The following is a 57671-nucleotide window of genomic DNA, read 5'->3' as shown; positions in this document are numbered from 1 at the left end:
ATCAGAAGAACATCGTAAGGAAGATGGCACACTGGAGCTAGAAGATGGAACAGTAAACAAGGTCGATGAAATGCCGTCCGTGAAAGTTATTATTACAGCTGACGAGAATGGGGATAAAAAAGTAAACTGGCAAGATGGAGCGATTGCTTATAGAAAAATTATGAATGAACCTCTAGGGACAGAAAAGGTTCCTGATTTAGTTGGTTACCGCATTAGCATGAACTTTGGCGGTCAAGCGCAAAATCCTTTCTTAATGGCATTAGACGGAGTGAAGAAGTTTTACCTAAGTACCGATGGATTGGGACAATCGATCCTGCTGAAAGGGTATGGGAGTGAAGGGCATGATTCTGGCCATTTAAACTATGCAGATATTGGCACGCGCATTGGTGGCGCAAAGGATATGAAAACATTGCTAGCGAAGGGGAAAGAATATGGCGCAACCTTTGGCGTACATGTAAATGCAAGTGAAACATATCCAGAATCAAAGTATTTTCAAGAAGATCGTTTATTAAAAAATCCAGATGGAACGTATAAATATGGCTGGAACTGGATTGATCAAGGAATAAACATTAATGCGGATTATGATTTAAGAAATGGCAGAGCACAGCGATTCAAGGATTTTTATGATGTTCTTGGCGGCAAAAAGAATGATTTAGATTTTATTTATGTAGACGTTTGGGGCAATGGACAGTCAGGTGATAATAGTACATGGCCAAGCCGCCAGCTAAGTAAGGAAATTAATAGTTTAGGCTGGCGCTTAGGCAGTGAGTGGGGATATGCCAACGAATATGATTCAACATTTCAACACTGGGCTGCTGATTTAACTTATGGTGGCTATACTCTAAAAGGCATTAATAGTACCATCACTCGTTTCATTAAAAACCATCAAAAAGATGCATGGATTGGCAACTATCCTAAGTATGGCGGTGATGCAGATGCGCCATTATTATTCGGCTATAGCATGAAAGACTTTGAAGGATGGCAAGGCAGAAGTGATTACAAAGCCTATTTGGATAACTTATTTGCCGTAAACGTTCCAACAAAATTTATTCAGCATTACCAAGTAACACAGTGGGAAGATGGAAAAGCAGTTGAAATGATCGATGATAAACATCAAGCTTATAACTGGGTACCAGGAATGAAGGCAGTATTAAAGGATGATACTGGTGAAAATACACTTACCATTGAAAGAAAGTCTAATGATTTTGCCAATGATAAAGATGGATATCGAACAAGAATCATGTCATTTAATGGCAATCGGATATTTGAAGGTAAACCTGGTGATGAAAAATACTTAATTCCATGGTTGTGGGATCAAAGTGGTAAAAAGTTATCAACAGCAGACGAGAAATTATATCACTGGAACACAAACGGGGGAGAAACAACCTGGACAGTTCCAGCTGGCTGGCAAGGGACGGTTAAAGTTTATGAGTTAACTGAGTTAGGAAAGGACAATGGACAAAATGTTAAGATTAAAAATGGCAAAATCACATTAGATGCAAAAAAATCCACTGCCTATGTCATTTATAAAGAAAGAAAAGCTAACAAAGATGTTAAATGGAGCGAAGGCATGCATCTTGTGGATACTGGTTTTAACAGCAATTCCTTAAAGGATTGGAAAGTTAAGGGGGATTCTAAAGCAGTAACAATTACGAAGAGTGAAGGCAATAATAACATGCTAACAATCTCTAATAATAAAAAGAAAGTAGATGTTACTCAAAAAGTAACGGGATTAAAACCAAATACGAAATATGCTGCTTATGTTGGTATAGACAACCGAAGTGAAGCGCAAGCAAGTATGACCATTACTTCTAATGGTAAAAAGTATACGAATAGTACGGGTAAATCTATCGCCAAAAACTATGTTAGAGCTTATGCACATAATACGCTAGGCACGGAGCAGGCAAAAGCAGATGGTCAAATGACCTCAACGGTAGATGGCACAAGTTATTTTCAAAATTTATATGTATTCTTTGAAACGGGTAAGAATCCATCTGATGTAACCATTGATTTATCTAGAGATGCTGGAGATGGTGCAAGTTACTTTGATGATATCCGCATCATAGAAAATAATGCCAAAAATCAAGAAAGCAGCAATAAATTCGTACAAGATTTTGAAAATGTAGCACAAGGGATCTACCCGTTTGTCATTGGAAATATTGAAGGGGTGGAAGATAATAGAACGCACCTTGCAGAATTTCATGCACCATATACACAAAGAGGCTGGAACCAAAAAGTGGTAAATGATGTTATTGCCGGTAAATGGTCACTTAAAACGAATGGTTTAACAGAACGTGAGGCACTTGTATACCAAACGATCCCTCAAAACTTCAAATTTAAACCAGGAGTAACATATAGAATCACTTTTGATTATGAAGCAGGCAGTGATGGAACTTACGCAGTAGTAACAGGGAATGCACCATTTGAAGAAAAAGGTGTATTAACAAAGAATGAACTAAAATCAACTGCAAGCAGTGATAAGAATGTAAAAGCGGGCACATATTCTTTTATTTTAACAGGAGATGAATCAGGTCAAAGCTGGTTTGGTATTTATTCTACTAACAAAGCTGCTGATACTCAGGGGGTGAAAGACTCACAAGCTAACTTTAATGGCTATAAAGATTTCATGCTTGATAATCTGGTTATTGATGTAGTATCAAACGAATAGAAACAGTTGTTATAAAAGAAAAGTGTCGAGAAAGAATTCTAAATTTAATTGAAATGAGCATCGAATGGAATCTGTTTTAACAATAAAGTTGAATTTTAATTACGAACAGATTTTGATATTAAATCCGGAAGAGTAAGGATAACAGGTTGATGAGTTGATACATTTTATTATAACTTTTGGGGTCAGTTTCCATCGCTTAAAAGTGATGAAGACTGACCTTTTTTAGTGAACAAGTTTACTATTCTGAATCTATTAAAATGCCTAATTTTTGATGGAAGATATAGGTTTTATCATGTTGTCGAAAAGAAGGGATAAACTGCAGTATTTTCACCTATTTATAAGAAATCTATAGTTAATTTAATAACCTCCAAATTACCTGTAGTAGTATTAAATTATTTATTTAATTGACACATGGAGAACTAATAATATAATCTTCTACTAAGTTGATTTTTACTAAAATTTTAAAATAGTCTGAGTAGTATTGCCGAAGCGGAAATTTAAAATACGAATATTAAGTTTGAAACATTAAAACTAGAAATGTACAAGCCTATTACTGTTGCACTGGAAACCATTGAACATGTAGAAAACTTGCTTGTCCAAAATGAAACAAATGAAGGTAATGCTGCCTGCCTAAAGAAATAGAAAAGATTTGTCCTTATTAATCGGACCATGGGAAAGTAGTGTTTATTAATGATGGTGAAGAACGATCTGCTGAATTGAAAATATATAGTGATTATGATGAATTTGTATATGTTCCTAATCACGCAACCCTTTATCTCATGTTATTTCTGAAAATGAAATGGGTGTTCCTGCTGAGGACCATGAGATGGAGAAACAGGATGATGTACGTGTGGATAAGTTCAATCCACTTGATGAACCGATCTGTTAAAATGATGGGTGGTGATTTTCACCATCACTTCTAGTACGAATCAATTTATTTTTCTGGATCATAATACAGGTCTTGACCTGTCAGACACGGAGACAAGAAGTGTCATTCAAAGAGTATACCAAACTCAATCTTACCCAGCTCATATTAAATTGCCTGTTATGGCGAAATAAAAATCCTCTTGAATTGTAACAAAGTCCTCTCCTTTTAAAAGTGGCAAATCTTTTAAGTAAGTTTTTTGTCAATATTTCAGGTCCTGTACTAAATGTATGAAACTTCATTCATGTTTTTATGTTTTTAAAAAAATGGTATATGGGTAGGGGTACATATGAAATTTACCAATATTCTTAGTACACAGAAGAAACTTTTCTTTATGTTTTTAATTGTGGCGTTGCTCCCATTATTAACCTTAGGCGTAATTTCTTATATGCAGTCAACAAAAGTGGTGAATGGAAAGATATCAAATTACAACCAGTTTTCTGGTGAAAAAATTAAAACAGAGCTTAATCAAATTTTAGTAGATATGTATTATGGAACTGCTGCAATCCAACAGTATTTAGCTGATAATACATCGATTAATCTAAAGCATCAGAAACCTGAAACGTATTGGGATTTCAAAGTCGCAAATAATTTGGAGAGACTTTTACAAGCACATGAAAAATCAAATATACGAGGGATATATGTTATCACATCGTCTGGCTATTACTATGGGAACTATAGTTTTAAAGTAGATCAATTTAAAAAGCTTGAACTGTGGAAGCGTGGCTTTCGGAGTGGAAATACAGAAATAGGAATTTATAAACCAAATCATTATCGATACAATGATCTACAATATGCCCTTGGGCTGCTTGTTCCGTTAAAGTTTTCATATGGTGTGTTAAACGATAGTTTTCTTTTTATTGAAACCGATTTAGATAGTTTATTTGATTCAATGAATTTATTAGAGGAAGATTTACATTCAAGAATATCAATACGGGATGAAACGGGGAAACTTTTATACCAAACGAAAAGTGATGAACAAGATTTAAAGGATGACGTGGTCTGGAAAGAATATACTCACATTAATAATTGGGAATTGGAAATTCGTGTACCTAGAGATGCTTTTTATCAATCTTCTAATGTAATATTTAAGATCGTTTTGATAGGAATTCTAGTTGCATTTTTTTTAGCACTTATTCTTTCGTATATTTTTTCAAATCAATTTACAAAAAGAATATTAAATCTAAAATTTGCAATGGAAGAAGTGAGTAAAGGGGTTTTTGAAAAGAAGGTTTCGTTTCATACAAAGGATGAGATTGGTAAGCTTGGGCTTCATTTTAATCGGATGGTTGATAGAATCAAACAATTAATGGAAGAAGTCAGACAGAAAGAATTAATGAAACGGGAAGCGGAAATGAAAGCAATTCATTATCAAATTAATCCTCATCTTCTATTTAATACGTTAAACACTATTCAGTGGAAAGCACGGTTAGATGGGAATGAGGAGATTGGGAAAATGCTGCTGCATTTAACAAAAGTACTTGAAGGAAATTTAGATTTTACGATTGAATTAATTCCTCTAAAAAAGGAAATAGAGGCAATTAAACATTTCCTCATTATTCAAGAACTTCGATTTGGATCGCATTTTACCTTTTCTTTGAAGATGGACGATAGGATTGAACAAGGGTTAATCCCAAGGATGACTATACAACCGATGCTCGAAAATATTTTTTTCCATGCTTTTGAGGATGGGAAAGGAAATATCGAACTGGAAATAACAAGGACAAAGGGATATTTTCAGCTGGCCTTAAAGGATAATGGAAAAGGGATGTCCCAGGACAAGCTGAACACATTATTCCTGAAGCCAAATGAAAAGGTACGTGGCGGAATCGGCTTATCGAATGTGAAGCAAAAGTTTTATATTCATTATGGGAACGACTATTTGATTAGCGTGAATTCAGTTGTTAATCAAGGAACAGTTATTTCAATTTCTTGGCCAATTAGATGGGGAGGTCATTATGATGAGTAAGGCATGTATAAAAGTTTTGTTAGTCGATGACGAGCCGATTGTTCGCAGAGGGTTACGTGCTACTGTTAATTGGGAAAAGTATGGAATGACTGTAGTCGCAGAGGCTTCGAATGGAAAACGGGGCTGGGAGGAATTTTTGGCTCACCGACCTGATGTTGTCATAACTGATATTGTTATGCCTGAAGAAAGCGGACTAGAACTTTCACGGAAAATTAAAGCGCAAGCACCAAAAACGAAAATTCTTTTATTAAGCTGTCATAAAGATTTTGAATTTGCACAGGAAGGGATAAACCTAGGTGCATCAGGTTATTTATTAAAGACAGTTTTTGATGATAAAGAGTTAGAGTATTTTCTAAGTTCCTTTCAAAAAGAAATAGCAGGCACGTCAAAAAATTTCCTAACCGATGGCTTAAATGAAAGCTTCTTACTGTGGTTAAGTGGATATAATAATAATTTTGAACAGAAATTGGATGAACTTTTTAATGGTGAATGGGGTTGGATGAATCATAAGTTTTATGCGTTTTTCATTCAAAATATGCCTTCAATGGCTCAGGAGATTGACTTACAATCCTTTAATTTTATTACAATATCATTTGGCAAAAATCTAACCTTTCTCTTTGTGGATGAATCATGCCACCCAACATTATTAGCTAATTTAACTGAAGAGAGGGTTGCTCTGCAAGATATAAATTGGATTCATGCAGGGCCGCTCATAGGAAAGCAAGATTGGATAAAGTCTGTTATGGCATTTCATCATGCCCAGCAGCAGGATGGAATGCTGCATCAATATCCATCCGTACTTTTGCAAGCGGTGGAGCACATTATGAGAAATTTATCAAAGCCTATGACTGTTTCGGATATTGCTGAGGCTGTGGGGATGAGCAGGAGTCATTTAAGTACATTGTTTAAGAAAAAGATTGGCGACAGTATTCATTCATTTATTGAGAAAAAACAACTCCATCTTGCCAAACAGCTTTTAAAAGGAACGAAGCTAACCATTCAAGAAATTGGAGAACAGATTGGCATCCAAGATGCAAAATACTTTAGTAAATGGTTTAAACGCTGTACAGGTTTGCCGCCATCAAATTATCGAATCCAACAAAAAGGCGATGAAAGGCTAACAATATAACGAGGATAATTATAAATAACTAAAAATTGCGACAAATATAAAACAAATAAAAGTGTTTAACCGCTTTCAGAAAATATAAAATGAAAGCGGTTATATTTTTAATATTCAAAAAATGAAAAGAGGGGTCCTATGAGAAAAAAGAAAATCTGGTTTTCGTTGCTTGTATCAATCGCCGTTCTTATCATGTTTGCTTGTAGCTCAAATGGTACTTCAGGGACTGAGACAAAGGATGGGAAAACAGTCTTGCGCTTCGCGACTTGGGATACGGGAGAATCATTAAAAATTCAACAAGATATTGCAAAGGAATTTGAAAAGGAAAATAAAGATGTAAAAGTTCAGGTAGAAGCCTATGCAGATGGATTTGATCAAAAGATTGCTGCTTCATTTGGAGCAAAGAACCCGCCTGATGTTATGTATATGTGGGATTTCACCACCTATAGCCAATCACTTGAACCGTTGGACTCCTATATAGAGAAAGATACGGATATCAATATGGATGATTTTTATGAGGGGCTCTTTAACTATTCGAAAGTAGATGATAAGTTATACGGCATGCCCGCAGGCTTTTCAACAATGGTTGTGTACTACAATAAAAAGCTCTTTGATCAATACAAAATTCCTTATCCACAAGCTGGATGGACATGGGATGAGTTTAAGGAAATTGCCAAAAATCTAACTGATAAAAGTAAAAAGCAATATGGGTTTTCTGTCACATCGGAGCCTGATACGTACGATTTGCAAGGTTTAGTTTGGAGTAATGGCGGAAGCTTCATCAGTGATGATGGAAAAGAAATTAAAGGATTTATAAATAGTACTGAAACGGTTGAATCCATTCAACTTTATGGAGATATGGTGAAAGAAGGTTCAGCTATTCTAACTGGAGGCAAAAATCAGCAAAGTGCAAGTGATATTTTCAAGTCTGGCAAACTCGGTATGCTTGTTAGCGGAGTATGGCCAATTCAGGGCTTTAAAGATGCTAAAGTAGACTTTGGAACAGTAATGATGCCTGCATTCGGTTCTAAGCCTGTAAAAGGATTAATTTCTTCATCTTCCATTTCAATTGCAAAGGATTCGAAGCAAAAAGAGTTAGCATGGAAATTCGTAAAATACTTCTCTTCAGAGAAGGCAATCAATATGAGAACAGCGGATTTACCAGTACGTAAAAGTGTCGTAGAAAAAAATAAAGTGATGGAGAATCCTTTATATGAGCCGTTCTATACAATGTTGGAAAATGCCACAAATTCCCCTGCATTTTTGCTAAATAAAAATTGGAATGAAATAAACCGTAACCTATCTGCTGCGATCAATGCTGTTATGGTAGGACAAGATGGGAAACCATTATTCGACAAGGTTGTAAATGAATCTGAGAAATATTTAACAAAGGATTAATGTGTTTGGTGGAAAAAATAAAAAAGTGAATAAAATCATATAGTTCGAGGGTATGTATTGTCACTGCCATTCTAGATAATTGGGTGTGTAGGAACCTCAATGATCATTAGAATTCGGAGTGGCAATTTTTTTGGTTGTGACAAGATGAAATAGGGGAAGAGGAGGTTTTTATGAAAACAGATGTAGGTGTCAATGCGGAATATAACCCGGTTTACCAAAAAAAGAAAAAATGGAATAAAATAGTCCCATATTTATTCATCTCCCCATGGATTATTGGTTTTATCGTATTCACGTTAGGACCATTGCTATTTTCATTTATCATTAGTTTCTTTGATTGGCCGATTGTTGGTGAAAAGAAATTTATCGGGTTAACTAACTATATTACTATGTTTACGGATGATCCGTTATTCTGGTCTTCCTTATGGATTACCTTGAAGTTTGCGCTTTTCTTTGTCCCTTTAAACATTATTCTAGCATTATTGCTTGCAATGCTATTAAACCAAAAGGTAAAGGGAAGTTCATGGTTTCGAACATTCTTCTATGTACCTTCTGTCATATCTGGTGTTGCGCTTGCGATGATTTGGGGAACCGTTTACGACGGAGAGTATGGAATCTTAAACTATTTACTTTCCTTAATTGGAATTGAAGGGCCAAATTGGCTGAATGATACTAGCTGGGCGTTAGTCGCGATGGTCATCGCAAGTTTGTGGGGTCAAGGGACGATGATGCTTATCTTTTTATCAGGACTGAAGAATATTCCACAAGATTTATATGAGGCTGCAGAAATAGATGGAGCTGGGAAAATATATAAATTCTTTAAAATTACAGTGCCACTGCTTACCCCAACCATTCTGTTTAACTTGATTATGACTATTATCGGTGCATTTCAAACGCTGACATTAGCACTTGTATTAACGGGTGGTGGGCCCCTTCAGTCGACATATTTCTATGCAATGTATGTCTACGAAAATGCATTTAAATATTTTAAAATGGGGTATTCTTCTGCAAATGCGTGGGTCATGTTCATTATTATATTGTCCTTAACCATGCTTGTATTTAAATCTTCTAGTGTATGGGTGTATTACGAGAATGAAGTGAAGAATGATAAATAGAATAGAAATGGTGGTGACTCGGAGTGAAAATGCAAAAAGGATTACATAAATTCTTTGTGTATACCTTATTAATTTTATTATCAATGTTATTTCTGGCCCCATTTATTTGGATGGTTACAACGGCACTTAAGGCTCCGGATGAGCTTTACCAATATCCACCGAAGCTATTGCCATCTACTTGGCACTTTGAAAACTTTTTAAATGCGTGGAATAGTCAGCCCTTCAATCTATATTTAGTCAATAGTTTGATTGTGACAGTACTTACGACAATCGGACAAATTATTTCCTCAACCCTTGTTGCTTATGGATTTGCCCGTTTTAAATTTAAAGGACGAGATTTTCTCTTTATTATCCTTTTGGCAACGATGATGATTCCATGGGATGTAACCATGATTCCACAATATATGGCATTCAATATGTTTGGATGGATTAATTCGCTGAAGGCGTTAATCATTCCATCGTGGTTCGGTTCAGCCTTTTATATCTTCTTGTTACGTCAATTTATTATGTCAATTCCGAAAGAATTAGATGAAGCTGCGAGAATGGATGGGGCGAATGTGTTCCAAATCTATTACAAAATCTATCTGCCTTTAGTATGGCCAGTCATTGTTTTAATTGCAGTATTTAATATATTAGGAACCTGGAATGATTACTTAGGTCCATTAATTTTCTTGAATGACCAAAGTAAATATACGTTAACACTTGGATTAGCGCAATTTAAAGGGGTTCATGATGTAGATACGAATGGGATTATGGCTGTAACGTTCTTGATTAGTATCGTGCCGCTCATTCTATTCTTCCTAGCACAAAAGAAAATTGTCGAAGGAGTACAGTCAACTAGTTTGAAATAAACATGGATGAATGGAGGTTCATCCATTTTGTATCCAGGGAGGTAGAAATAGATGAAAGTAGAACATATGACAATACCGTTTAGCCGATTTGGCTCCTTTTTGGTCATTTCCCCTGTATTTAGACGGGACAGTGATCAGAAATCATTATACATTCGCCATATTCGAGGTGGAGATGAGAAAAATGGTGCCATTTTTAAAATAGATGTTGTTCGCGGTAACGAAGTGATTGATTATGAAGCAGAAATGGAGCCGCATGTATTAAAGCTGATTGCAATGGATGGCAGCGGTGATATTGTAGAATGCTGCTTTAGCTCAGATTCATCCATTCGTATAAGAGGACATCGGATAGGTTTAAAACTTACAGCCCTTACAGGTGCCTATGATTATGCATTACCTTTTCCTGATCAGACTTGGGAGATTAATAGCTTTGTTCAAGAACGCCGCTTTCGAATTATTCCGTTAGAAGGTTCTGTACAAGTTGATGCTCCTTTTAAAGTAGATAAAAGCAAGCATATTATTGTACGTTGTCATCCAGATTCCACTAGTCAAATATTTGACTTTGCTATTTCTGAATATCAGCTTGTTTTTGAACAAGAGAAAAGTCTCGAAATGAGCTTTTCGGAAAATGCCTTACGGGTAGCTAACGAATATAAACAATGGCAGGAGAATTCATTGAACGTGCCTGCCATTTTTCAAAAGGGACATGACATGGCATCATACATAACATGGTCAAGCGTTGTGAAGCCAGATGGATTATTAACTAGACCAGCTATGTACATGTCGAAAAATTGGATGACCAATATTTGGAGCTGGGACCACTGTTTTAATGCAATGGCATTAATCGAAAAACAACCAGTGCTTGCATGGGATCAATTTTGTATTTTCTTTGATCAGCAAGATGAGTCTGGGGCATTACCGGATTTTTTAAATAATCAATGGGCATTATGGAATTGCTGTAAACCACCTATCCATGGCTGGACCTTGAAATGGATGATGGACCGTTCTGATTTCATTGATGATAAAAAATTAAAAGAGGTTTATACCCCACTTGCTCGATGGACGAATTGGTGGTTTTTTCATCGGGATGATGATTTGGATGGAATTGCTCAATATAATCATGGGAATGATAGCGGCTGGGACAATAGCACGGTTTTTTCAAAAGGTATTCCAGTAGAAACACCTGATTTATCAGCATTCTTAATTATACAAATGGACGTCCTAGCGATGATAGCAGAGCGTCTCGAAAAAATGGAGGAAGCCCTTGAGTGGAAGCTCCGTGCTGATAAAACGTTCATGAAAATGATGGACCATTTCTGGACGGGAGAAGGATTCCGGGCATGTATATCCCACTCTCATGAACCGATTGAAACAGAGAGTCTTTTACTGTATATTCCTCTTATTTTAGGTGAGCGGCTGACAAATGAACAGAAGGAAATCTTAATAGATGGATTGGTAGATAGACATCATTTTTGTACGGAATATGGTTTTGCAACGGAGAGTGTTAAGAGTCCTTTTTATCGTGAAGATGGCTATTGGCGAGGGCCGATTTGGGCTCCGTCCACTATGCTGCTGATCGATGGGCTGCAGGCGTGTGGGAAAGAAGAATTAGCAAAAATAACGGCTGAAAAGTTTTGTAAAATGGCTAATCAATCTGGTATGGCAGAAAACTTTAATGCTCTTACTGGAAAAGGTCTTCGTGACCCGGCGTTTACTTGGACATCTAGTGTTTTTTTAATAGCTGGACATATGATTAATGGGGAATAGGGAATACAAAACTAAAAAATTGTTAATAACAAAGCTCATGCTTCGAAGGCATGGGCTATTCTCATGGTCTAAAAAGTATTTACGTTTTTTGGAGAATCTGTCGAAAAATATTTTTTAATTACTTGCTATTTACTAGGTTGAATATATTGAAAATTCCGAAATGTATTAGTAAAATATAATAGTAAAAGTTTTACTTAAAATATTACTAATCTTTTATTAAGCTTTTAAAAAAATGCACCGTATTTTTGAAAGGGATTTCATATCTAGGAGGGAAACAATGAGTGCTCAAGATTATTTCGGAATAAAAGACAAAGTATCTGTCGTTACTGGTGCCGCATCTGGAATTGGACTGGAAACAGCTGAGCTTCTAGCTGAAGTCGGGTCGAAAGTAATTATGCTGGATATTAATGAAGAAAGTGGACAAAGGGCTGCTAATAATCTAGTTGAAAAGGATTATAAGGTAGAGTTCGTCCGTTGTGATGTGACAAGTAATAAGGATTGTATCGATGTTAAGGAGTATATTGAGATAAATTATGGACGTGTGGATGTTCTTTTTAATAATGCGGGAGTCATAAGGAGAAAATCAGTTGTCGATTTAGAGGAATCAGATTGGGATCTGGTGATTGATGTCTCTCTAAAAGGGGCATATCTCCTTTCAAAGCATTTAATTCCTTTAATGGAAACGAATGGCGGGAGCATTATTAATACTGGTTCTGGATGGGGGTTAAAAGGTGGAGACAAAGCAGCTGCCTATTGTGCTGCTAAAGCTGGAGTAGTGAATTTAACGAAGGCGATGGCGATTGACCATGGCCCGCAGAATATACGTGTAAACTGCATTTGCCCAGGGGATACGGATACGCCATTGCTTAGAAGTGAGGCAAAGCAGCTTAACCTTCAGGAAGACGCTTTCTTAGCTTCATCTGCAGTAGGGCGTCCATTAGAAAGAATTGGGACACCGAGAGATATTGCAAAAGGTGTGTTATTCCTGGCAAGTGATTTGTCAGCTTGGGTAACAGGAACCCACCTCACTGTTGATGGTGGCGGATTAGCATAGGTTGAATACTTCTATAGTATTTTAATTTTAAATGATTGTTGGGAGGCTATACGAATGACTCAAAAGGTACATCCTTATATACCAAATATGGTACCGAAAGTACAGGAAGAAATGTTAAAAGTGATCGGTGCCAAAAATATTATGGAGTTATATTCTTGCATACCAGATGAATTAAAGCTAAAAGAAAATATGAATATTCCACCTGCATTAACGGAATATGAGCTTAGACGTCATATCGAAGGCATACTTAACAAGAATACGAGTACAAAGGAATATCTTAATTTCCTTGGTGCAGGCTGCTGGCAGCATTTTATCCCAGCTGTTTGTGACGAAATCAATCAGCGTTCAGAATTTTTGACGGCATATGCCGGGGAGCCTTATGAGGACCATGGACGCTTTCATGCACTGTTTGAGTATCAAAGTTTAGTAGCCGAATTGGTAGATATGGATGTTGTTAATGTTCCAACTTTTGATTGGGGGCAAGCAGCCGCTACTTCTATTCGAATGGCTGCGAGAATCACTGGCAAAAAGAAAGTGCTTCTTACAAAGACAACAGCACCAGAGCGCAGAGATATCATAATCAATTATGGCACACCAGATTTACAATTTGAGTTTGTTCATTTTGATGTGAAAACGGGAGCCATGGACCTCAAGGATCTAAAAGCAAAATTAACGGAAGATGTTGCCGCCCTTTATTTTGAAAACCCATCCTATCTTGGATTCATTGAAGAACAGGGACCAGAAATTTCAAAGTTATTAAAGGGTAATCAGTCTTTAATGGTAGTAGGAGTTGATCCGATTTCATTAGGAGTAATGGCACCACCTAGTCATTATGGTGCTGATATCATCTGTGGAGATCTTCAGCCGCTAGGCATGCATATGAACTTCAGTGGAGGGCAGGCTGGTTTCATTGCTACTCGTGATGAAGTGAAGTTTGTTCAGGAGTTCCCATCAAGATTGTTTGGGATTGTTCCAACAGTGAAAGAGGGAGAGTACGGATTTGGAGATGTTTATTATGATCGGACATCATTTGCCTTAAGGGAAGAAGGAAAAGAATCTGTTGGTACACAAACAGCATTATGGGGAATTACGGCAGGTGTTTACTTAGCTCTCCTAGGACCGGATGGGATGTATGAAGTAGGCCAAGCCATTATGCAAAATAGCCAATATGCTGTTCAGCGATTAAATCAAATTCCTAATATAACTGGATCTTGTTTGAACTCGCCATTTTTTAAGGAGTTTGTCGTTGATTTTAATCATACAGGGCTTTCAGTTGAAGAATTGAATAAACGCCTGCTTGAAAAGAAGATTTTTGGTGGAAAAGACCTATCAAATGAATTTCCTGAGTTTGGCCAGTCAGCCTTGTATTGTGTAACAGAAGTTCATACGAAAGAGGATATTGATCATCTCGTTCAATCAATTAAAGAAGTGATAGAAAAATAGAAAGGAGCTGTAAAATATGCAAAGGATTACCCGTACAAACAAAACGCGTGATTTTCACCAAGCGAAATGGAATGAACCGATTATTTTTGAACTCCATCAGCCGGGGGAGAAAGGGGTAGAACTGCCTCCCGTTAATAAAGAAGTGGCATTAGCTGTTGGTGACGGAATTTCAGTTATTCCGGAAGCGATGCAGAGAAAAGGCAGACTAGGTCTCCCGGAGATTGGGCAGGCACGTGTACTTCGACATTATGTAAGACTTTCTCAAGAAACATTAGGCTCTGATTTTAACGTGGAAATTGGCCAGGGCACTTGTACGATGAAATACATCCCGAAAATTAATGAGCTGTTGATTCGTGATCCAAAGATGATGGAACTGCACCCATTGCAAAATGAAGAAACGGTTCAGGGAATGCTAGAAATATTCCATAAGCTTGATTTATGTATGCGGGAGATTTCAGGCATGGACTGTTTCTCCTTCCAGCCTGGCAGTGGAACACAAGCATTGTTTGCAATGGCTTCGATTGTACGAAAATATCATGAATCAAGGGGAGAAGGAGATCAGCGAAATGAAATTATCACAACCATTTTCTCTCATCCATCACAGGCAGCAACTGCAGCGGTTAAAGGATACAAAATAATTACTTTGCATCCGGATGAAGATGGTTTCCCTGATATAGATAAATTAAAGGCGGCTGTATCCGAGCGGACAGCAGGCTTTGTTGTAGCAAATCCAGAAGATACAGGAATTTTTAACCCAAGGATTAAGGAATTTACTGATATTGTTCATCAAGCAGGCGGGCTATGCTTTTATGATCAAGCAAATGCAAATGGATTATTAGGCATTACGAGAGCAAAAGAAGCAGGATTTGATATGTGTTTCTTTAATCTTCATAAAACCTTTGCAGCACCACATATGTGTGGAGGTCCAGCAACTGGAGCATTAGGTGTCATCGCCAAGTTAAAGGAATTCTTGCCTGCACCGATCGTCGAACATAGGGATGGCAAATATTCACTCCAATACGATTTAGAGCAATCCATTGGCAAGGTTCGCTCCTTTCATGGTGTCGCTCAAACGGTTTTGCGGGCATATGCCTGGATCCGTGCACTAGGAGCTGAAGGGCTGAAGGAAGTAGCAAAAATTGCTGTATTAAATAATAACTATATGTATCACAAAGTACTAGCTATTCGCGGAGCCAGTGCACCGTATGTAAAGGGGCATCGTTTAGAGCAGGTTCGTTATAGCTGGGAACAGATGACGAAAGAAACAGGTGTAACGACTGAGGATGTAACAAGAAGAATGACAGACTTTGGCCTGCATTACTGGACAAGTCACCATCCATATATTGTTAAGCAGCCTTTTACGTTAGAACCTACAGAATCCTATTCCAAGGAAGACTTGGATGAATATATTCATGCGCTTGAGCAAATTTCAAAGGAAGCATATGAAAATCCAGAAATTGTTAAATCAGCTCCGCATAATAGTACAATCCACAAAATGGATGAGCAAGATTTCCTTGACCATCCAGATAAATGGTGTATAACATGGCGGTCATACTTAAAAAAGACGGCAGTAGTTGAGGCAGCTAAGTAAGTTGGAGGATTTAATGGGATAACGATTATTTTTTTATAAAAAGGGGCAAGGTCCAATATGAAAAAGTATTTGTATGGTGTACTTATTTTGGTTCTGTTAATCTTACCTGCCTGTTCGAATAAATCCTCTGGAGATGAAATAAAAACGGGTGATGCCAAAAATCCAGCGGGTACGATTACCGTTTGGGGCTGGGATGTGGCAGCAGCAACACTTAAAGAATCAGTTGAAATCTTTCAAAAGAAATATCCAGATGTAGAAGTAAAGGTTGAGGACTTTGGCAGTGGGGATCTTTACGAAAAGTTAACAGTGGGTTTGGCGGCAAGGGGGTCAGGACTGCCCGATGTTGTCTTAATGGAGGATGAGCGCATTCCTGGATATACGCACCAATTCCCGCAAGGATTCTTGCCATTAAATAAGTTAGGATATGACAAGTATAAGGATTCGTTTAATCCTGCCAAAGTAGCAGCTGTTCAAGATAAAGATGGCAATATGATTGCTGCTCCTTGGGATATTGGGCCAGCTGGTGTGTTTTACCGTGTTGATTATTTTGAGAAGGCAAATGTAGATCCAGATGCTATTCAAACATGGGATGATTATATTGAAGCAGGCAAGAAAATAAAGGAAGCTACTGGAGCGCAGTTACTCCCAATTGATATCTCAAATTATGATGGTGTTTTCCAAATGATGATGCAGCAGCAAGGTCTATCCTATTTTGATGAGGATAATAAAATTACTTTACAATCTCCTGAAGCTACTCGCGCGATGAGTGTTATTAAAGAACTCTATGATGCGGACCTTGTCTTTAATAATAGCGGTTGGGACGGCATTGTTACAGCAACAGTAAATGGCACAGTTGCAACCATTCCTTATGGTGTTTGGTATACGGGAACGATTATGGACCAAGCACCAGATTTAAAAGGTAATTGGGATATGTTCTATCTTCCAAAATTTAAGGAGAGTGGCACTAGATATGCCAACGTAGGAGGGTCATCATTATTAATCCCGTCTACAACCAAAAACCAGTCAGCTGCATATGCCTTTGTTGAATTCTTTACAACGGATCAAGAATCGCAAATGTTAGGATTTGAAAAATACGGCCTTTTCCCTTCATTAAAAGATACGTATGTTTTGCCAGAGTTCACAGCAAACAGCGAATACTTTAATGGCAGTCCAATATTTAAGAGATTTGCTGAAATTGTTGAAGAAGTACCAAAAATTCATTTGAATGAAAATTATGCGAAGGCAAGTGAGATTACTAGTAATACTCAATCTTCCGTTTTATTAGAAGATAAACCAGTGGAAGATGCGTTAAAAGATGCGCAGAAACAATTAGAAAATGAAATGAAGAGGTAAGGATATGTAGAAATGAGGAGGTGTAATGACTTCCTCTTTTCTATATAACAAGATGTCTGTGGAAAAGTCAGGGGGGTGCCTTAAGTGGGAAAAGTAGAAATAAAAACAAATGCACCAATAAACTATCAATTGAAAACGAGAAAGAAATGGTTAACTCCTAAAAGGGCACCATATGTTTTTATTGCTCCAGCCATTATCTTAATGTTGATTTTTACCGTTTATCCAGTCCTATCATCTTTTATTCTAAGTTTCCAAGAAGTACGTGGCATAGAGAAAACATTTGTTGGTTTTTCTAATTATACCCGATTGTTTCAGGATCCTGTTTTTTATAAATCTCTTTTAAATACATTTCAGCTATTAATTATTCAAGTGCCAATTATGGTTTCACTTGCTTTACTTATAGCTGTAGGGCTCCACTCATCCATGGTGAAAGGGCGAACGCTATTTCGAATTGCCTTTTTTATGCCTGCTATTACAGCATTGATTGCTGCATCCATCGTATTTATGATTCTTCTAGATGAGCATTTCGGGCTAGTTAATTACTTTCTCTCTTTGTTTGGGATAGAGGGTATTAAGTGGCTGACGTCCCCATTCTGGGCGAAAGCTTCTGTCATCCTAGTCATGACATGGAGGTGGACAGGATACAATATGGTGATTTTTCTAGCAGGGCTGCAAAATATCCCTTCTGATTTATATGAAGCAGCCAGTATAGATGGAGCGGGTAAGGTCAAACAGTTTTTCTGGATTACAATTCCGCAATTAAAGCCGGTCTTCATTTTTACTGTAGTTATGTCAACGATTGGCACGCTGCAGTTATTTGATGAACCATTTATACTTACTGCTGGTGGGCCAAATAATGCAACCACGACAATTACTTTGTATTTATATGAAACTGGATTTAAGTATTTTGAGTTTGGCTATGCATCAGCTATTGCTTACGTCCTTGTTCTTATTACAGCAATCATTTCATGGATTCAGATGAAATTAGTAGGTGACGATGATAAATGATTACTTCAAATAATCTATTAGCTAAAATTGGAATATATAGCTTTTTAATTATAGGTGTGCTCCTTTCTATTGCTCCATTTTATTGGATGTTTGTCGGTTCTACTTTGCAATCAGGCGAAATTTTTCACCTTCCGCCAAAGCTTCTTCCAGGCACAAATTTAGCAGAAAATTTTCAGTCTCTAAGTGAATCAATTGGGATTACAAAAGTATTTTTTAATTCTATGTTCATTGCCCTTACTTATACCGTTGTTAGTACACTTATAAGTGCAATGGCTGGGTATGCTTTTGCTAAATTCCGTTTTAAGGGAGGGAATGGGCTCTTTTTCATCATTTTATGTTCATTAATGATACCTTCCCAAGTGACATTAATCCCGTTATTCGAAATGATGGTTTCATTTAACTGGCTTAATACATATCAAGCAATTATTTTACCAGGATTAGCTGCCCCTTTTGCGATCTTTCTAATGAAGCAAAATATGAAAGCTGTTCCTGATTCAATTATTGAAGCATCACGAGTGGAAGGAGCAGGGGAGTTCAGAATATTCTTCTCCATTATTTTGCCAATGACAAGGCCAGCGTTAGCTGCTGTAGCAATTTTTCAATTTATGGGTCAATGGAACAGCTTATTATGGCCGCTAATTACATTAAATTCAAAAGAAATGTTTACATTGCCTGTAGCTTTATCAAGTTTAATAGGGATGGCACGAATCGATTATGGCCAAGTCATGTTAGGCACAACATTAGCTACTATTCCAATAATTATCTTTTTCCTTTTATTGCAAAAGCATTTTATTTCAGGAATTCTTGGTGGTTCAGTTAAAGAATAACAATTAGGGAGTGTGAAAAATGAATCATGTAAAAAGATGGGAAGATATTCAGATTGATGAAATAAATAGAATGGATGCTCGTGCTCATTATTTAAGCTATCCTTCGCGCAAAGCGGCAGAAACGGGTGACCCAGCCAATACGCATTATTATCAATGTTTAAATGGAACATGGAAATTTGTGTATTTGGAGGCACCGGAATATTGGGAGGAAGGCTTTTATCTAGATGAATTAGATACAACAGAATGGGATGATTTGATTGTTCCAAGTAATTGGCAGCTTCAAGGATACGGAAAAATGCACTATTCAGATCTATGGTATAACTTCCCGATTAATCCTCCATTTGTCCCAACAGATAATCCAACAGGCATCTACCGGAGGGAATTTGAATGGAACCGGCAGGCAGATGGGGAGCAGATCATTCTTCGTTTTCACGGGGTAGATTCGGCATTTGAATTGTACATAAATGGTGTATTTTTGGGCTACAGCAAAGGAGCACGTATTCAAGCAGAGTTTGATATTACAGATAAGATTCGTCAAGGTAAGAACAACATCACTGTTCGTGTGTTTCAATGGTCTGATGGAACCTATTTAGAAGATCAAGATATGTGGTGGCTAAGTGGGATTTTTAGGGATGTAGAATTATATTCTCGTCCCATTGCAGGCTTATATGATCTGACAATCAATACATTATTCGACCAGAAATGGCAGGATGCAGAGCTGCATGTTTCGGTAAAATTAACAAATCAGTTAGGACAGAGAATTGAATATGAATTAATCGACCAAAATGGTGAATGCATTTTTCAACTAGAAGAGGATGCGAATCATCCCATTTGCCAAACCATTTCCTCTCCCTTAAAGTGGAGTGCAGAAACGCCAAACCTTTATCATTTATATATGACAGTAAAGGATAATGAAGGGAAAACAATTGAGGTCATTCATCAGCATATTGGTTTTCGTTCCATTGTTGTTTCAGGAGATACATTCCTTGTCAATGGGGTGGCGATTAAATTAAAGGGTGTGAATCGTCATGACTATAACCCAAAAAATGGAAGGGTTGTGTCAGAAGAAGAGATAGAGCGGGATATTATTATCATGAAGCAACATAATATTAATGCAATCCGCACGGCACACTATCCGAATTCCCCCTGCTTATATGATTTATGTGACCGGTACGGAATGTACGTCATTGATGAAGCAGATTTAGAATGTCACGGATTTGAACTAACAGGAAAGTATGATTGGATCAGCAATGATCCAAAATGGGAATTGGCATACGTATCTCGAATAGAGAGAATGATTGAACGAGATAAAAACCATCCTTGTATTATTATGTGGTCATTAGGAAATGAATCCTCTTTTGGCCACAACTTTAGGTCAATGGCTAAACGCGCGAAAGAAATGGACCCAACTCGACTAGTTCATTATGAAGGGGATAGAGAATGTGAAGTGACAGATGTATACAGTACGATGTATACATGGTTAGAGTCTCATGGAAATAGGCGTACGATGGATCAAATAATAGAAAATAGCAAAAAACCGCATATTCTATGTGAGTATGCACATGCAATGGGGAATGGCCCAGGGAATCTTAAAGAATATCAGGATTTATTTTATAAGTATGATAAACTTCAAGGTGGATTTATTTGGGAATGGTTTGATCATGGGATTGAAACGGTCTCTGAAGATGGAGAAGTGTATTATTGTTATGGAGGAGACTTTGGTGATGACCCAACGAACGGGAATTTTTGTATAGATGGATTAATTATGCCAGATAGTACACCATCACCTAGTTTACTAGAGTATAAAAAAGTCATTGAACCTGTGCAAACAGAGTGCATAGATCTTGAAATGGGTCGATTCAAACTTATCAATCGTTACGATTTTTTAGCACTGGATCAAATGGAATTAACTTTATCCTATTTCGAGGATGACAAACTTTTGGAATCCTCAACAATCGAACTGCCACGTATACAAGGGAGGGAAACAGCCGAGATTCAATTATCGCAAGTGCCGGATATAGGGAAGGTCCAGGGGGCAAAATATTTTCTTGTATTTTCCTATCGATTAAATCAAGATACTCCTTGGGCGAAAAAAGGCCATGAATTAGCAAATGCCTCCTTTATTCTATCTGAAACAGAGAAACAGCTAAAAGAATATGCAGATGGAGAACTTTACACAACAAAAAGCGGAGCATTTATGACAGTACATGGAAGTAAGTTTACAGTTACACTCGATTGTGTAAAAGGTTTGATAAAAGAAGTCACTCGAAATGGCAAGGTCCAGATTGAAAAAGGCCCGCAATTCAATTTCTGGCGCGCGCCAATCGATAATGACATGTATTTGTTAGATGATTACCGTACGAAATATTTCATGCATTTAGGTCATGAGAGAGTAAGAAATATTCAATATGACTTGAAGGATGGCGTATTTGAGTGGCAGACAGATACCTATTATGGCACGACAAATAGCTCCTGGTATTATCAACTTCATTACCAATACAAGATTTATCCAGATGGGGACATAGTATGTAATATTTCAGGGATCGCTTCAGGGATGAAAGAAAATGCCCCAGAAATGATTCCGCGATTAGGTGTTCAACTGCAATTGAATAAGGATTTCACTGATGTACAATGGCGCGGAAGAGGCCCTGGTGAAAGTTACGCAGATTCTAAACAGGCAAACCATATAGGTGTTTATCATAAAAATATTAAGGATTTGTTTGTGAATTATGTGAAACCGCAAGAAAATGGCAATCGCTCTGATTGTGATTGGGTAAGTATAGCTGATCAATCATCAAATGGAATAATTTTCACCACGAATGAAGCCTTTAACTTTCAAGCCTCACATTATGAGGTGCATGATCTTGAAAAGGCGAAGCATACGATTGATTTGAAACCAAGAGACTATGTAGTTCTACACCTCGACAGCCAGCAGAATGGACTTGGCAGTAATTCCTGTGGCCAGAATCAGCTTAAAAAGTATCGCTGTACATTTGAAGATTTTTCTCTGTCATTTAAAATTTCATTCTATTGCTGTGAAGAAACTTCAGCGGTTGAGCTTGGACGGATTGGGTAGAAAGGGAATAAGACATATAATGAATGGGGGCGGCGGAAACTCGTCGTCCTTCATATTCGTCTTGATTCTTAAATAAAAGTTGAGTGTTTGCGTTAATACTTTTAAAATATAGATTAGTTCAACAATTAAATCGTTTTTTAAAGTAGGAGTTTGATAATGGCAACGATTAAGGATATCGCAAAAGAAGCAGGTGTTTCGATTGCAACCGTATCTCGTGTATTAAATTATGATTCAACTCTATCAGTTAGCGATGAAACGAAAAAGCGAATTTTTGAAGCTGCGGAAAAGCTGGATTATAAGAAGAAGACAAGTATTCGTAAACCTGATATTGGGAAAATTGCAATCTTTCAATGGCATACAGAAAAAGAGGAGCTAGAAGATTTATATTATATGTCGATTCGGTTAGGGGTAGAGAACCGAAGCCGACATTATGGGATAGAGATTGTTACATTCTATCAAGATAGTTTTGATAAATGGAAAGATGAAGATATTAAAGGAATCATTGCAATTGGAGAGTTCAGTCTTGAACAGATCAATCAATTGACATCAATTACGGATAATATTGTTTTTGTCGATTGCTCACCTGATCAGGATCATTTGGATTCTATTGTGGCTGATTTAGGAAGAGCAACAGTAAGAGTCTTAGATTATTTTATTGATAAAGGGCATAGGGAGATTGGCTTTATTGGCGGAAGAGAGATGGCAGAGGATCAAACTACCTCTATTGAAGATTCAAGAGAGGCAGCATTTAAGCGCTATCTTGCCGAAAAGGAACTATTAAATGACAGATACATATATACAGGCAAGTTTTTAGTTGACCACGGCTACTCTTTAATGAAGATGGCCATCAAAGAACATGGGAATAAGCTTCCAACAGCATTCTTAGCTGCAAATGACACATTGGCGGTAGGTGTTTTAAGGGCGCTCCTTGAAGAAGGGATTGCTGTACCAGATCGGGTAAATGTTATAGGGATGAATGATATTAGTGTATCGAAATATGTTTTCCCGACTTTAACCACAGTCAAAGTCCATACGGAATTGATGGGGGAAACAGCCGTAGATACAGTGTTAGAGAGAATAGAAGGCAGGAAAATTGCCAAAAAAATTAATATTGCTACTGAACTTGTTATTAGGAATAGCAGTTTCTAAGAGAGTGGAAGGAATGAAACTAGTCAAGAAAAGGGCGAATTCAAAGAACTGATAAAAGGCAGACTTTCTAATAAAGTCTGCCTTTTATCTAGTATATTAATTAAATTAATTAACTATGGGTATGTGTTATAATAAGAGAAATGTTAGTTTTGTGGAGGATTTTCGATGCAGCGTGGTACATTCAAATTAATGAAGTCAGTAAATAAATCAATCGTGTTGAATAAAATTCGTTTATCTGAGCCAATCTCACGAGCACAGATTGCGAAAGAAACAAGTCTAACTCCCCCAACGGTCAGCAGTATTGTTAAAGAATTAATCGATCAGGGATTAGTTAGGGAAAGCACGCTTGGTCACTCAAGTGGAGGACGCAAACCGACTATGCTCCATATTCATACAAGTGCTTTTTATGTCATAGGGATAGATGCGGGACCGGAGAAAGTCGAATGTATCCTTACTGATTTAACAGGTAAAACTATAGAGCGAAATTCTCGTTTGCTATCAAAACCTATCACAAATGAACAGTTTCTTTCTATTTTAAAGGAAAGTATTCGTGAAATTTTACAAATATCAAATATGAATCGAGATAAAATTATTGGAATCGGGATCGCTATGCATGGGGCAGTAGATATAGAAACAGGCACTTCACTTGTGGCCCCGATATTAAACTTAAGAAATATACCAATAAAAGCAGCACTGGAAGAGGAATTTAACCTAACGATTAAAGTGGAAAATGATGCACGTGCAATGGCATTAGGAGAATCATGGTTTGGTGGACATGGTGAGGTAGATAGCATGGTAGCGGTGAATATTGGACGTGGGGTAGGGGCCGGAGTGATCATGAATGGAAAATTATATCATGGGGCCCAGGGAATTGCTGGTGAGCTTGGTCATATGACGATAGATATTAATGGAGACGTTTGTGAGTGTGGAAATCAAGGCTGTCTGCAAACGCTTGTAAGTGGTTCTTCGATTGCAAAAAGAGCAAGAAAGCAGGTAACAAAAGGTGAATTAACTGCCAAAGAAATATTTGAGTTTGCGCAAAATGGAAATGCAGATTGCGTTCATTTACTACAGGAAACAGGTGAAATGATCGGAATCGGTTTAACCAATTTAATTCATCTCGTTAACCCGAGTAAAATTGTCTTGGGTGGGGGAGTGATGAAAAGTGAAAAATTTATTATGCCAGCCCTCCTCGAAACAATTCAGCAAAGGAGCTTAACAACTGAGGCGAAAAAGACAAAAGTGACCGTCACAAGGTTGGGAGACGATGTAACATTGTTGGGAGCCGTTGCATTACTGTTGGATGAATTATTTGATCCATTGGGGAAAATAGGCTGACCTATATTTAAAGGGTCCAGCCTATTTTTTTGTTTGATATGCTCAATGAAGCGATGGAAACCACTAATGCTTTAGTTTAAAAGAAAATACCGTCTGCTTTTCATACTTTTCTCCAGATTTTACTATTACACTTGGAAACCCCTGATGATGGAGGGATGCTGGTGAAGCTTGGGTTTCAAAGCAAATACCAAGGTATTTCCGCGAGGGGCCCTCTCGTAATGTCCATTCCGTATCCATCGCATTCGAGGTATACATGACCATTCCAGGTTGATCGGTTTTTACTGACATCACGCGCCCGCTGCTTGGATCTTCTAATGTTGCCATCGCTTCTGCTAACTTATTGTCAAAAATGAAATAATGATCATACCCATTTCCGACAATCCTATTTTGCATAAAGGTACTGTTAAAACCAGTGCCTAGGACAAGACCACTATTACGAAAATCAAAGGGAGTCTCATTAACATCAACGAGTTTTCCAGTAGGAATCAAGTCTTCATTTAATTCAGCAAACCTGCTGCTTGCAATTGTAACATGATGATCTTGGATTGTATTTTTTAAATTTCCACTCAAATTAAAATAAGAGTGATTTGTCAATGTAAGGGGAGTCGTTTGATCACAAGTTGCAGCATAATCAAGAGAAAGCTGGTTCTTATTATTTAGTGTATAGGTTATTATCATCTCTAGATTACCAGGATATCCAGCTTCACCATTGACACTTTTATAGGTTAGTTTTAAACCAATTGCATCTTGTGTTTGAAAAGGGACAGTATCCCATATAACTTGGTGAAACCCATTAGGGCCTCCATGCAAATGATTCTTTCCATTATTAGCTGCTAGTGGGTAGGTTCTATTTTCCACTTTAAAGGAAGCGCCTTGAATTCTGCCGGCAACTCTCCCGATGATTGCACCGAAATAATGAGGGTTAGATTCATAGTCTCGATAATCACGATACCCAAGGACGACATTTTCAATGTTCCCTTTTTGATCTGGAACCATAATTTTTGTAATGATACCGCCGTAGTTCAAGACATTCATGGAAATACCACTATCATTCGATAATGTATATTCCTTCCATTTTCCATTCGTTACTCTTGTCGTTATTCTCATCATTCTTCCACCTATTTGTTCAAAGCATGAATGAATCTCTTAAATGCTTCATGTTCTTTAAATACTCCAGCATCTTCAAGGCATCTTACAAATTTCTTTCCAAGCTCGTCTAGTAAGATGGAATCTGCCTGTTCCTTGTTCAATCGAGTTCCATACTTTGCTTTCAATTGCTTAGCCCATTCAGAATGATAGTCGGCGACTTGATTGGATGTTCCTAATAAGACTTTCTGAATATCAGTTATTTCTTCCTTTAATCTTGGTGGCAGTACAGCTAGCCCCATGACTTCAATTAGCCCGATATTTTCCTTCTTGATATGATGAACATCTGCATGTGGATGGAAGAGACCAAGCGGGTGTTCGGAAGTCGTTCGGTTGTTTCTTAGAACCAAATCAATCTCGAAAATTCCATCACGATTTCGTGCGATAGGAGTAATGGTGTTATGTGGCGTATCCTCTGTATATGCTAGGATATTTGCTAGCCTATCAGAATACCCTCTCCAGGTTTGCAGGATGTTATCAGCTGCCTTGACAAGGGGACGGATATTCGTTGCCCGTAAGCGAATGACAGACATCGGCCATTTAATGACAGAGGCTTTAATAGCTGGATAATCCTTTAAATCAAAGGAAAAATCATCCACCGCTCGAGTCATTGCGAATTCATAGTTTCCGCCTTGGTAATGATCATGACTTAAAATAGAGCCTCCGACAATGGGTAAATCGGCATTTGACCCTATAAAGTAATGGGGGAATTTCTCAGTAAAAGTTAGTAATCTTTCAAATGCCTCTCGACCTATTTTCATCGGACGGTGTTCCTCGGAGAATAAAATACAGTGTTCGTTATAGTAAACATATGGTGAATACTGCAAATACCAACTCTCCCCTAACAGAGGGACACGAATGACTCGGTGATTGGCGCGTGCAGGATAATTAGTTCTTCCTGAATATCCTTCGTTTTCTATACACAAAAGGCATTTTGGATAATTGTTTGCATGCTTCATCTTAAATTCCCGCTTAATTTGCTCAGGGTCCTTTTCGGGCTTGGATAAATTGATCGTAATATCCATTTGACCGTATTGGGTATCAACTTTAAAGGAAATATTTTTCGCGATTCGATTTAGCTGGATGTAATTATTGTTTTTGCTCAGGTTGTAAAAATAATCGGTCGCGGCGAGTGGTGAATCCTTATATTTTTGCTCGAATGCTGCATTGACAACGGAAGGCATTGGTACAAAGCAATTCATAATATTGGCTGCAAGTATTTCCTTGTCATCAAAAACATTTTGGATCACGTTTTCATCAATTGCATAAGTGATGATCTTTTCAACAAGATTTGGGATAGTATCCATGCTGATTGAGTCGACAGCTTCTGGAAAGTTTTCCAAGCCTAGTAAACTCATCAATCGGTTTCGAACAAAAAATTGATCGGCTGGTTCAATTAACTTTACTTCCAAAGCCTTCTGAATGAGTCCTTCTATATACTGATAAATCATCCGTTAACTTCCTTATCATAGCCTTTTAGGTGAGTGGAGTGCCGCTTCCATGCATCTTTAATCATTTTTGTAACGGAGGTTCGGGTTAGATTCCAGCCTAATACTAATTTTGCTTTTTCTGAGCTAGCTATAACCATATTCTCCCCTTGATCTAGTAATTGATAGACTGCGTGGGAGCCGATATAACCAGCTCCACCCAAAACGAATACACTCATATTAGCACTCCTCTAAGATTTCTTTTGCGCCGTCACCGATTGAAGCAGTGTAAAAGGCTGCGTCATAGCCAATCTTTTCTTTATAAATCGAGTTAATAGTATATTTAAACTCATTTACTTTCGCTTTTTTAACAATGGCAATTGCACAGCCGCCAAAGCCAGCACCTGTCATCCGTGCGCCTAAAACAAAATCTTGTTCCCAAGCAGTCTGTACAATCGTGTCAAGCTCAAGACCTGTAACTTCATAATCATCCCTTAATGATCGATGCGATTCATTCATTAATTTTCCAAAATGATGGAGATCCCCTTGTTGTAGTTTTTCCAGTGCGTCTAACGTTCTGGCGTTTTCGTATATAGCATGCTTTGCCCGCTTTTGATTGATCTCATCACGAATAAGATGTTTATGTATCTCAAATTCTGCTGGGGTTAACTCGCCTAAACTACTAATAGAAAGTTTCTGCTGTAAATCACTTAATGCCTGTTCACATTGGATTCGCCGCTCGTTATATTTCGACCCAGCTAATGTGCGGCGTTTATTCGTATTGATAACCATAATGACATAATCTTTCAATCCGATGGGTGCATATTTGTATTCTAATGTTTGACAGTTTAATAGGATTGCATGATCTTTTTTGCCCATACCGATGGCGAATTGGTCCATAATCCCACTGTTCACTCCAATATAATGATTTTCAACCTTTTTTCCAAGGCGAATCATTTCAATCCGATCAATTTTTAAATCAAATAATCCATTTAGTAAAACACCTGTTGCCAGTTCAATTGATGCCGAAGAGGAAAGGCCAGCGCCATTTGGGATATTTCCATAAAATAGGATGTTAGCACCTTGAAGAATTTCACAGCCTGATTCTTGCATAAATAGAGTCATTCCTTTAGGATAGTTAGCCCAGCTGTCCTTTTCATTAAAAGCTAATTCAGTTAAATTGCATTCAATCACACCGGTTTCTGGGAAATTCAACGAATAAAAACGTATCTTTTGATCATCCCGTTTGATTCCTAGTGCATATGTTCCATAAGAGATAGAGGCTGGGAAAACATGACCGCCGTTATAATCTGTATGCTCGCCGATTAAGTTAATTCTTCCAGGAGCAAAAAAGGTTCTAGGAGTCTTTGTCGTATGAAAAATCGACTGAAACTCACCTATTAAATTGGCTGTTGGGCTCATTTATGCTGCCTCCTTAATGAGAAGCAAAGGGACGGTTCTCTTGCTTCATTATCTTAATAACTTAATTAATTAATTTAATTAAGTTATATAAAGTTTACTACTTTTTATTCGAAGACGCAATCATTGTAAGGGGTGGGGACAATTGGGTTTGTTGGTGGCATATAGCTAGATTGCTTATCGGTTCAGATTATCAATTAATGCTGCTGAAGAGAATGGCACTTGGAGCACTCTTGCTTCTCGCAGCAGACACAGGTGTGCGAAAGCCTCACCGCTAATCCTTGTTGCCCCCAATACAAACGAAGTAAATTCGTTATATCTCAGGTGAAAAAAATGGTGATAAAAAGCAATTGGTACTATATCAATTGCTTTTTATTTTGCATATTTTCCTGAAAAAATCTTCAAGATTATCTAAGCAAATTCGGTTTTGAGCAGGGATTCTTTCCCTCAACCAAACCATTAGAATAATCCGCCTTTCTTTATTTTCATTTATTTTAAAATCTTCATTTCTACCTAGGGAGAAACTCCATATATATAAAAGTAAAAGCTTACAGGGGTAGAAATCATTGGACAAACAAAATAGTCGATTTAGATGGATTGTATTTGCTTCTGTTCTGCTGACTTATTTATTAATGGCGAGCCAGCGAACGGCGCCAGGCTTGATTACAGACCAAGTGATGAGGGATTTTAGTGTAACCGCTTCAACGATCGGGCTACTGACAAGTATTCAATTTTTTGTATACACTGGTTTGCAGGTTCCTATGGGAATATTAGCTGATCGATATGGACCTAATTTTTTTCTAATTATTGGTGCCATTCTTACGGGCGTAGGTACAATCATTTATAGTCTGGGTACGAATGAATTGGTGCTGTTTATTGCTAGAATCCTAACGGGTACGGGGGATGCAACGATCTGGGTCAATATGGTGCTGATTTTGGGGCAATGGTTTAAAGTGAAGGAATTTGTTCGCTTAATTGGCATAGCGGGAATGACTGGAAGTCTTGGCTTCCTTTTGGCGACTGTTCCTTTTTCAGCATGGATTCATTTACTTGGCTGGAGGGCAGCATTTTTTTCTGCTGGACTTCTATTATGTCTTTGTGGAATTCTTCTTTATTATGTACTCATACAAAAGCCAAAACAAATTCTTCTTAGCGAATCGGTCTCAGTCAAGAAGAAGCTGCAACGTGAAAAAACATCGGTTTTATTGCGCAGAATATTATCGAGTCGGCAGGCATGGGCATTATTCTTTTGTCATTTTGGTGTTGTCGGCGCATATGTAGGGTTTATCGGTTCATGGGCTGTGCCCTATGGCATGAATGTATATGGCATGACACGTTCAGCTGCCAGTCAGCTCATAATGTTTGGTCTTATCGGGGCACTTATTGGTGCACCTCTGATGAGCTGGATTTCAGGCCGATTGGCAACACTTAAACGGCCCTACGTTGTTGTGCATATCACTATATTATTGAGCTGGTGTACTTTTTTATTTTTTAAAGGAAATCCGCCAGTTGTGATGCTTTATATGCTTTTCTTTCTAATTGGTTTTGGGTATGGAGCTAGTGCCTTAACCTTTGCTGTTGTACGCCAGACTTTTCCGATAGAGGAGGCAGGCGTTGTCTCTGGTGTTGCCAATACGGGTGGATTTCTAAGTGCAGTCTTGCTGCCGAGTATTTTTGGAATGGTGCTGGATCATGTTCAGTCTGCTTCAAGTGGTGTCAGTAATGGATATTATTACGGGTTCATCACTCCAGTAATTTTCTCCATCATTGGCTTGATTGGAGTCATATCTATAAAGGAAGGAAGTCGGGAAACAGATCAATCCTGGGCAAAGAATTCAAGGGCATAAACTCCGAATAGGGGGATGTACATGGTAAATATTTTTTTACTTGATGGACAATTCATGTGGAATATACCATTGTTAGTAAGCTTTCTAGCAATTGCAATTCTATATTCACTAATGGTACATCATTTGACAGAAATAAAGATGTATCATAAGCAGCCATTGTACTTTTTCTTTAGTATAGGGTTGTTATACTTAACTATCGGCAGCCCTCTAACAACAATAAGTCATTTGTCGTTTAGTTTACACATGATCCAAATGAGTATTTTATACTTTGTTATCCCGCCAATGCTATTATTAGCGATACCTGGAAATTTATTTAATAGGATAAAGAAGTTCACGATTATAGACAAATTAAGCAAATGGACATTATCCCCAAGGGTCGCATTAATTGTTTTTTCTATATTATTTTTTATGTACCATTTGCCTTTTCTTTTAAAGATCTTTTCATTAGACTCATACATTCACAATGGATATATGCTTTTGTTATTTCTTTTGTCACTATATATGTGGTGGCCATTAGTATCACCTGATCCGAAGAAAAGATTTAGTGAGAGGAGAAAAAAACGATATGTCGTTCTGAGTGGCGTTTTATTAATGCCAGCTTGTTTATTTTTCATATTTAGCGCTTTTATCGATGGAATAAACAATCCCTTCCTTGCACAAATTACAGCTCATCTTTGTATTCCCTCTCAATCTATTTCCTTCAATATCCTTCCACCTCCATTTAATACAAAATATGATCAAGTAATGGCAGGCTTTATTATGTTTGGAATGCACAAAATTGCTTTAAGGGTATCATCCCAGAACAGAAGGGAAGGAACAGACGCTCAGGTGAAGAAATTCGGTTAATGAATGTATGAAAGAGACCAAACCTCAATTGGATTTGAGGTTTGGCTTTTTTTTTAATCTATCACCACTATTTGAATACTAGAGAAATGGTTCTAAAGCTTACCTTTGTTTAATAGAATATATTAATTTGAAGTCAAAGAAAGAGGTGAAAATAGGAGCATGAATGAAACAAACCATTTAGAGATAAAAGGCATGCATTGTGCAGCTTGTGCTGCAAGAATAGAAAAAGCAGTCTCAAAAATAGAAGGGGTACAGGAAATACACGTAAATTTAGCAACTGAAAAGGGTCGTGTCACATATAGTAATAAATTGACAAATATGAATGAAATTATTAATAAAATTAAAAAAATTGGTTTTGATGCGGAAATTGATAGGAAGAGTAACCGTCAGTCAGAAATAGAAAAAATGAGAGATATTACGATACTTAAGTGGAAGTTTGTACTATCTGTGCTGTTAACCATTCCTTTGGCATGGGCTATGGTTACTCACTTTAAGTGGGCTTCTTTTATTAAAGTGCCAGATTTATTTATCAATCCGCTATTCCAATTTGCGATTACCATTCCCATTCAGTTTATTATCGGGTTCCAATTTTATGAAAGGGCTTGGAAATCATTAAAAAGCGGAAGTGCCAATATGGATGTCTTAGTTGTGTTAAGTACTTCAGCAGCCTTTTTTTATAGTCATTATGTAACTTTCACAAATATAAATACACTAGGAAGCACTCATTCGATTGAATTGTTTTATGAAACAAGTGCATTCATTATTACATTTATTTTGTTGGGGAAATTTCTTGAAGCTAGAACGAAAATGAGAACAACTGAGGCAATTAAGAAACTTTACCAATTACAAACAAGAACAGCAAGATTGTATGTAAATGGAATGGAATATCAGTCCCCCGTTGATAAGATCGTACCTGGGGATGTAGTAATCATTAAATCCGGTGAAAAGATATCCATTGATGGACAAGTTATTGAAGGATATTCCATGATCAATGAATCCTTATTGACGGGAGAAAGCATACCAGTTGAGAAAGGAATAGGTGCTGATGTGTATGCAGGGACAATGAATCAGAACGGAACATTGAAAATAAGTGTCACGAAAAGAGAATCAGAGACTGCTTTGGCACAAATCATTCGTATTGTTGAGGAAGCTCAAAGCTCAAAGGCGCCTATTCAACATATAGCTGATAAAATTACAGGTGTTTTCGTACCAGTAATTATTTTGATTTCATTAGTTACTTTTTTTCTGTGGTATCTAGTAATTGAACCAGGAGTTGTTAGTGAAGCAATTGAAAAAATGATTGCGGTATTAATTATCGCCTGTCCATGTGCCCTTGGATTGGCAACTCCTACATCTGTAATGGTTGGGAGTGGACGAGCAGCTCAGGCAGGTATTCTCTTTAAGGAGGGAAAATATCTAGAGGTTCTCGGCAAAAGCAACACAATCGTACTAGATAAAACCGGAACGATTACAAAAGGAGAGCCTGTAGTCACTGACGCATATATCGATCATGGCAGCGTACGTGAGTTTTGGGAGATAGCAGGTGCTGTCGAAGGAGATTCGAGTCATCCTATTGCTAAAGCAATTGTAAAAGAAACGAAAAAAAGAGGATTAACGAATCCTATTCCAAGCCAAGTACTTTCAATCCCTGGGTATGGGATCAAGGCAACTGTAAATGGAAAAAAAGTATTAATCTCTAATCCTGGTTATTTTAATAAAAATAAATTATATATTCCCCATAGAGCTGATAGGGAAATTAAAAGACTGGAACAAGAAGGAAAGACAGTAATGATCGTAGCGATTAACAATCTAGTTGCCGGGGTTATTGCTGTTGCCGATGAAGTTAAACCATCGTCCAAGAGTGCAATTACTGGCTTGAAGGAGATGGGAATGGTGGTCATCATGCTAACAGGTGACAACAAGGAGGCTGCCATGGACATTGCTGAAAAGACGGGAATCGAAAATGTTCAGCCGCATGTCACCCCAAAGAGCAAAGCAGAAATTATCAAGCGCCTGCAGAACGAAGGGAAAAATGTTGTTATGGTTGGAGATGGGATTAATGATGCACCTGCCTTAACAGTTGCTGATATCGGAATTGCAATGGGGACAGGATCCGATATAGCAATTGAAGCTGGTGATATTACTGTTATTAAAGGGGACTTAAGCAAGGTTGTAGAAGCAATTAGGATCAGTAAAGCAACAATGACTAATATTCGGCAAAACTTTGTATGGGCATTTCTCTATAATATTATAAGTATCCCATTTGCGATGTTCGGTCTCTTAGCACCATGGCTGGCTGGTGCGGTTATGGCTTTCAGTTCTGTGTCAGTTGTACTTAACTCTCTCAGATTACAAAAATACAAAATTTAAAAGGGATAAGGCTGCATTTTTTCATAAAAATAAATGCTCTAAGTAGATTGGAACCGCTGTGAAAATTAGCATCACACTTATTTATACAAGTAAATATTTGTTGATCAGAATTAAGTCCTACTATACCCGCTTATCCCCAATAAAAAGAGACCGTCTGCTTCGATCACACGGTCTTTTCTTTATCCTTAGTCAATACAACTAGCTGATCCCCTTCATCTATAGAAAATCCTTTTTTCATTGTCACAAAAGTAAGGATGTCATTCTTTTTCTTTATGAAAAGGGGCGTGACTCCTTCTGGAAGCATGTCTTTTTGGATTTTATCCTTTTTATTAATCTTGATGGATTTTAAATAATAACCAATATTGATTTTTCTGTTTAGCTCTGTAAAGGGGGAATCCTCTCCAAATAACAAGTGAGCCTTAAGGGCTATCGGCAGTTCCTCATGGTTCAATTGATTATTTTGCTTAACAGGCAAAGCGAAGGTGTTCTGGTAACCGAACTCTGGAATATGGGACTGGCAAACGAGCGCATTGTAGGCTGCATCTCCCGTCATCGCCAGGAGTGTCTCATACTGTGTGAGGTCGATATCGTACTGTGTATGTTCAGCAAGGATTTCCCCTTTATGCGTACGAATGCCTTTCATTTCGGCAGAACATAGACGGTCTCCTGAGGAATCAATAATGATGACAGGGATGCCCATTTGTTTGATTTGATCTGCTAAAGCAACCGAAAAGCTGCTTGCCCCAACAATAAGAATCCCAGGTGATTCTGTGCTGGCAAGGCCGAGTCTTTTTGCAATGGGGCCAATTGTGAATCCATGTGCACAAACGGTGATGATTACGAGTGCAAAGGTTAACGCTATCAGAATGCTTGCCTCCTCATAACCATCCTCTAGGAGGATTGAAGCGAAATACCCGGAAACGGTTAATGCAACGATTCCCCTCGGAGCAATCCAGCCAATCAGCAGCTTTTCCGCAATGGTCAGCTCAGTGCCAATTGTAGATATCCAAATCGATAACGGTCGGACAAGGAACAGCATCACTAGTACAAATCCAATAATCGGAAGTTCGAGTACATCAGTCAGTATTTCTCTTGTTAACGATGATGTTAGTAATATAAAAATCGTAGAGGTTAGTAGTACTGAGATGTTTTCGACGAAATGACTGATGCTTCCAATGGACGATACATATTTTTTAGTCCGTCCTAGGGTGAGTCCCATGACCGTCACTGATAGCATGCCAGTTTCATGCATGACCACCTCGCCGACGGTAAAGCAAATCAGCACAAAGGATAGAATAATTGGAGACTTTAAGTATTCTGGAATAAGTCCCTTGCCAACCATGATACTGACTGCAAAGCCAATTACGTATCCAAGTAAGACTGCGATTAATGCGCCTATAAAGAAAGTCCACAGATGGTGGTAATGAATGTTTTCATTTGTCATTACTTTTATGACTTGATAAGCAAAAAGGGCTAATAATGGGCCTGCAGGGTCAACAATGATTCCTTCCCATTTTAGGACGGCCGCTGTACGGGGCTTTAATTTTGCCTGTCTAAGCAGCGGAATGATGACGGTAGGTCCAGTTACGACAAATAATCCGCCAATAATAAAGGAAATTTCGAGATTTAATCCAGCAATAAAATGGGCAGCCAGCGAGCCGCCAACCCAGGCTAAAAAAGCACCGCCTGTGACAATTCGGAATACCGACTTAGAAATTCCTTTTATTTCACGAATATCAAGACTTGAGCTTCCTTCAAACAAAATTATAGCGACTGCAAGAGAAATCATTGGGCTATATAGTTCACCTAAAGCCTCTTTTGGATTTATTAAGCCCAAGACTGGCCCAATCAGTAAACCAGCAATTGACATAATGACAATCGATGACCACTGGATTCGCCATGCCAGCCATTGCGAAAAGATGCCAAGTGCGAGAATGACGGTAATTATAATCAAAGCTGCTTGTTCCATTCCTTCACCTCATGGAGTCTAGGTTTATCTATTGTTAAGGTATCCCAAATTATAGAAAAAAGTTTAACAAAAAGAGTATTTTTTAAAAATATAAAAGTTACCCTCATGATGGGAAAGAATATGGCTATGAATGTATCCGCTAAGTATGATCACACATATAGAAATGACACAGAGTTTGTATTGAAAGACGCATAAATTTAAATGAACTTGGAATGTTGTAGCGATGTTTAAAATATGTTCCTGTATGGGTAAATAAGTACACGTTACTACATTATTCTTTTGAATGGTATGAGTTGTTATAAAGGAAGTCTATCCTGCATAAACAAGGAGAAATAATTCTATGATTAAATTTGAAAATGTGTCAAAAAGATATTCAGATGGAACAATTGCTGTTGACTCATTAGAATTTGAAATTCGGCAGGGGGAGTTTTTTGTTCTTATTGGACCAAGTGGGTGTGGAAAAACAACAACTTTAAAAATGATCAATCGGTTGATTGCTCTATCGGATGGCACGATTTCCATTAATGGCAAAAAAATAAGTGAGTACGATATCCATGAGTTAAGATGGAATATTGGCTATGTACTTCAGCAGATTGCTCTATTTCCACATATGACGATTGGGGAAAATATTGCGATTGTTCCTGAAATGAAAAAATGGCGAAGGGAAAAGATCAAAAAAAGAATATATGAACTTTTGGATATGGTTGGATTAGACCATGAAATATATGCAAACAGAAAACCAATTGAACTATCTGGCGGTCAACAACAAAGAGTCGGTGTTGTACGTGCCCTTGCTGCTGATCCTGAGATTATTTTAATGGATGAGCCGTTTAGTGCTTTGGACCCAATAAGTCGTGTAAAGCTTCAAGATGATTTGTTAGATTTAAAGAAAAATCTTAAAAAGACGACAGTTTTTGTTACTCATGATATCCAAGAGGCTTTAAAATTGGCAGATCGAATCTGCATAATGAACGAAGGGAAAATTGTTCAAATAGGAACTCCGGATGAACTAGTTACTGACCCAGTCAATGATTTTGTAAAAGAATTTGTAGGCGGTAAATATGGAAAACGGACGAATGATATTAAATTGGAAGATTTACTTCATACAGCAAATGTAGCTGAAATAGGGGAAGAATCATCAGTTATTGTACCTTCATCAACTCCTGTTCAGGAGATTCTGGAAATCTTGTATGAACATGAGCAACTAGCTATAGAAGAGAATGGCAATCTTATCGGGTATATTGATCGCAGGTCAGTCATGCAATATGTATCTGCTAAATTACAGAAAGGGGTCTGACAATGAAAGAGTTTACTCATGTCTTACAAGAAAGAAAAGATGAACTAATACGTGCATTATTGGAACATATCCAGATTTCTTTTATCGCCCTTTTCTTTGCAGCAATAATCGCTATTCCCCTGGGAATTTATTTAACTAGGCATAAAAAGGCAGCAGAAGGGATCATCGGAATCACATCTGTCATACAGACTATTCCTTCATTGGCTTTACTAGGTATTCTTATTCCCATGTTCGGGATTGGAAGAATGCCAGCCATCATCGCTTTAGTTGCCTATGCTTTATTACCAATCCTAAGAAATACTTATACAGGAATAAAGGAAGTTGATCCTTCATTAGTCGAAGCGGCCAGAGCGATGGGAATGAATCCAAGATATAGATTAATAAAGGTTGAGTTACCGCTTGCAATGCCAATCATTATGGCTGGTATCCGGACAGCGATGGTATTGATTGTGGGAACAGCTACCCTTGCAGCTTTGATCGGGGCTGGCGGACTTGGTGATATTATTCTTTTAGGTATTGATAGAAATAATACAAATCTTATCCTTCTTGGTGCAATCCCTGCAGCTTTACTTGCCATCCTTTTTGATTATTTACTTAAGAAATTTGAACTTCTATCATTTAAGAAAGCCTTTGTTACAGTTGGTTCAATTGGATTATTGGCGTTAATAATCATTGTGTATCCTTTAATTGTCCATCAAGACCAAAAGGTAGTTATTGCTGGAAAACTTGGTTCAGAGCCTGAAATTTTAATCAATATGTATAAAATATTAATTGAAGAGGAGACAAATATTCAAGTGGAATTAAAACCAGGTCTCGGCAAAACCTCCTTTGTTTTTAATGCACTTAAATCAGGGAGCATTGATATTTATCCAGAGTTTACTGGAACAGCCATTTCTGAGTTTTTACAGGAAACAGCCAAAAGTACTGATCGTGAAGAAGTCTATCAACAAGCAAAAGAAGGTTTATTGGAGCAGTTCCATATGGTCATGCTGAAACCAGTGCAATTTAACAATACCTACGCATTGGCAGTACCAAATGATTTTGCTGATCAAAATGGGCTAGAAACCATTTCCGATTTGAAAGGCATAGAGGATAAAATAACTGCAGGATTTACATTGGAGTTTTCCGATCGTGAAGATGGGTATTTGGGTATCCAATCCCTTTACGGCCTTCAGTTTCCAAAACTTGTAACGATGGAACCGAAATTACGCTATGTGGCAGTTGAATCAGGTGAGATCAACTTAGTTGATGCCTATTCTACGGATAGTGAGCTGCGGCAATATAATCTTAAAGTATTGGAAGATGACCAATTCTTATTCCCGCCATACCAGGGTGCCCCCTTATTAAATGAAGCAACCGCTCAAAAGTATCCTGAAATTGTGGATGCTTTAAATAAATTAGCTGGAAAAATAACGGATAATGAAATGAGAGAAATGAATTATCAAGTCAATGCAGAAGGGAAAAGCCCTTTTGAGGTTGCGGAGAATTACTTGGCAAAACAGGGGTTAATAAATTAAGTGGGATATGGGGACAAGAATCTTGTCCCACATCATTTTTTTGCATTTAGGCTCCTAATAATCTTGAAGTGAAGTAACGAAATTCATCGGGTTTCGTTACTTTTTCTATGAAAAAAGTATTCAATCACTTAAGTTTTTTACTTAGGAAGTGGGGGATCAAATATGTCCATAAGAAAATGTACAAACAATAGATAAAAGTCATGCTGCCCAAGACTCCATTTATGGACGGGTAATAAGGTGAAGGCACTATGTTAAAAATAAAAGACCAGGTAAGTGACCTTCCATGCTGATGAATGATGCTATCGTTTAAATAGGCTGAAAGTTCAATGCCTTGGAAGATCAAAGCCCATAAAAGATTGATTTAGGGAATCTCCCCAAGAAAATAACAATAACGAATGGGTAAATCAAAAAAGCTATAGCAGTAGCAATGATCGTATGTGTAGGAAGAATAAGGTGGTCAATCAAAAACAGGACGGAATCCCCAAACTCTATGATCGTGAAGGAACGAAGCATAAATCAGATCCCCTATTATCCAAAATAATAAAGTTGAGTAAAATTCATTCAAGCGTCTCCAAACACAAAAATAAACGAACAACGATAAAAAATAAAACAAACAATGTTTGCAAAGAATCTCCCAAAGAAATGGATTTCGTTTATTTAGTAGAAAGATGGATGTAAATAAGGGAACTGATATACAAAATAGTGTTATGTTGTCAAATTATTTATCAACTAAAATTGATGACCAAAATTAATCTTCCGGCTTTGCGAAAAACCAGGTACAAAATGTGCGAGTAAGATAAAACGAAAGACAAATTGTTATCCAAGATATATACCATTCCCAGTGTATATATTTGATGAGATCGGTGTTTTTTTCGATAATGACCTCACCGAGAGTCAATATTGAAGTGAAGGTGATATAATACCCCAGCTTAATAAAAATCCTTCGATTATGGGGATACCATACAGTAAAGATAGCGCATGTGACAGGAAATGCATAATACTCATATGTGAAGCTCGTCCGATTGATTGAAGCAAATAATCGAACAGGATATTCAAGCAGCTCTAACTCTACGACTACTAAACCTATTAGGAAAGTAATAATCTGTTTGAACAAGAAAGCGACTGTAGCTAGACGAATTTTATTTTTTGGAATGAGGAATAGAATTCCAGTTGACAATGCATACACAGATAATAAGAGCCACCATTCAATTCTCACTAGGTCTCCCGCCGTTCTGCTTGAAAAAAGGCTTTGTCCTTAAAGAACCAATTACAGCAGACTTGACTTACGCAAAAGAGAAGCCCAATGTAAATCCACATCCCGTACCACGTCAAGTATCCATATTCTAATAAATCTGTATATCTCTCGATACCAATATCAAAAAGTGTAAGCACAGAGATCCAAACAAAAAAGTATTTGAATCTAGCCCATGCAGATCCCCTTACTCTTCTTTTGACGTAAAATATGGAAAACATTACAGGATAAAAAAAGTAATTGATTGTAATGGAGAGATCTGTCGCTTTTGGAAATTCCCGGACAGGCGCACTTAATAAGCCATATTTAAAAGAAGGCATATCACAAAGCCAGATGAATGCTTGAAATATCATAAGTGCCAAGAATCCTTTACGACGTTCTTTGCGGGGAATAAACAGAATGAAGCTAATAAAGCCGAAAATCCACATGGCGGCCAGGATAAAATATTCTATCTTCATGTCTTAGAAACTCCACTTCTCGATAGGATAATAATTACTTATCAATAAAAGTATTTTCTGTTTGTTTAAATCATATTCATCAACGACTTTTAGCTTAGAGCAAGATTCTAAAAAAATTCAGGGATTTTTTCAGACGGAGAAGATTAGATTTATCTGGACATGCAGAGTGTATATCAGATAATAAAAGGTAGGTATACCATATATAGAGGATTAAAAATAGAAAATGGAATGAAATTGGAGGGATTGTAATGTCAAAAGAAAAAAGTTTAAGAGTATGTGAAAAAGGCCATACGTTTTATAAAAGCAGCGAATGTAAAAGTTGTCCTACCTGTGATAAAGAGAATAAGCCTCAAAGTGGATTTCTTTCTAAGCTGAGTTCACCTGCTAGAAATGCGTTGGTTCATAAAGGGATTGACACCTTGCAAGAACTATCTAATTACACGGAAAAAGAAATTTTAAAACTCCATGGGATTGGACCAGCTTCTTTACCAATTCTAAGAAGTTCCTTACAAGAAGAAGGTCTATCATTTAAAGAATAAATTAAAGTATTAAAAGGAGCTTTATTTTTATGGCTGCTGGGTGCAAAAAGAGATATTCATTATCTAGTGCAATGGGAACGGAGCTTTAATGGAGGTGTAAAAATGGAAATATTACTAATCGGGCATGGAGAATCAGAGGCAGATATTCTTGGAGTACATGAAGGACGGGCTGACTTCCCATTAACCGAAGTAAGGGAGTCTCAAGCTATAAAGATGGCGGATTATGTTACAGCTAATTTTCCGCCTGACATGATCATTTCAAGTCCTTTGAGAAGAGCAAAGCTGACAGCATTTATTTTACAGGAAAAAACAGGGTGCGAATTGAAAATGGATGATGATTTAATGGAATTTAATAATGGTGTACTTGCTGGTTTAGCAAAAGAGAAAGCCTTAATTACATATCCAATGCCAAAAGGCGGACGTCCTATTCATGAACCAATTCAAGGGGGAGAATCTGAATTGGACTTCCGTTTTAGGTCTGAAAAAGTGCTTAATAAACTAATTTACGATTATAAGGTTTACAAGCGGATAGCCGTCATATCTCATGGAGGACTAATTTCAAACCTGCTAAAAGGTTTCCTTAATCATCCTAATAACACATGCAATGCTTTCGTGACTGGAGATACAGGCATGCATTTACTTGAGATTAAAGAAGGTTTAAGAATAGTAAAGTTCTTGAATAATCAAATACACCTAAAATGGGGTCCTTTATCTAACTAAATTGTTAATGTGATAAAAAAATGATAGAATAGGTAAATAAAAAGTGATTTGATTGACTATTCTGAATGTGTTGGAAATAATTCTAGAGCAGAAAAAGGTGACAGTGTGGAACAAGGTATAGATGTTGGAAAGAAAGTAAATTTTACAACAAATATTGAATTATCAGCAGGGTGTCACATTGTTTATACATACACCGATTTGAACCATTATCTTGAAAACACGCTCTCCTATATAACAGAGGGTCTCGACAAGGACCAAATTGTCATTTATATTGATAAACCAGATCGTTATAAATATATAATGGAAAAGCTTAAGCATGCCAATTATTCAGAAGAGCAATTAAATGAAATTATCTTTGCTGATACGGATGATTTCTATGAAACTCACGATGTTTTTAATATGAATCAAGTGATGGCAAATTTTATGGACATACTAGAGCCTCATTTAAAAGATAGAGTTATACGTACATGGGGGTTTGTTACATGGAAAGAACAAAACCAAAATAGCTTAATGGCTCGTTTGAAATTATATGAGTGTGGCTGTGATTCCTTTGTAAGTGAATTAGAAAATTTTATATCTGTTTGTGCTTATGATGGTTTTACACTGCCATCTTCCATTCTTTGTGAAATTCTACAGGCACATGAATACCATATGACTGATACTCATTTAACAACTTCTAACTTGTATAAGAAAAAACCAGTACTATTTCCAGCTATTTCGGAACAAATTAAATTAGAAAAAGCAGCACAGGACCAAGTGATTCGTTCGGAAAAACTCTCTATTGCAGGAGAACTAGCAGCTGGAATTGCTCACGAAATTCGTAATCCAATAACAGCTATAAAAGGCTTTCTTAAGCTAATTGAAGTTACTGAAGACAAGAATAAGAAATTTCTACATATCATTAGTGAGGAAATAGAAAAAATAGCACAAATATCATCTGAATTCCTGATTTTATCAAAGCCGCATGTAGAAAATAAAAAGGAAATCAATGTTGTTGATTTAATAGTGAGCGTCCAATTACTCTTGGAACCTCAGGCTGTTAAAAAAAATATAGGGATTCAATTAGAGTATGAATATTGTGATATCCTAATTACATGTGATGATATGAAAATTAAGCAAGTATTAATAAATTTAATTAAAAATTCCATAGAAGCAATGGAAAAGGGGTTTATAAAGGTTACTGCAAGGGATTTAACTGATCATGTTCATATATATGTAGCGGATGAAGGTCCAGGTATCCCTAAGGAAATACTAGATAACTTAGGACAACCTTTTTTCACAACAAAAGAGGAAGGAACAGGATTAGGCTTATTAATTTGTGAAAAAATAATCGAAGATCATAATGGGAAAATAATCATAGAGAGTGAAATGGGAAAGGGTACGATAGTTATATTAAGAATACCTAAAGGGCAGATATAAATATATACTTATAGAGTACTGAAAGGAGCAGTGTTTTTAAATTAAAGCGCTGTTTTTTTTATTGCATAAATTAATAAATTTCAAAAAAGTATTTGTGGAAATTAGTGAATGGATAAGGGTGTATTTCATATTTTTTGAATGTTTTATAAATTGGAATGAATCATAATTGAAAAATAGTATTGTAATATATTAAAAAAGTAAGTATAATACTATTCATACAGAGGACAGTTGTCCTTCTGGGGTGGAATATTATGGAGGTGTCCAATAATTGAAAGAGTGAACAATCCCAGAAACCTGTATGATCACTGTAAGCTGAACTTATAGATAGACCTCTATAACTTAAGCGATTGTTTAGCAGCTATCTATTTACTCATATTTTAACTAATGAAATTCTATTAAATCTAAAACATTATCGCAATTTTTACTAAGGGGGAGCATCTATGAAAAGCTTAATGAAAAAGTGGAATCAAGTGAGCCTAGTAAAACAAATTCTTATTGGTTTAATTTTAGGTATTATTTTGGCTCTAGCCATTCCAGAAGCAGCAAAACCAATTGTTATTTTTGGTTCTTTATTTGTCGGTGCTTTGAAGGCGATTGCACCTGTCTTAGTACTATTTTTGGTTATGTCTGCGATTGCTCAGCATAAAAGCGGCAAGAAAACGAATATGAAATCTGTTATCATTCTTTATCTTTTAGGAACTTTCTTAGCTGGACTAATTGCCGTTATTGCTAGTTTTGTTTTCCCAGTAAACTTAACGCTTGTAAAAGGGGCAGAAGGGGTAACGCCTCCAAGCGGTGTTGTTGAGGTTTTAAAAACATTATTGCTGAACATTGTTGATAATCCAGTTAATGCGATTATGAATGCGAACTATATTGGCATTTTAGCTTGGGCGATTCTTCTTGGTTTGGCTTTGAAAAACGCGGCTGATTCAACGAAGACATTAATTGGTAACTTCTCCGATGCTGTTTCTAAACTAGTTACATGGGTAATTAAGCTTGCTCCATTAGGAATTATGGGTCTCGTATTTGAGTCGATTACAACAAATGGATTGGATGCATTACTAGGCTATGGGAAATTGCTTGCTGTATTAATTGGCTGTATGCTATTTGTTGCATTCGTTGTAAATCCAATCATTGTATTTACATTCATTAAGCAAAATCCATATCCGCTGGTTTTTAAGTGCTTAAAGGAAAGTGGAGTTACCGCATTCTTTACACGCAGTTCGGCTGCAAACATTCCTGTAAACATGAAATTATGTAAAGATCTTGGTTTAAATAAAGATAGTTATTCTGTTTCTATTCCATTAGGTGCAACGATCAATATGGCTGGTGCAGCTGTTACGATTTCTGTTTTGACACTTGCAGCGGTTCATACTCTTGGAATTTCAGTTGATCTTCCTACAGCTATCATCCTTAGCGTTCTGTCAGCTGTATGTGCTTGTGGCGCATCAGGTGTCGCAGGCGGATCGTTATTATTGATTCCTTTAGCGTGCAGTTTATTTGGAATCCCAGGTGATGTGGCTATGCAGGTTGTCGGAGTAGGATTTATTATCGGTGTGCTGCAAGATTCATTTGAAACAGCCCTTAATTCTTCTACTGACGTTCTTTTCACAGCAGCGGCTGAATATAAAGATTGGCGCAAAAAAGGGAAAAAAGTAGAGATTAAGAAAATAGCTTAATATCTTAAAAAAACTGTACCCAAATGGTTAGAAGCAACTGCCATTGGAGGTGCAGTTTTTTTTTGAAAAAGATTTGATAGGGATATGAGATGAGGATTTGAGAATCAATAGGTAAGGAAAGGGATTTGTAAATAAAATTTTATAAATCTTCATCTAATTATGTTAATATTTAGAATATACAATTTACATTTTAGCTATCACCTGTATTTTCATTCAATAAAAAAAGAGAATATAAAGGGGGAATGGAAATGAAAAAATTGTTACCTGGTATAGCATGTTTAATAATCAGTGGAACTTTAGCCGGATGCTCTACGCAAACAACTAGAGGAGAAGGTAATGAATTAGGTGAACTTAAAAGGCAAATAGAACAGCTTTCTATAGAAAATAGTGCCCTTCAATTAAAGATTGAAGAACAAAGGAAAGAGATGGAACAAACGAATTCTAATGATGGCGCTGTTTACAGTGCAAAAGATATTGAAGAATATCCGCAAACATTATATAAGAAAATAAGTCTCGATATCGATATGGATGAAATAGACGAAATAATTGAACTATATGTGAATGCAGAGAAAATGGAAACTGGAGGATTTGCTTGGGACGATGGACAAACTTGGTTATTGGTAGTAAAGGACGGGGATAAATCCTATCCTTTATATAATAATTATGTTCAATTGGGGTCAATTGATTTTAGTATGGCAACCTTTGATGGGATACCAGGCATTATAATGATTGAGACAATGCATGCAGATAAATCTGTTCACAAATTTTCATACGATCAAGAAGTAAAAGGATTTGTTAAAGAAACCTTATATAAAAAAGAGAATATGTTTGATCAATATAATCAACCCGCTTCCTTCGCCCTTTTCACTGATGCTTACAAAAGAATGAAAGAGGCTTTCGCAAATAAAGCGATAGAAGCTTTAGAAGCTGGTGACAGGAATTCACAGGATATTCATGATCGTGCGATGGTCTTTGAACCCATTCTTGTGGATCTTAGGGATGCACAGCGATTGTTTGAAACCGCCGGTGAATTGAATCCAGCCCTCAGTGTATCTATAGATAGCGCACTAAATATGCTTAACCAAATGGTTATAAATCCGCCAACAGCAGATCAATTCGACCAGCTAAGGTCTATTCATGAAGTATTTAACGTGGGAGAAGAAGAACAATTGATTATAGAGGAAAAAAATCAAATTCATCCGGATATTATTAATAAGTTTCAGATGCTGGATAGTATATTTAATGGAAACTACTAAACAATATCTTCGAGTTTGGGGTGGATACAAGAAGGGACGCCTTATAGTTCAAGATATTCATTAGATTAGAATGTTTTGGTATATAAGTAATATATTTGATTTGTATGGTAAGAATCAGTTATTTACAAATAACGATCATTTTAAAATGGAGAAGAGGAAGGCGAGCAATTTAGAGAATAAAGCTCCTATTGTAAAAAGTGAGAAAGTAAAAAAACAAAGGAATCATTTTGACAGCCCTAAAAAGGATGCAGCAAAGGCCAAGACTCAGTCAAAGATAGAAAGCCTGGAACAAGAATTAATGGAGATTGATGTAGCCATGTCCGCTTGAGTTAAATAAAAATCTAGAAGCAGTGATGGAAATGTGGATAAATGATTAACTTAATATTGGTGCCTGTTCCCAACAGCTTCATGGGAGCAGGCACCTTTTTTTTGGTTATTCCTTCTTTGTATTGAACCTTCTCAACTTTCCCCCTTTTTACTTTCTTGGAGATATAACTCAAGAAGCTCCTGCTCTTTCGTCAGTGAGATTCCTGCTTTTCGTTCCGAGCTATCCCTTACCTTCTCCCATTGATAAATATCGTAAATCGTATCCACAAGAGGACGAAAGGCAAGCCCAGCATGAACAGCTTTATCAATATTGATAGAAAAAGTTCCTTTCCACGGTTTTGCTTGACCTTCTAGTGGGGAGCATTCAGGGATCCATAGCGGCATCTCCGTCCACGGCTGCACTTTGTGCTTCAATAAAAATGCCTCTTCTGCCCATACGAATTTGGCGTTGCTATTTGTAACGGCTTTACAAGTGTTCAATAGCTCTTCAATCGTCAATAAATTTTTAGGGCCAGTCACATTGAATGTTCCTGCTTTTCTCTTTTCCGCCATAGTAAGCACCCATGACGCAATATCTTTAATATCAATCAATTGAACAGGGCGGGAAGAGAGCCCAGGCACCAAAATGTTTCCGCCTTTAGCAACACGCTGAACCCAATATGGGAGACGATCTGAATAATCAAAAGAGCCGACAAGCAGGCCTGCCCTAACATGTAACACGCTGTCAGGCCAATGTTTTTCTGCTTCTGCTTCACATAATGCTTTCAGCTCTCCGTAATATTCGTAAGGAGAGAGTGTACCTGCTTCGACATCTGCTAATTTATCGTCCGGCAGCATGGATAGTAAGGGGTAGTCTTCTGCAATATTATGTGGAATCCAATCTTTATACACAGAGATGCTTGAAATAAATGTATAATGCTCGATGTTATCACCCAGTACATCTGCGACCTTTTTTATTTGATGAGGAGCAAATCCGCATGTATCTATTAATACGTCCCATTTTCTGTTTTCCAGCAATGCGATATCTATATTTCTATCACCAATTAACTGTTCAGCCTCAGGGAATATTTCTTTATTCGTGCCGCGGTTAAATAAGGTAACTTCATGACCTCTTGCTAGTGCTTCTTCAACTAATGCTCTTCCTAAAAAACGAGTGCCTCCTAATATAAGAACTTTCATTTTTTCTCCTCCACCCAAGTTTATATAAAGTGAACTCTCTTATTCATGTATATAACGATTTTCCTTTGCAAAAAGATATGTGGAGTGAAATAATTTTATCCCTTTCTATTAGAAAAATTAGTGATACTAAAATTTCCCAGATCAGGAAAAAAACATTGAAAATATTTAAAAAATAATTGTATCAAACAGGCACTTTTGTTATGATTAAAGCACTTATAAATGAAATGGAGGTTTTCCTTTTGACAGCATCAATGAGATTAAGATTCCCATTTATCATTCGTTAATTTCATACGCTTGATAGCTCTGCCTATGTTCAGAGCAACGGGATTGGTCTGTCTATTTTTAAGGAAACCTAAATTTAACGGTTATTTAAAAAAAGAGGGGATGAGTCTGCCCTCTTTTTTGTTGTCTTTAAAAAGTTATTGTCATAATTAGAACGGTACAATCTTATGAATGTAGGTGAAGCATTTATTTATAAAAATTTTATAGGAAATGGGTTGTTAATCAATGAACACAATAAATAATCATAGTAAGGAGAATTGGCTAAGGAATATCATTCTCTTTTTAACTAGCCAAACGATCTCCCTTTTTGGGTCATCCTTAGTTCAATACGCCATTATGTGGTATATCACTTTAGAGACTGAATCAGGTATGATGATGACGTTGTATATTATTTGCGGGTTTATACCGACCTTTCTTTTATCACCTGTTGCAGGGGTTTGGGCGGATCGATATAATCGAAAAATGCTGATTATGTTAGCGGATGGAATGATTGCATTTGCCACATTGATTTTAGCCATTCTCTTTTTAATGGGATATGACTCCATTTGGCTGCTTTTTGTGATGGCTGCCATCCGCGCATTTGGAACAGGCATTCAAACGCCGGCCGTTGGTGCCATTTTACCGCAAATTGTTCCGAAGGATAAGCTGACAAAGGTAAATGGTGCAAATGGAAGTATTCAAGCGGTTATCATGTTCGTATCTCCGATGGTGAGTGCAGCCTTATTAGGAATGGCCTCGCTAGAAATTATATTCTTTATTGATGTTATAACTGCAGCTATCGCGATTGTTACATTGCTTGCCTTTTTAAAGATTTCTGTACATGAAAAGGCAGCAGAAAAACAATCAACAAGCTACTTTAGTGACTTTAAACAAGGGTTACAATATGTGAATAACCATGATTTTCTGAAGACATTCTTCCTATTCTTTGCCGTCTTTTTTGTATTGATGGCACCTGCAGCCTTTCTAACACCACTGCAGGTGACACGCAGCTTTGGAGATGATGTGTGGCGACTGACTGCAATTGAAATTGCCTTCTCCATTGGGATGATGGTTGGCGGTGGATTGATCGCTTCCTGGGGAGGATTTTCTAATAGAGTAAAAACAATGGGATTCGCAAGTGTGATTATGGGAGTCTGTACATTTGCACTTGGCATCGTTCCTGGCTTTTGGATTTATTTAGTATTTATGGCTCTGTTTGGCGTGGCCATGCCTATATTTAATACACCAGCGACAGTTTTGCTGCAGGAGAAAATAGAAGAGGATTATTTAGGCAGAGTTTTTGGGGTAATGGGGATGATCTCCACCTCAATGATGCCGCTTGGCATGCTCATATTCGGTCCGATCGCAGACTTTATCCAAATCGAATGGCTGCTAATAGGAACAGGCGTATTCATGACTTTACTTGCGATTCTGTTAGGACGAAGCAAAATATTAATAGAAGCGGGCAAGCCAGCACCACAATCACAGCAGTAAATCAAAAAGACGTCTCTACTTAATGGTAGGGACGTTTAAATTTAAATTCCTTTCAAGTATATTTTTAAAATTCCTTGCACAATTTAAATGTATGAATTATAATCAAAAATAATAAATTTCAAATTGTTGAATTATTTTGAAAATAACTAAAAACGATGAAGAGAAAAAGTAGGATTAAGCTATTTTACCCAGAGAGCTTCGGTAGCTGAAAAGAAGCAAAAATACTGATCTGAACAATGGCCTCTGAGTTTCGTGCTGAAAGTATCGATTTGGTATGAGTAGGTTCCGGCGAGATTTGGTACTCGTTATCCATACCACAGTATATAGGGGATGCATATGCCCAATGTACTTGTTAAGGCTGTTTTGTGTGAGCAAACAGTAAAGTAAGGTGGTACCACGTGAATAAAACCACGTCCTTATCCAGTTGGATAGTGACGTGGTTTTTTGTTTTTCTAATAAAAGATAATAATGAATGGAGGAGCTAACATGAATAATTTTTTAGTATTACAAACAGATTTTGGTACAGGCGATGGTGCAGTAAGTGCAATGTATGGTGTTGCATTGTCAGTAGATCCTTCCGTTCGAGTATTTGACCTTACACATGAAATTCCCCAATATAATATTTGGGAAGGAGCCTATCGTTTATATCAAACGATTTCTTATTGGCCAGAAGGTACAGTATTTGTATCTGTTGTTGACCCAGGTGTAGGATCAGAGCGAAGAAGCATTGTTGCAAAAACAGAAACAAATCAATACATCGTTACGCCTGACAATGGAACACTAACACAGATTAAGAAGCACATTGGTATAGTCGAAGCTAGAATCATTGATGAAAATGTAAATCGCTTGCCAAAGTCTGGAGAGTCTTATACATTCCATGGCCGGGATGTGTATGCCTTTACTGGTGCCAGGCTGACATCAGGAATTATTCCTTTTGAACAAGTAGGTCCAGAGGTTGAAGTCTGCTCAATTATTGAGCTGCCATTAACTGAAGCATGTTTGGATAAGAGGATAATTACAGGAAACATTGATATTCTTGATATTCGATTCGGCAATCTTTGGACCAATATTGACCGCGAGCTGTTTAAACAATTGGAAATAGAGTATGGTGATTCTTTCGAAGTGAAAATCGAGAATGAAACACGTCAGGTGTATAAAAGTATTATGACATATGGAAGATCATTCGCGGATAGTCATTTGGGCGAACCGCTGCTCTATGTTAATTCACTTGATAAAATAGGCGTTGCGTTGAATCAAGGATCTTTTGCAAAGGCCTATCATGTTCAATCAGGAGCGAATTGGAAAATTTTTATACAAAAAGTTCCGAATATTGCATATAATTAGCTATTAATTAAACAATAAAGGAGATGTGGGTGTTGAAAAGAAATCAGTTATCTATTAGAACCATTGTGGCAATCGGAATTGGGGCGGCAGTTTTTATTATTCTGGCAAAATTTGCTGCCATCCCTTCACCGGTGCCAAATACATCAATTCAAACATCATATGCGTTTTTAGCTTTAATGGCAGTTGTTTTTGGACCGATTGCAGGCGGATTAATTGGATTAATTGGCCATGCACTGAATGATGCGATATCATATGGCTCTGTTTGGTGGAGCTGGGTAGTTGTATCAATGATTGTTGGGCTATTAATTGGTCTTGCTTCCAAGAAAATTGATATTGAATCAGGGATATTTAATACAAAAAAGATCATTACCTTTAACGTTGTTCAGGTGATCGCTCAAGGGATTGGATGGTTTTTAATCGCACCTGCATTGGATATTTTAATCTATGCGGAGCCAGCGAACAAAGTTTTCCTGCAAGGTCTTTTTGCCGGGGTATCGAATATGGTAACAGTCGGTGTAATTGGAACATTATTATTAGCAGGTTATGCAAAAACACGCAGCCGAAGCAATAGTTTAACTAGAGAATTATAGATTAATTATTTTTAAATGCGAAAAAAGAGTGGCTAGGAGAAAAAAATGAAAAAGAGAGTCATTGAATTTAACAACTATAGTTTTAAGTATCATAGTCAGGCAGCGCCAACCCTTCATGATATTAATATTACTGTTTTCGAAGGTGAAAAGGTATTAATTGTAGGACCTTCTGGATCGGGGAAAAGCACGATTGGACATTGTATCAACGGGCTTGTCCCCTTTTCTTATAAAGGTGAAGCGACTGGAAGCCTTAAGATCATGGGAAAAGATGCGCATAGTATAGATATCTTTTCTCGCTCGAAAATAGTGGGTACTGTTTTACAAGATCCTGATGGACAATTTATTGGACTAACGGTAGGAGAGGATATTGCCTTTACCTTGGAAAATGACTGTACGGAACAAGGAGTCATGAAGAATCTAGTAGAGGAGACGGCAAAAATGGTAGAGATGGATGAGTATCTATCATCCTCTATTCATCATCTTTCCGGGGGACAAAAACAAAGAGTATCACTCGCAGGAGTGATGGTAGATAAGGTTGAAATTATTTTATTTGACGAACCTCTTGCAAACCTTGATCCTGCGACTGGGCAATATGCGATTGAATTGATTGATCAAATTCATAAAGAAACGAATACTACAGTCGTTATTATTGAGCATCGCTTAGAGGATGTACTGCATCGACATGTGGACCGTATTATTGTTGTTGATGATGGCCTTATCGTTGCTGATATGTGTCCAGATAAGCTTTTATCTAGTGAAATCCTAGAATCTAGCCATATTCGTGAGCCATTATATGTTAGAGCAGCTAAATATGCAGGATGTGATGTGATAGAAGAAATGATGCCTTCACAATTGCACTCATTTTCCATTGAAACCTGTAAAGATAAACTTTTGGATTGGTTTGAGAAAGCCAATGATGCCGTGCCAAAAGAAATAAAATTACCTGTCCTTCAATTGAAGGATATATCTTTTCGTTATGCTCCCGCTCATGAAACAATCAAGGGAATATCGTTGTCTGTAGAGAAAGGGGAAATGGTAAGTATTGTTGGCAAAAATGGGGCGGGAAAGTCAACGTTATCAAAGATCATATGCGGATTTGAAAAGCCTCGCTCAGGGAGTATCCTTTTTAAAGCACAAGACATAACTGGTGATACGATTAAGGAACGCTCTCTTCGGATTGGAATGGTCATGCAAAACCCGAATCATATGATTTCAAAGCATCTCGTTTTTGATGAGGTAGTATTAGGTCTTATTATTCGAGGGGTCCCTGAGAATGAGGCAAAGAAGAAAGTGGAGAAAGTGCTTAAAATTTGTGGGCTTTATCCATTCCGAAATTGGCCTATATCGGCATTAAGCTTTGGGCAAAAGAAACGTGTGACCATTGCATCCATATTAGTATTGGAGCCTGAGGTTATAATTTTGGATGAGCCGACAGCTGGACAAGATCTGCGGCATTATACGGAAATGATGGACTTTTTGGCTGAATTAAATCGTCAGGGAATGACGATTATACTAATCACACATGATATGCATTTGATGCTTGAATATACAACTCGGGCGATCGTAATGGACAAGGGAAGAATCATTGCTGATGATCCGCCATCAGTGATTTTGACAGATTCAGAGATTACGCGCCAGGCGAATTTAAAGGAAACCTCTCTATTGTTTCTAGCGAAACGTGTGGGGATAAAAGAGCCAAAGGAATTTGTTGAGCATTTTATTGCGTATGATCGGGAGGTTAGAAGACAATGGCAGTAGAAATGCTAGCGTATATTGACCGAAAATCTCCTATTCATCAGCTAACCGGAGTATCAAAGCTCATTTGCTTTATTGTATGGTCGTCTGCTGCAATGCTGACGTATGATACTCGTATACTTGCCTTTCTTTTTATTTTTAGTATTGTTATTTTTATTGTTTCAAAAATAAAGGTATCTGAAGTTTCATTCGTTCTTATATTTATTCTGGTTTTTTTGTTCATCAATAATCTGGCTATTTATCTATTCTCTCCTCAAGAGGGCGTGAAAATCTATGGCAGCAGTCATGTTTTAATAGAGATAGCAGGAAGATATGATGTCACAATCGAACAAATTTTTTACCAATGCAATGTAACGTTAAAATATTTCGCCGTTATCCCAGTAGCATTACTCTTTATTGTTACAACTCACCCAAGTGAATTTGCTGCTTCATTGAACAAAATTGGTGTGAGCTATCGAATCTCTTATGCTGTTGCTTTGGCACTTCGTTATATCCCTGATGTTCAACGGGATTTTCGAACCATAGCGCTTTCACAGCAAGCTAGGGGGATTGATATGTCCAAAAAAGAAAAATTGCCAATCCGCATAAAAAATGCTGCCTCCATAATATTTCCGCTTATTTTATCTAGTCTAGATAAGATTGAGACAATAAGTAATGCAATGGAACTTCGCGGTTTTGGAAAAGGTAACAAAAGGACCTGGTATAGTGCGCGTCCCTTTCAGACAGGTGATTATGTAACGCTAGTTGTATTTGGAATAATCTTTGTGACTGCAATGGTGGTTACCTTTCATGATGGAAACCGTTTTTACAATCCTTTTGAATCGTAATTGTTTTTAGAAAGCATGATATGAAATCAAAGTTAAGGGAGAATCCTCGTCTCCCTGTTTCCTATAAACGACTCTGCTGGATAGTAATTTAATATTTTTACAAGCTGCTTTGCCATATAGGCTGGGTCCGGTTCAAGTCCGTTCTTTATCCAGTCCATAATCAGTCCTAGAATCCCATTGGCATAAAAGGATGTATAAAGATTATTATCCAAGTTAGAATCATTGGGTGTTAATAGAATAATGTCCTTTTTGAAAAATTTCGCGATGGAGTGTAGAAAGGATTCCTCAAATCCAGGTATTGTTTTGAATTTTTCCCAAAGCTTGTAGAAATCTTTATTTTCCATAATGTAGTCAAATATAATAATGTCTGAATGGGATAGAGTGTTCATGTGAATTAGTGTTTTTCTTTTGTATGGATATTTAAATGTTTCTATAAGCTCCCTCGTTCTGTCAGAGATTATTTCTTCTGCCAATTCTTCTTTAAAATTATAATGCCGGTAGAAGGTTGCCCGATTGTAATCTGCCTGATTCACAATGTCCGTCACGGTAATTTGGTCATAGCTTTTTATTTCCATTAATTTAATAAAAGCTTGTTTGAGCTGTGCCTTTGTTCTGCGTACTCGCCTATCGATATTTTTATCCATAATGGTCTGCTGCTCCTATTATTTTTTTATATACACATTTATGATATCTGTTGTTTATCTATACAATTAATAGAATTTTACTGATTGATTGATTTGATCTTAGAACATTATAGTAGGTAAAAGGGGATCTATATTTTCTTTAATTGATTGAATTTTCCCTCTTTTTGAAATTGTATTATATCATATTATTATTAGGCACGGATACATTTGTAGGGGAGGATTGAAGATTTGAGTAAACAATGGGATTCCAGTTTTGATGTGGTAGTCGTTGGATCAGGAGCAGGAGGATTGACTGCAGCTTTAACCGCTAGATTGCGAGGGCTTTCTGCGATCGTTGTGGAAAAAACAGAGCTTTTTGGTGGTTCAACGTCTAAATCCGGTGGCACGGTATGGGTGCCTAATAACCTTTATCTTAAAGAGGCTGGGGTAGAGGACTCCTACGAGCAAGCAAGTGCTTATATGGATGCAGCCATAGGTAATCGTGTGCCCAAATCCCTAAAGGATGCTTACCTAAGTAGAGGTCCGGAGATGGTAAAGTACCTCCATGAAAATACAGAACATGTCAGATGGGAATATACACCTGGATATTCAGATTATTATCCGGAGCTTCCTGGCGGGAATCCAAATGGGCGGGCAATGGAAGCACAGCTGTTTGATCTCAATAAACTAGGAGAAGATGAAAAGAACTTGAGGAAAGCCGGACTGCCAACGAAAGGGATGGTACTAAAGTCTAGTGAATTTCATAAAGTAAATATGATTACAAGGACTTGGATTGGAAAAAAAACATCGTTGAAAGTAGGCATGCGCCTTATTCGTACGAAGCTTAGTTCATATAAGCCTGCCACTCTTGGAGAGGCACTTGTTGCACGTTTATATGCTTCTTTAAAAGAAGCTGGCGGGGAGGTTTTGCTGTCAACTCCTTTTCATGATCTTGTATTCGAAAATAATCGTGTGTCAGGCATTGTCGTTGAACAAAAGGGGAAGAAAATGAAAATCGAAGCAAAGCATGGGGTTATTTTTGCCTCTGGAGGTTTTTCACACAATCGTAAGCTTCGTGAAAAATACTTGCCGCAGCCATCGAAAACAGATTGGACGCTATCATCCGAAGGACAAACGGGTGATATCATTGAAGCGAGCCGTAAATTAGGTGCTAAATTGGATCTAATGGATAAGATGTGGGGAACACCAACATCCATTCCACCTGGTTCTCCAGCCTTTATGCCTGTTGCTGAACGTGCAACGCCAGGTCTGATTATTGTGAACAGTAATGGGGAGCGTTATTTAAATGAATCGGTCCCTTATCATGAGTTTGTTGATAAAATGTATGAAAACAACCAAACAGAGGCAACAACTGTTCCTTCTTGGATGATATTTGATCAAACCGTGAAAAAACGATATCTGGTCTTTGGGATCATGCCGGGACAAGCATTCCCAAAAACATGGGCAGAAACAGGGTATTTAAAGGTTGGACATACACCGGAAGAATTAGCTGAAGAAATCGGAATTTCACCGAAAAAACTTGCGGCAACCATCAAACGCTTTAATAAATTTGCCGTTGATGGCAAAGATCAAGATTTTAAGCGTGGGGAAAGCGCTTATGACCGCTACTACGGGGATCCAACCTTGAAAAATCCTAATCTAGCTCCATTAGAAAAAGCACCTTTCTATGCGATTCCGATTTATCCTGGAGATATAGGGACTAAAGGCGGTTTAGTCACGGATGAATTGGCAAGGGTTATGCATGAAAATGGGCAGCCGATCCAAGGACTATATGCTACTGGAAATTGTGCGGCCTCAGTTATGGGAGAAACGTATCCAGGGCCTGGTGCAACAATAGGACCTGCGATGGTTTTCGGCTATGTGGCAGCAAGTGAGATGGCTGCTGTTGCGGCTAGACCGAAAGAAGCTTAACACAGGTCAGGGTGGATTAACTTTATACAACTATAAAAAAAATGGAGAGCATAGTCTCTCCATTTTTTATTGGAGTTTTGTTAAATGAATCAATATCATTCATTTTGGCAGAAAATTAACGAATCTGCTATTTATCAAAGGAGTTTCTTAGTAGCTTAAAGAATACAGATATTTAATAACATCTTTTTTCAAGGAGTTCTAAAATGAATAGCAGATGGAATCAAATGATTTACAAGGCATGGTCCCCATTTTATGATCAGTTTTTCAATAAGGGGATTTTTTCAAAAGCACGGAAAGAGGTATTTCAAGACATAGAATTCTCTCAAGGGGATCGAGTTCTCTTCGTTGGCTGTGGAACAGGAGCAGATTTAGAGTACATTCCTCATCGTGATATTGCCATAACAGCTATTGATTTTTCTGATGATATGCTTAGGAAGGCAAAGGAAAAGTTTAATGACACAGATATTGTATTCTTGCGAATGGATGCACAGGAATTGGCATTTCCTGATGATACATATGATATTGTGATAGCAAGTTTACTTCTTTCTGTTGTTCCAAATCCTCAAAAGTGTATGGAGGAAATGATTAGAGTCGTAAAAGAGCAAGGGAAAATAGTTATTTTTGATAAATTTGTCCCGCGAAACGAAGAATTAACTTTTATTAAAAAGGTCGCAAGACCATTTATCTCCCTGTTAGGCACGGATATTGGGGTAAAGTTTGAATCATTGTCCAGACCTTTCTCAAAAAAGTTTTCGATACAAACAGATTCTCCTATCATGCTAAATGGGATGTATAGAAAAATTATTGGCATTAAAGATTCGAAGCGATAGTGGCCAATTGGGCTGACTCTGTTAGGAGCCACAGGAAAAGTCCTGTAGAAAAAGCTTATGGGACTCAACTTTGCGGATAAACCAAAGCGATTGTCTCATGGGAGAGTGCAATGGGACAAAAACAGTGGGAAAGTCAAAGAGATAGTCCCATAGAAGAGCGCAATGGGACAAAAACAGTGAGAAAGTCAAAGAGAAAGTCCCATAGAATAGCCCAATGGGACAAAAACAGTGGGAAAGACAAAGAGAAAGTCCCATAGAATAGCCCAATGGGACAAAAACAGCGAGAAAGTCAAAGGAATAGTCCCATAGAAGAGCCCAATGGGACAAAAACAGTGGGAAAGTTAAAGAGAACTTCCCATGGAAGAGCCCAATGGGACAAAAACAGTGGGAAAGTTAAAGAGGTAGTCCCATAGAATAGCCCAATGGGACAAAAACAGTGGGAAAGTCAAAGGGATAGTCCCAAGAGCCCAATGGGACAAAAACAGTGGGAAAGTGAAAGAGAAAGTCCCATAGAAGAGCCCAATGGGACAAAAACAGTGGGAAAGACAAAGAGAAAGTCCCATAGAAGAGCCCAATGGGACAAAAACAGTGGGAAAGTCAAAGAGAAAGTCCCATAGAATAGCCCAATGGGACAAAACAGTGGGAAAGTGAAAGAGAAAGTCCCATAGAATAGCCCAATGGGATAAAAACAGTGGGAAAGTG

The 57671-nt window shown here is 37.4% G+C and carries 41 protein-coding genes, 1 pseudogene and 1 other annotated feature (1 of these 43 only partly in view); of the genes and pseudogenes, 33 read left to right on the top strand and 9 right to left on the bottom strand.

Annotated features, from left to right (window positions below; translation table 11 throughout):
* The 16 genes from ASU02_RS02835 to ASU02_RS02760 all read left to right on the top strand — a co-directional run.
* Window positions 1–2668, top strand: partial view of an endo-alpha-N-acetylgalactosaminidase family protein gene (locus ASU02_RS02835; RefSeq protein ID WP_057760774.1) — the 3' portion only. The gene continues 833 nt to the left of window position 1, outside the view; only the last 2668 of its 3501 coding nucleotides appear in the window; the start codon falls outside the window, past its left edge; the stop codon is at window positions 2666–2668.
* A gap of 1214 nt (window positions 2669–3882) precedes the next feature.
* Window positions 3883–5562: a sensor histidine kinase gene (locus tag ASU02_RS02830; RefSeq protein ID WP_057760772.1), complete on the top strand. Its 1680-nt coding sequence runs from the start codon at window positions 3883–3885 to the stop codon at window positions 5560–5562.
* A complete protein-coding gene (locus tag ASU02_RS02825; RefSeq protein WP_057760770.1) occupies window positions 5555–6691 on the top strand; it encodes a response regulator transcription factor in 1137 nt (378 codons plus the stop codon). Before ASU02_RS02830 ends, ASU02_RS02825 begins: the two co-directional genes overlap by 8 nt.
* A 129-nt stretch (window positions 6692–6820) precedes the next feature.
* Window positions 6821–8080, top strand: a complete 1260-nt coding sequence (locus ASU02_RS02820) for a sugar ABC transporter substrate-binding protein (protein WP_057760767.1) — start codon at window positions 6821–6823, stop codon at window positions 8078–8080.
* A gap of 170 nt (window positions 8081–8250) precedes the next feature.
* The gene (locus tag ASU02_RS02815; protein WP_057760765.1) at window positions 8251–9192 is read left to right on the top strand and encodes a carbohydrate ABC transporter permease; all 942 of its coding nucleotides are present in this window, start codon (window positions 8251–8253) and stop codon (window positions 9190–9192) included.
* Between the two features lie 29 nt (window positions 9193–9221).
* A complete protein-coding gene (locus ASU02_RS02810; protein ID WP_057761106.1) occupies window positions 9222–10043 on the top strand; it encodes a carbohydrate ABC transporter permease in 822 nt (273 codons plus the stop codon).
* A 51-nt stretch (window positions 10044–10094) separates the two neighbouring features.
* Entirely contained in the window at window positions 10095–11807 is a 1713-nt protein-coding gene (locus ASU02_RS02805) for an amylo-alpha-1,6-glucosidase (protein ID WP_057760763.1), read from the top strand.
* Between the two features lie 277 nt (window positions 11808–12084).
* Window positions 12085–12861: an SDR family NAD(P)-dependent oxidoreductase gene (locus ASU02_RS02800; protein ID WP_057760761.1), complete on the top strand. Its 777-nt coding sequence runs from the start codon at window positions 12085–12087 to the stop codon at window positions 12859–12861.
* Window positions 12862–12915: 54 nt separating this feature from the next.
* Complete coding sequence (gene gcvPA / locus ASU02_RS02795; protein ID WP_057760759.1) at window positions 12916–14304, top strand: aminomethyl-transferring glycine dehydrogenase subunit GcvPA; 1389 nt, start codon at window positions 12916–12918, stop codon at window positions 14302–14304.
* Window positions 14305–14320: 16 nt separating this feature from the next.
* Window positions 14321–15895 carry an aminomethyl-transferring glycine dehydrogenase subunit GcvPB gene (gcvPB, locus tag ASU02_RS02790; protein ID WP_057760757.1) on the top strand — a complete coding sequence of 525 codons (1575 nt, stop codon included), beginning with the start codon at window positions 14321–14323 and terminating at the stop codon, window positions 15893–15895.
* A 57-nt stretch (window positions 15896–15952) separates the two neighbouring features.
* Window positions 15953–17248, top strand: a complete 1296-nt coding sequence (locus ASU02_RS02785; RefSeq protein ID WP_057760755.1) for an ABC transporter substrate-binding protein — start codon at window positions 15953–15955, stop codon at window positions 17246–17248.
* Between the two features lie 84 nt (window positions 17249–17332).
* Window positions 17333–18256: a carbohydrate ABC transporter permease gene (locus tag ASU02_RS02780; RefSeq protein ID WP_232426136.1), complete on the top strand. Its 924-nt coding sequence runs from the start codon at window positions 17333–17335 to the stop codon at window positions 18254–18256.
* The gene (locus tag ASU02_RS02775) at window positions 18253–19083 is read left to right on the top strand and encodes a carbohydrate ABC transporter permease (protein ID WP_057760753.1); all 831 of its coding nucleotides are present in this window, start codon (window positions 18253–18255) and stop codon (window positions 19081–19083) included. The genes ASU02_RS02780 and ASU02_RS02775 overlap by 4 nt, the downstream gene beginning before the upstream one ends.
* A gap of 19 nt (window positions 19084–19102) precedes the next feature.
* Complete coding sequence (gene ebgA / locus ASU02_RS02770; protein WP_057760751.1) at window positions 19103–22159, top strand: beta-galactosidase subunit alpha; 3057 nt, start codon at window positions 19103–19105, stop codon at window positions 22157–22159.
* 156 nt (window positions 22160–22315) lie between these two features.
* Entirely contained in the window at window positions 22316–23308 is a 993-nt protein-coding gene (locus tag ASU02_RS02765; protein WP_057760749.1) for a LacI family DNA-binding transcriptional regulator, read from the top strand.
* Window positions 23309–23473: 165 nt separating this feature from the next.
* Window positions 23474–24646, top strand: coding sequence for an ROK family transcriptional regulator (locus ASU02_RS02760; protein ID WP_057760747.1), 1173 nt, complete (start codon window positions 23474–23476; stop codon window positions 24644–24646).
* A gap of 63 nt (window positions 24647–24709) precedes the next feature.
* Here the strand turns inward: ASU02_RS02760 and ASU02_RS02755 are convergent, their stop codons facing one another.
* From ASU02_RS02755 to ASU02_RS02740, 4 genes and pseudogenes are all read right to left on the bottom strand, one after another.
* Complete coding sequence (locus ASU02_RS02755; RefSeq protein WP_057760745.1) at window positions 24710–25753, bottom strand: aldose epimerase family protein; 1044 nt, start codon at window positions 25751–25753, stop codon at window positions 24710–24712.
* Window positions 25754–25764: 11 nt separating this feature from the next.
* Entirely contained in the window at window positions 25765–27243 is a 1479-nt protein-coding gene (gene galT / locus ASU02_RS02750; protein ID WP_057760743.1) for a UDP-glucose--hexose-1-phosphate uridylyltransferase, read from the bottom strand.
* A 128-nt stretch (window positions 27244–27371) separates the two neighbouring features.
* Window positions 27372–27458: pseudogene (locus tag ASU02_RS27325) on the bottom strand (hypothetical protein); the annotation flags it as partial.
* Between the two features lies 1 nt (window position 27459).
* Entirely contained in the window at window positions 27460–28641 is a 1182-nt protein-coding gene (locus ASU02_RS02740; RefSeq protein WP_057760739.1) for a galactokinase, read from the bottom strand.
* A 563-nt stretch (window positions 28642–29204) separates the two neighbouring features.
* Between ASU02_RS02740 and ASU02_RS02735 the strand changes: the two genes are divergently transcribed.
* The 3 genes from ASU02_RS02735 to ASU02_RS02725 all read left to right on the top strand — a co-directional run bounded on the left by ASU02_RS02735 (window position 29205) and on the right by ASU02_RS02725 (window position 33701).
* Complete coding sequence (locus ASU02_RS02735; protein ID WP_057760736.1) at window positions 29205–30485, top strand: MFS transporter; 1281 nt, start codon at window positions 29205–29207, stop codon at window positions 30483–30485.
* A 21-nt stretch (window positions 30486–30506) separates the two neighbouring features.
* Complete coding sequence (locus ASU02_RS02730; RefSeq protein ID WP_057760734.1) at window positions 30507–31331, top strand: cytochrome c oxidase assembly protein; 825 nt, start codon at window positions 30507–30509, stop codon at window positions 31329–31331.
* 159 nt (window positions 31332–31490) lie between these two features.
* Window positions 31491–33701, top strand: coding sequence for a heavy metal translocating P-type ATPase (locus tag ASU02_RS02725; RefSeq protein ID WP_057760732.1), 2211 nt, complete (start codon window positions 31491–31493; stop codon window positions 33699–33701).
* 163 nt (window positions 33702–33864) lie between these two features.
* Here ASU02_RS02725 and ASU02_RS02720 read toward each other — a convergent pair whose 3' ends face one another.
* Window positions 33865–35670 carry a cation:proton antiporter gene (locus ASU02_RS02720; RefSeq protein WP_057760730.1) on the bottom strand — a complete coding sequence of 602 codons (1806 nt, stop codon included), beginning with the start codon at window positions 35668–35670 and terminating at the stop codon, window positions 33865–33867.
* A gap of 340 nt (window positions 35671–36010) precedes the next feature.
* On the opposite strand from ASU02_RS02720, the gene ASU02_RS02715 reads away from it, so the two are divergent.
* Entirely contained in the window at window positions 36011–36967 is a 957-nt protein-coding gene (locus ASU02_RS02715) for an ABC transporter ATP-binding protein (RefSeq protein WP_057760728.1), read from the top strand.
* A 2-nt stretch (window positions 36968–36969) separates the two neighbouring features.
* Complete coding sequence (gene opuFB / locus ASU02_RS02710; RefSeq protein ID WP_057760726.1) at window positions 36970–38484, top strand: osmoprotectant update ABC transporter permease/substrate-binding subunit OpuFB; 1515 nt, start codon at window positions 36970–36972, stop codon at window positions 38482–38484.
* Window positions 38485–39232: 748 nt separating this feature from the next.
* On the opposite strand, the gene ASU02_RS02700 is transcribed toward opuFB, so the two are convergent.
* Both ASU02_RS02700 and ASU02_RS02695 read right to left on the bottom strand, forming a co-directional pair.
* Window positions 39233–39700, bottom strand: a complete 468-nt coding sequence (locus ASU02_RS02700; protein ID WP_057760721.1) for a CBO0543 family protein — start codon at window positions 39698–39700, stop codon at window positions 39233–39235.
* Window positions 39700–40194 carry a CBO0543 family protein gene (locus ASU02_RS02695; protein ID WP_057760720.1) on the bottom strand — a complete coding sequence of 165 codons (495 nt, stop codon included), beginning with the start codon at window positions 40192–40194 and terminating at the stop codon, window positions 39700–39702. The genes ASU02_RS02700 and ASU02_RS02695 overlap by 1 nt, the downstream gene beginning before the upstream one ends.
* Window positions 40195–40442: 248 nt before the next feature.
* Here ASU02_RS02695 and ASU02_RS02690 point away from each other — a divergent pair, with 248 nt between their 5' ends.
* The 5 genes from ASU02_RS02690 to ASU02_RS02670 all read left to right on the top strand — a co-directional run bounded on the left by ASU02_RS02690 (window position 40443) and on the right by ASU02_RS02670 (window position 45807).
* A complete protein-coding gene (locus ASU02_RS02690; protein WP_057760718.1) occupies window positions 40443–40733 on the top strand; it encodes an RNA polymerase alpha subunit C-terminal domain-containing protein in 291 nt (96 codons plus the stop codon).
* 102 nt (window positions 40734–40835) lie between these two features.
* The gene (locus ASU02_RS02685) at window positions 40836–41453 is read left to right on the top strand and encodes a histidine phosphatase family protein (protein ID WP_057760716.1); all 618 of its coding nucleotides are present in this window, start codon (window positions 40836–40838) and stop codon (window positions 41451–41453) included.
* A 105-nt stretch (window positions 41454–41558) separates the two neighbouring features.
* Entirely contained in the window at window positions 41559–42872 is a 1314-nt protein-coding gene (locus ASU02_RS02680) for an ATP-binding protein (RefSeq protein WP_131236195.1), read from the top strand.
* 440 nt (window positions 42873–43312) lie between these two features.
* Window positions 43313–44551, top strand: coding sequence for a serine/threonine transporter SstT (gene sstT, locus ASU02_RS02675; protein ID WP_057760712.1), 1239 nt, complete (start codon window positions 43313–43315; stop codon window positions 44549–44551).
* A 248-nt stretch (window positions 44552–44799) separates the two neighbouring features.
* Entirely contained in the window at window positions 44800–45807 is a 1008-nt protein-coding gene (locus ASU02_RS02670; RefSeq protein ID WP_057760710.1) for a hypothetical protein, read from the top strand.
* A 459-nt stretch (window positions 45808–46266) separates the two neighbouring features.
* Here ASU02_RS02670 and ASU02_RS02660 read toward each other — a convergent pair whose 3' ends face one another.
* Complete coding sequence (locus ASU02_RS02660) at window positions 46267–47313, bottom strand: SDR family oxidoreductase (RefSeq protein WP_057760706.1); 1047 nt, start codon at window positions 47311–47313, stop codon at window positions 46267–46269.
* A gap of 507 nt (window positions 47314–47820) precedes the next feature.
* Here ASU02_RS02660 and ASU02_RS02655 point away from each other — a divergent pair.
* The 5 genes from ASU02_RS02655 (at window position 47821) to ASU02_RS02635 (ending at window position 53584) form a co-directional block, all read left to right on the top strand.
* Entirely contained in the window at window positions 47821–49068 is a 1248-nt protein-coding gene (locus tag ASU02_RS02655; protein WP_057760704.1) for an MFS transporter, read from the top strand.
* A 146-nt stretch (window positions 49069–49214) separates the two neighbouring features.
* Window positions 49215–49489: a binding site (T-box leader), on the top strand.
* Window positions 49490–49554: 65 nt separating this feature from the next.
* Complete coding sequence (locus ASU02_RS02650) at window positions 49555–50412, top strand: SAM hydrolase/SAM-dependent halogenase family protein (protein ID WP_057760703.1); 858 nt, start codon at window positions 49555–49557, stop codon at window positions 50410–50412.
* Between the two features lie 23 nt (window positions 50413–50435).
* Entirely contained in the window at window positions 50436–51002 is a 567-nt protein-coding gene (locus ASU02_RS02645; RefSeq protein WP_408607254.1) for an ECF-type riboflavin transporter substrate-binding protein, read from the top strand.
* Between the two features lie 45 nt (window positions 51003–51047).
* Window positions 51048–52760, top strand: a complete 1713-nt coding sequence (locus ASU02_RS02640; RefSeq protein WP_057760698.1) for an ABC transporter ATP-binding protein — start codon at window positions 51048–51050, stop codon at window positions 52758–52760.
* A complete protein-coding gene (locus ASU02_RS02635) occupies window positions 52751–53584 on the top strand; it encodes an energy-coupling factor transporter transmembrane component T family protein (RefSeq protein ID WP_057760696.1) in 834 nt (277 codons plus the stop codon). The genes ASU02_RS02640 and ASU02_RS02635 overlap by 10 nt, the downstream gene beginning before the upstream one ends.
* 32 nt (window positions 53585–53616) lie before the next feature.
* On the opposite strand, the gene ASU02_RS02630 is transcribed toward ASU02_RS02635, so the two are convergent.
* Window positions 53617–54228: a TetR/AcrR family transcriptional regulator gene (locus ASU02_RS02630; RefSeq protein ID WP_057760695.1), complete on the bottom strand. Its 612-nt coding sequence runs from the start codon at window positions 54226–54228 to the stop codon at window positions 53617–53619.
* 228 nt (window positions 54229–54456) lie between these two features.
* On the opposite strand from ASU02_RS02630, the gene ASU02_RS02625 reads away from it, so the two are divergent.
* Window positions 54457–56139: an FAD-dependent oxidoreductase gene (locus ASU02_RS02625; protein WP_057760693.1), complete on the top strand. Its 1683-nt coding sequence runs from the start codon at window positions 54457–54459 to the stop codon at window positions 56137–56139.
* A 203-nt stretch (window positions 56140–56342) separates the two neighbouring features.
* Window positions 56343–56969 carry a class I SAM-dependent methyltransferase gene (locus ASU02_RS02620; RefSeq protein ID WP_057760691.1) on the top strand — a complete coding sequence of 209 codons (627 nt, stop codon included), beginning with the start codon at window positions 56343–56345 and terminating at the stop codon, window positions 56967–56969.
* Window positions 56970–57671 lie beyond the last annotated feature (702 nt).

It is taken from the genome of Cytobacillus praedii, from assembly GCF_001439605.1.
GTDB classification, from domain to species: Bacteria; Bacillota; Bacilli; order Bacillales; family Cytobacillaceae; genus Cytobacillus; species Cytobacillus praedii.
This window is presented reverse-complemented; position numbering and strand designations above follow the sequence as displayed.

What these genes read in the sequence shown, in the direction of transcription:
- ASU02_RS02775 (WP_057760753.1), top strand. Translation starts at nt 18,253, where the DNA reads ATGATTACTTCAAATAATCTATTAGCTAAAATTGGAATATATAGCTTT.
- ASU02_RS02630 (WP_057760695.1), bottom strand. Translation starts at nt 54,228, where the DNA reads ATGGATAAAAATATCGATAGGCGAGTACGCAGAACAAAGGCACAGCTC.
- sstT (WP_057760712.1), top strand. Translation starts at nt 43,313, where the DNA reads ATGAAAAGCTTAATGAAAAAGTGGAATCAAGTGAGCCTAGTAAAACAA.
- ASU02_RS02730 (WP_057760734.1), top strand. Translation starts at nt 30,507, where the DNA reads ATGGTAAATATTTTTTTACTTGATGGACAATTCATGTGGAATATACCA.
- ASU02_RS02815 (WP_057760765.1), top strand. Translation starts at nt 8,251, where the DNA reads ATGAAAACAGATGTAGGTGTCAATGCGGAATATAACCCGGTTTACCAA.
- ASU02_RS02830 (WP_057760772.1), top strand. Translation starts at nt 3,883, where the DNA reads ATGAAATTTACCAATATTCTTAGTACACAGAAGAAACTTTTCTTTATG.
- ASU02_RS02670 (WP_057760710.1), top strand. Translation starts at nt 44,800, where the DNA reads ATGAAAAAATTGTTACCTGGTATAGCATGTTTAATAATCAGTGGAACT.
- ASU02_RS02740 (WP_057760739.1), bottom strand. Translation starts at nt 28,641, where the DNA reads ATGAGCCCAACAGCCAATTTAATAGGTGAGTTTCAGTCGATTTTTCAT.
- ebgA (WP_057760751.1), top strand. Translation starts at nt 19,103, where the DNA reads ATGAATCATGTAAAAAGATGGGAAGATATTCAGATTGATGAAATAAAT.
- gcvPA (WP_057760759.1), top strand. Translation starts at nt 12,916, where the DNA reads ATGACTCAAAAGGTACATCCTTATATACCAAATATGGTACCGAAAGTA.
- ASU02_RS02650 (WP_057760703.1), top strand. Translation starts at nt 49,555, where the DNA reads ATGAATAATTTTTTAGTATTACAAACAGATTTTGGTACAGGCGATGGT.
- ASU02_RS02785 (WP_057760755.1), top strand. Translation starts at nt 15,953, where the DNA reads ATGAAAAAGTATTTGTATGGTGTACTTATTTTGGTTCTGTTAATCTTA.
- ASU02_RS02810 (WP_057761106.1), top strand. Translation starts at nt 9,222, where the DNA reads ATGCAAAAAGGATTACATAAATTCTTTGTGTATACCTTATTAATTTTA.
- ASU02_RS02765 (WP_057760749.1), top strand. Translation starts at nt 22,316, where the DNA reads ATGGCAACGATTAAGGATATCGCAAAAGAAGCAGGTGTTTCGATTGCA.
- ASU02_RS02825 (WP_057760770.1), top strand. Translation starts at nt 5,555, where the DNA reads ATGAGTAAGGCATGTATAAAAGTTTTGTTAGTCGATGACGAGCCGATT.
- ASU02_RS02800 (WP_057760761.1), top strand. Translation starts at nt 12,085, where the DNA reads ATGAGTGCTCAAGATTATTTCGGAATAAAAGACAAAGTATCTGTCGTT.
- ASU02_RS02805 (WP_057760763.1), top strand. Translation starts at nt 10,095, where the DNA reads ATGAAAGTAGAACATATGACAATACCGTTTAGCCGATTTGGCTCCTTT.
- galT (WP_057760743.1), bottom strand. Translation starts at nt 27,243, where the DNA reads ATGATTTATCAGTATATAGAAGGACTCATTCAGAAGGCTTTGGAAGTA.
- ASU02_RS02695 (WP_057760720.1), bottom strand. Translation starts at nt 40,194, where the DNA reads ATGAAGATAGAATATTTTATCCTGGCCGCCATGTGGATTTTCGGCTTT.
- ASU02_RS02645 (WP_408607254.1), top strand. Translation starts at nt 50,436, where the DNA reads ATGTGGGTGTTGAAAAGAAATCAGTTATCTATTAGAACCATTGTGGCA.
- ASU02_RS02640 (WP_057760698.1), top strand. Translation starts at nt 51,048, where the DNA reads ATGAAAAAGAGAGTCATTGAATTTAACAACTATAGTTTTAAGTATCAT.
- ASU02_RS02820 (WP_057760767.1), top strand. Translation starts at nt 6,821, where the DNA reads ATGAGAAAAAAGAAAATCTGGTTTTCGTTGCTTGTATCAATCGCCGTT.
- ASU02_RS02620 (WP_057760691.1), top strand. Translation starts at nt 56,343, where the DNA reads ATGAATAGCAGATGGAATCAAATGATTTACAAGGCATGGTCCCCATTT.
- ASU02_RS02715 (WP_057760728.1), top strand. Translation starts at nt 36,011, where the DNA reads ATGATTAAATTTGAAAATGTGTCAAAAAGATATTCAGATGGAACAATT.
- ASU02_RS02755 (WP_057760745.1), bottom strand. Translation starts at nt 25,753, where the DNA reads ATGAGAATAACGACAAGAGTAACGAATGGAAAATGGAAGGAATATACA.
- ASU02_RS02685 (WP_057760716.1), top strand. Translation starts at nt 40,836, where the DNA reads ATGGAAATATTACTAATCGGGCATGGAGAATCAGAGGCAGATATTCTT.
- opuFB (WP_057760726.1), top strand. Translation starts at nt 36,970, where the DNA reads ATGAAAGAGTTTACTCATGTCTTACAAGAAAGAAAAGATGAACTAATA.
- ASU02_RS02725 (WP_057760732.1), top strand. Translation starts at nt 31,491, where the DNA reads ATGAATGAAACAAACCATTTAGAGATAAAAGGCATGCATTGTGCAGCT.
- ASU02_RS02655 (WP_057760704.1), top strand. Translation starts at nt 47,821, where the DNA reads ATGAACACAATAAATAATCATAGTAAGGAGAATTGGCTAAGGAATATC.
- ASU02_RS02635 (WP_057760696.1), top strand. Translation starts at nt 52,751, where the DNA reads ATGGCAGTAGAAATGCTAGCGTATATTGACCGAAAATCTCCTATTCAT.
- ASU02_RS02720 (WP_057760730.1), bottom strand. Translation starts at nt 35,670, where the DNA reads ATGGAACAAGCAGCTTTGATTATAATTACCGTCATTCTCGCACTTGGC.
- gcvPB (WP_057760757.1), top strand. Translation starts at nt 14,321, where the DNA reads ATGCAAAGGATTACCCGTACAAACAAAACGCGTGATTTTCACCAAGCG.
- ASU02_RS02660 (WP_057760706.1), bottom strand. Translation starts at nt 47,313, where the DNA reads ATGAAAGTTCTTATATTAGGAGGCACTCGTTTTTTAGGAAGAGCATTA.
- ASU02_RS02760 (WP_057760747.1), top strand. Translation starts at nt 23,474, where the DNA reads ATGCAGCGTGGTACATTCAAATTAATGAAGTCAGTAAATAAATCAATC.
- ASU02_RS02690 (WP_057760718.1), top strand. Translation starts at nt 40,443, where the DNA reads ATGTCAAAAGAAAAAAGTTTAAGAGTATGTGAAAAAGGCCATACGTTT.